Here is a 55,532-nt window from a genome sequence, read left to right as displayed (position 1 = left end):
CCTCCACTGGATCGACACCCTGCAGAGCTACTGGCTCGGGCGGCCCATGGACGACATCGTGCAGAAGTTGGTCGCCACCATGAACACGTCCGGGCGAGATGTGGCCACCCGTACTCCCCGGGACTTCCTGGATCTGATCGACTATCAGCCAGTGGCTCTCTTCCATCGCCTCGTCACGAAGGATCACGCGGCCTTCGCGGAGGCCCTCACCGAAGCGCTCGCCCACCACGACACCTACTGGAACGGCTCGCGCGCGCCGCGTGGTCGGGTGGCGCTGGGTCCGCTGGCGATGGCGTGCCTCGCGTACGAGATGGGCTTTCCCGTGGACGTCGACAAGACGTTGCCGTACCTGCCCAAGTACCTGCTGAACCGCGAGTGGCTCGGCGAGTTCACCACCTGAACCCGGCGTCGATCGACCGCCGGGTTGGGCGGGGGAGGGAAGCGGGAAGGCTCTCGACGATGGTCCGTCGCGTCGAGGGGGAATGTCCGTGGTGCGCAAGGGTGGTTCGGGTACGAGTGCCCAAAAGGGTCATCCGTTCGGTCGTCGGCCCTCCGGCGGGTGGGCCGATGTGGTGTGGGACTGGTCGAAGTCCGGTACCCGACACGCGGCCTTGAACCGGGTGTTACGCCGGCTTCCCGGTGTCGGGTCGGCGACCGCGTACCGGTTCGGCCTGGTGGAGCGGGCGCACTACGCGTACGGGGTGCGCCGGGCCACCGAGTCTGCCGCGCGTCTGGGGCATCGGGGCGTGACGGTCGTGGAGTTCGGGGTGGCCGGCGGCAACGGGCTGTTGGCGCTCGCCGAGCACGCCCGCTACTACGCCGCCGCCACGGGCGTCGCGGTGCGGGTGGTCGGCTTCGACGGCGGGGCGGGTATGCCGCCGGCCAAGGATCCCCGGGATCTGCCCTATCTGTTCGGCCCCGGCTTCTACCCGATGGACCACGAGCGCTTGCACCCCCGCCTGGGCGAGACCGAGTTGGTGATCGGCGACCTCGCGCGGACGCTGCCGGACTACCTGGACACCCACGAGCACGAACTCCGGGCCCACCCCGTCGGGTTCGTCTCCCTGGATCTGGACCACTACACCTCCACGGCGACCGCACTGGATCTCTTCCGCAGGCCCGGTCACGGCCACCTGTTGCCCCGGGTCACCTGTTACCTCGACGATCTCCCGGGCACCATCGACCGGATCGGCGAGGCCGCCGCGATCGCCGAGTTCAACGCCGATCACCCGGACCGGGTGATCGGCCGGGTCCTGGGCCTGCGCGCGTTCATGCCCCTCGACCCCCCGTGGGCCGACCAGATCTATGTCCACCACCGTTTGGACCACCCCGACTACGCGACCCTGGAAGTCGGCGCCACCGGCGACCGCCTGCCCCTCACCCGCTGACGGCCGGAAGTGCCCGTGTGGCTCAGCGGGTCGAGTCGCGCCACTCGCGCCAGGTGAGGCCGCGCGGGGCCAGTTCGCCGGCGTGGAACGCGGTCCAGGTGGTGGTGTTGGGGCCGGGGCCGGGGGTGTCGGGGGCACTGGTGTAGAGCGGATGCCGGGTGCGTACCAGGTCGGCCAGCCACGGCTCCAGCGCGTCGAAGCCGTCCAGCGTCCATGCGCGCGCGTGGTAGACGAGGTTGCCCGGTGTCTCGCTCTCCGCGATGCCCATCGCCGGCACGTACGGGCAGATCCGGCTCCAGCAGTTGGTGACCGGCATCGCTCCCGTCCGGGTGTCGGCGTCCGTACCGGAGTACTCGCGGGCGTCGTCCTCGTGCACCAGGAAGTCGAACAACTCCCATGACGTGTACGTCGAGTTCGCGAGGCCGAAGTCGTCGTCGATGCCGTACCGGTCGGCGAGGCGGTAGACCGGAGGCACGTCCAGGGTCCAGACCAGGTTGCGGTGCACTCGACGCGGGGCGACGGAGCCGGCCAGCGGAACCTCGGCGGGGCCGAACAGCGCGAACAGGGCGCCGGCACGAATGCGATACGACAACTGCACGCGGTCGTTGGCGATCGGTGGAAGCGGGCGGGTCCGTCCGTCCAGCGGGTTCTTCCACAGCGTCAGGACGCTGCCGTCCTTCGGATCGGTGTAGAAGACGATCTCGCGCGAGACCATGTGCAGGTCGTCGGTGCCCGGCGTGTGGACGAGCCGGCGAATGTTGTAGCCCTCGACGCCGAACAGCACCCGGCCGTGCGGGAATACCTTGCCGTGAACGTCACCGGGCACGTGGTTGTGCACGGTTCCGCTGATGCGATAGAGCATGTCGCGGCCATCGGGACGGCCGAGCAGTCGCACGAAGAGTCGGGCGTTCGCGTCGTCGAGCGACGCGATCAGGGCCTCGGGCGATGTCTTGCCGGGTTCCATACGCGGTGTCCGTCCGTCCACTCGTCTCGATCGGGTCCGACCCATCCTTTCGCGGAATCCGACCCCCGGTGCGCCGTCGGTCGGATCTCGCCGTCGAGGGTGTGGGCAGGAATCCGGATCTATTCCTTGACTCGAATATTCGTCATCGTGAATACTACGGGACATGGACGCACTCCTCACCGCACTGGCCGATCCGGCCCGTTGGCGGCTCGTGAGCCTGCTGGCCGAGCGACCCCGCTCGGTCGGCGTCCTCGCCCAGCTCGCCGACGCGCGCCAGCCGCAGACCACCAAGCACCTGCAGACCCTCGAGCGCGCCGGCGTCGTCACCTCACAACGCACCGGCCAGCGCCGCGTGTACGCCCTCCGTCCGGGTCCGCTGCGGGACCTGGCAGCCGCACTCGTGCGGCTCGCCGACACCGCGGACCGGGTCGCCGGTCCCGATTCGACCTACGAGCGCTATGGGCTCGGCCTCCACGCCGAGCGGCTCGCCGCGGACGGGACGGGGTGGGCCGACGGCCGCTCGTTCGGGTTCCGCCGATCGCTGCCCGCACGCCCGGAGTCGGTCTGGCGCCACCTGACCGAGACCGCCCCGCTCTCCCGCTGGTGGACGCCGGACGACCTGCGGGTCTCCGAACTCGTCTTCGAGGCGCGACCGGGTGGGCGGGTCGTCCTGGAGTACCGCGACGCCGAGGACGCCGACGGCACCGAACCGGTCGCAGGGCGGGCGGAGGGCGTCGTCGAGGAGGTACGCCCCGGTGAGCGCCTCGCCTATCGGCTCTCCCCACTGCTACCCGACGGCGGCCTCGCCTTCACCGCCCATGTCGAACTCGTCCTTCGGCCCACCGATACCGGCACGGAACTCGACACCCACTGGCGGATCACCGACAGCACGATCGACTCCGCGGACTTCGTCGCCGGCATCGAGATCGGCTTCGGCCAGAGTCTCGACACGTTGGCGGCGATCCTGGCCGCCGACGCACGGAACACCGCCGGCACCGACAGCGGGCCCGACGACACCGACAACACCGAGTACGACGCCCACACCAGGAGCACGAAGTGACCGAGCAGACCGCCAACCGTCGGGTCGTCACCAACATCGCCCTCTCCCTCGACGGCCACTACGCCGGGCCGGACAACCCGCTCGACATGAGCTGGGTGATGCCGTACGCGCACACCGACGTCGCCCGCGACCACCTGACCGCCCTCTGTGAGCCGGCGACGACGGCCCTGCTCGGGCGGGTCAACGCCGAGGGCTTCCTCGGCTTCTGGCCCACCGTCATCGACATGGAGGGCGCCGACCCGCGCGACGTGGGCTTCGCCGAGTGGCTCGTCGAGGCCGACAAGGTGGTCCTCTCCTCCACCCTCGACCAGGCGCCCTGGGAGCGGACGACGATCGTCGACAAGCCGACCGCCGAGGCGATCACCGATCTGCGGGCGACCGAGGGCGGCGACATCCTCGTACTCGCGAGCGCGAGCGTCATCAAGGCCCTGCTGGCCGCCGACGAGGTCGACCGCCTCGCGCTCACGATCTTCCCCCTGTTCCTCGGCGGCGGACCGCGCCTGTTCGACGACGGCCTGCCCGCGGGGAAGTGGGAACTCGTCAGCCAGACGGCGGGCGAACACGGCACGATGTCCGTCGTCTACGACCGCATCCGCTGACCCGGCCGCTCGAGAGCACCACCGCGACAGTGTCGGTGAGTCGAGCCCCCGCACGGCCGCAGGCCCCGGAACCCGTGTTCGGGTTCCGGGGCCTGTGTGTGTGCAGGTGCCGTCGGCATGGCCGCCGCTCGGCCGGTGGTTCAGGCCGTGGCGGGGCGTCGGCCGTCGCTTACAGGCCGCGGGCCAGGCGATCGGTCAGCAGGCGGGTGAAGCGGGCCGGGTCGGGCAGGTCGCCGCCCTCGGCGAGCAGCGCGCCGCCGTACACCAGCTCGACGACGTCCGCCAGCGCCGGGTCGTCGGCGTTCGCCTCGTGCGCCGAGCGCAGCGCGGTGATCAGCGGGTGCGTCGGGTTGAGCTCCAGAATGCGCTTGACCGGGGGCATCTGCTGACCCATCGCCCGGTACATCTTCTCCAGGGTCGGGGTCATGTCGTTGGCGTCGCCGACGATGCACGCCGCCGACGTGGTCAACCGCGACGACAGCCGGACCTGCTTGACCTGCTCGGACAGGGTGGTGGTCAGCCACGGCAGCAGGGCGGCGAAGTCCTGCTCGCGCTTGGCCTTCTCCGACCCCGCCTCCTCGTCGCCGTCGGCCGGTTCGTCGAGGTCCACCTGTCCCTTGGCGATGGACTGCAGGCTGTGCCCGTCGAAGGCCGGGACCTGGTCGACCCAGACCTCGTCGACCGGGTCGGTGAGGATCAGGACCTCGTACCCCTTGGCGGCGAACGCCTCCATGTGCGGCGAGTTCTCCACCATCGCGCGGGTCTCGCCGGTCAGGTAGTAGATCGCGTCCTGACCGTCCTTCATGCGCTCCACGTACTCGCGCAGCGTGGTGGTCTTCTCCGCGTCGTGCGTGGAGGCGGCGGACACCAGCTCCAACAGGGCCTCGGTGTTGTCGGGGTCCTCGAAGAGGCCCTCCTTCAACGCGCGGCCGAACTGGGCCCAGAACGTCGCGTAGCGCTCGGCGTCCTTGGCCTGCATGTCCTTGATCGCGCCGAGGACCTTCTTGACCAGGCGCCGGCGCACGCCGCGAATCTGTCGGTCCTGCTGCAGGATCTCGCGGGAGATGTTCAGCGACAGGTCGTGCGCGTCCACGACACCCTTGACGAAGCGCAGGTAGTTCGGCATCAGCGCTTCGCAGTCGTCCATGATGAACACGCGCTTGACGTACAGCTGCACGCCGCTCTTGGTCTCGCGGGAGAACAGGTCGAACGGGGCCTGCGACGGGATGAACAGCAGCGCCTCGTACTCGAAGTTGCCCTCGGCGCGCATGTGGATGGTCTCGGCCGGGTCGAGCCGGTCGTGGCTGATCTGGTGGTAGAACTCGCTGTACTCGGCCTCGGTCACCTCGCTGCGCGGCCGGGCCCACAGCGCCTTCATCGAGTTGAGCGTGTCGACCCCGTGCGTGGTGACGCCGTCGGCGTCGGTGCGCTCGGTGGCCATCCGGATCGGCCAGCGGATGAAGTCCGAGTACTGCTTGACGATCTGGCGGATCTTCCAATCGGCCAGGTAGTCGGCCAGCCCGTCCTCGCTGTCGGCGGTCTTGAGGTGGAGGGTGACCGAGGTACCCACGGGCAGGTCGTCGACGGCCGCGATGGTGTAGGTGCCCTCGCCGTCGGACTCCCACTCGGTGCCGGAGTCGGTGCCAGCCCGCCGGGTGCGCAGGGTGACCTTGTCGGCGACCATGAACGCCGAGTAGAAGCCGACGCCGAACTGCCCGATCAGGCTCTGCGCCGCGACGGTGTCCTTGGCTTCCTTGGCCTCCTTGATCTTCTCCAGCAGACCGGCGGTGCCTGACTTGGCGATCGTGCCGATCAGGTCCACGATGTCGTCCCGGCTCATGCCGATCCCGGTGTCGCGGACGGTCAGCGTGCGGGCGTCCTTGTCCACGACCAAGGCGATGTGCAGGTCGGACGTGTCGACCTCGAGGTCGGAGTCGATCAGGGACTCCAACCGCAGCTTGTCCAGTGCGTCGGAGGCGTTCGAGATCAGCTCGCGCAGGAAGATGTCCTTGTTCGAGTAGATCGAGTGGATCACCAACTGGAGCAACTGACGGGTCTCGGCCTGGAATTCCAGCGTTTCGACGCTGCTACCCACCCTGGGGTCTCCTTTCGGGATGAAACATGTCGGGGTGAAACCCGACCGGATGAAAACACGACGATGAACCGATATGGCGCGGACCGGGAACGCGCGGGGCGTTCACCGCTGCCGTGCCCGGCGGCGGTGATCACACGCCCGGCGCACCTCGGCGGTACTGCGAACCACGGCGCCGACCCGCTCGGCCAGCGCCGGATGGCCGGACTGTAGATGGCCGCGAGCCTCGGCCAACGGACCCAGGAGGTCCGCGGGATCGTCCCGGCCCAGCGCCCGCCGCAGCGCGGCCAGGTCGGGCTCGGCGCCGGCCGGCAGGTCGGTCAAGGCGCCGATCTGCCCGGCCAATTGCCGCAGGCCGGCGGCGTGGGTCCGGGCCCAGCCGGCCACCGCCCGGTCACCGGCCCGCCGGTCCCGCTCGGCGGCCACCCGCTGGTCGCCGGTGGTTGCCGAACCGTCGGGCGCGGGTCGAAGCCGTAGATAGCGCCGCTCGGCCGCCTGCCGGCCGGCCACGCCCAGGGCCGGTGCCAGATCCGCCCAGCTCGTGCCCAACCGCCGGGCGGCCTCGATCAGATCGGGCTCCCAGCCGGCGATCTCCAAGCGCAGTTCGCGCAGCAGGGTGAGCGCGACCAGCACCTGATTCGCGCTCAACGGCGGGTCGGACGTATCGGGTGAACGCATCGGCTCCCGGACCGCGCGCATCGCGTCCCGGATCCGCCCGAGGGCCACACCGGTGTCCAGGGCGGTCGGGGCGGCGGGGGCACGGCCGGATGCCGTGCCGAGCGTCGGCACCGAGTCGCGCTCGTCGTTTCCCATGTCCGTGTGCCCCGTCCCCTCGCGCCCCGTTCCCTGTGTGCCCCATGGGAGTCGTCTCCTCGGCCGCAGTCGTCTCCTCGGCGACGCCATATCGTGTCGTCGTAGCGACGACACGATATGGCGGAGTGTGCGAGCGCGTCCAGACGCTCACGGTTGGTGAGCACCTCGGCGTGCGCCTCGGGCGCGTGCGATCGCGGATGCAATGGGAACTCCGCGTGACGTCGGTGCCCTCGCCGTATGAGGATGTCCACATGTCAGACAACAGCCCCTCGTTGCCCCGTCAGGTCGCCGACGCGTACGTCGACGAACTCATCGCGCTCGACCCGGTCACCGGAACCTACCTCGGTGTCCCGGCCAGCTCCGCCAAGCTGCCCGATCTCTCTCCCGCCGGGCAGGAGGCGCGCGCCGATCTCGCGCGGGCCACCCTCGCCGGGCTCGCCGAAGCCGAGCAACTGCCCGGCGCGGACAGCGACATCGAGCGGCGCTGTGCGCGCTTGCTCCGCGAGCGGCTGACCGCGCAACTCGCGGTGCACGAGGCCGGCGAGGGCCTGCGCGCCGTCGGCAACCTCGGTACGCCGCTGCACGAGGTCCGCGAGGTGTTCCCCGTGACGCCCGCCGAGACCGAGCAGGACTGGGCCGCGATCGCCGAGCGACTGCGCGCGGTGCCGGGCGCGCTGGAGGGCTACCGCGCGTCGCTCGCCCTCGGCCTGGAGCGCAAGCTGTACGCGAGCCCTCGCCCGACTGCGACGTGCGTCGAGCAGCTCGGCGAGTGGGCCGACACCGACGGCAACGGACGCGGCTGGTTCGAGGACTTCGCCGCCGCCGGACCGGAGGCGCTGCGTACCGAACTCGACGAGTCCGCGCGCGCCGCCACCGCCGCCGTCACGGCACTGCGCGACTGGATGCGGGACGTGTACGCCCCCACCATCGCCGACGCGCCCGACATCGTCGGGCGCGAACGGTACGCCCTGTGGTCGCGCTTCTTCAACGGCACGGACCTCGACCTGGACGAGGCATACGCCTACGGCTGGTCGGAGTACCACCGTCTCCTGGGCGAGATGCGCGAGGAGGCCGAGAAGGTCCTCCCCGGCGCCGCGACGCCCTGGGTCGCGCTCGCCCACCTCGACGAGCACGGCACGCACATCGAAGGCGTCGACGAGGTCCAGGCATGGCTGCAGGGCCTGATGGACCAGGCGATCGACCGCCTCGACGGCACGCACTTCGAACTCGCCCCGCAGGTGCGCAGGGTCGAGTCGTGCATCGCCCCGCCCGGGAGCGCCGCCGCGCCGTACTACACGCCGCCGTCCGAGGACTTCACCCGTCCGGGCCGCACCTGGCTGCCGACCATGGGCCGGACCAGGTTCCCGGTCTACGACCTCGTGTCGACCTGGTACCACGAGGGCGTGCCCGGCCACCACCTCCAGCTCGCGCAGTGGACGCTCGTCGCGGGCGACCTGTCCCGCTACCAGGCCACCATCGGCGGGGTGAGTGCCAATGCCGAGGGCTGGGCACTGTACGCCGAGCGCCTGATGGACGAACTGGGCTTCCTCACCGACGCCGAGCAGCGCCTGGGCTACCTCGACGCCCAGATGATGCGCGCGACCCGGGTCATCGTCGACATCGGGATGCATTTGGAGCTGGAGATCCCCGCGGACTCCCCGTTCCACCCCGGCGAGCGTTGGACTCCGGAACTGGCGCAGGAGTTCTTCGGTATGCACAGCAGCCGGCCCGCCGACTTCGTGGAGAGCGAGCTCACTCGCTATCTGACCATTCCCGGGCAGGCCATCGGCTACAAGCTCGGCGAACGCGTCTGGCTCCTGGGTCGCGAGAACGCGCGCAAGGCCCAGGGCGCGGCCTTCGATCTGAAGGCCTGGCACATGGCGGCGTTGTCGCAGGGGTCGCTGGGGCTCGACGATCTGGCGGACGAGCTGTCCTCGGTGCCGGCTCCGTAGTCCCGCGGGTCGGGCCGGCGCGGGCCACGTTGTCGGCCCGCATCGGGGAAGGCGTGGTGGTGGGTCCCCAGCCGGACACGCAGGACCCGCCACCGGCCGTCGGCGGGCCGAGGTGGGCCACCGTGTCGGAGGCGACGGCGGATGCGGCGTCGGATGGTGTGTCCGGCGGCGCGTCCGCCCGTCGTGTTCGAGGACGTCACTCGGCATCGACCCGCGACGGCGGGTTCGGGGGTATTCGGGGCGCGTTGGTGAGGCGGAGTTCGCGGACGAGTGCGCGGACCGCGGCGGACGCGGCGAGTTCGGGCGTGGTGAGGTAACCCACCGAGCGGGTCGGGCGCTTCGGGCCGAGGTCGGCGATCTCCACGGAGGGCGGCGCGTCGGCGAGGGAGAGCGCGGGCATGATCGCCATGCCGAAACCGCTTCCCACCATGGCGAGGACGGCTCCGTCGTCTTCCGCCTCCACCGTGGCGCGGGGGATCCAATCCTGGATCGCCCACCACTCCCGCGTGTACGAGGAACAGTTCTCGGACCAGTCGACCAACGGCAGTGAGCGCGGATCGGGATGCCCGGCGGGATGCACCAACGCGTAGGGCTCCTCCAGCAGGACGCCGCCGACCAGGCCCGGCGGCGTCGGCGTCGCCGTCTCCAGGGTCGCGATGCCCACGTCCGCGCGCCCCTCGGCAACCTCCCCGGCGGTGCCGGGACCGATCTCGCGCACGATCCGCACCCGTGGTTCGATGCCCGGGTGGCGGGCGGTGAGCCGGGCCAGCACCGGCGGCAGCAGGTGCAGGGCGGCGCTGCGGAACGCGGCGATGTGCAGCGACCCGCGGACGTCCCCCTCGTCCATGCCGGTGCCCCGACCGGCGCCGCGTGCGTCGGCCACCAGCACGTCCAGCATCCGCAACACGCGCCGCGCGTGGGCCGCGGCCGTCGTACCCGCCGGCGTGGGTCGGGCCCCGGTCCGGCCGCGTTCGAACAGGACCGCACCGACCTTGCGTTCGATGCCGCGCACCGCGTGCGAGACACCCGATTGAGTGGTGCCCAGCGCCGCGGCCGCGGCCGAGAACCCTCCCTCGTCGGCCACGGCGACGAGGATCCGCAGCTCTTGCGGAGAAAGGTCGGCTCGGGCCGTCATCAGGGCTCCCACCTGCTGCCATGAGCGTGGCTCATGGAAACGAATCGGTCATGAGCGCAACCCTCTGCCCGGCCCGCCCATTCCCGCATACGGTCCGTGCCATGAACTCGCTCCCGCCGAACAGCACGGCGGTCACCGTCCAGCAGATCGCCCGTCCCAGCGGCTTCCCCACGCGCGACCGGTTCCGGTTCGTCGAGACGCCGGTGCCCGAGCCGGCTCGGGGCACGGCGCTGGTCGAGAACCTGTACTGGTCGGTCGACCCGTACCACCGCGAGATGATGGACGGCGAGTTCACTCTGAACGCCCCGCTGGAGGGGCGCACGGTCGGCCGGGTCGTCGCCTCCCGAGATCCCGGGCTGGTCGAGGGCGCGCTGGTCTTCCACCGCCGGGGCTGGCGCACGCACGCGGTGGTCGGTCCGGACGAGGTGCAACTTCTTCCCGAACTGCCGGGCATTCCGCCGTCCGCGCACCTGGGCCTGCTGGGCGGTACGGGACTGACCGCGTACGTCGCCCTCACCCGCATCGCTCGGCTCCGCGCGGGCGACGACCTGTTCGTCTCCGGCGCGGCGGGCGGGGTCGGCACCGCCGTCGGCCGTTTCGCGCGCCTGTTGGGCGTCGGGCGACTGGTCGGCAGTACGGGATCGGCGGCCAAGGCGGCATACCTGACCGAGCAGGTCGGTTACGACGAGGTCTTCGACTACCGGGAAGGCGCGGTCGCGGACCTGCTCGCGCGGGCCGCGCCGGACGGCGTCGACGTATTCGTCGACAACGTCGGCGGCGACCACCTCGCGGCCGCGGTGGGTGCCCTGCGCGAGCGCGGCCGCATCGTCCGGGTCGGCACGATCAGCCAGTACAACCGGCCGGACACCCCGCCCGTGTGCTTCGATCACGCGGACTTCGTGGAGAAGAGCCTGCGCATGGAGGGCTTCCTGGTCCGCGACCACGGCGACGTGCGCGACGAGTTGTACACGTTCGCGGTCCCCCACCTGCTCGATGGGCGGCTCGCGTCGGACGAAACGGTCGTCGTGGGATTCGAACGGATCGTGGAGGCGTTCCTGTCCATGCTGCGCGGCGGCAACACGGGGAAGATGATCGTCAAGGCGGCGGACGCATAGGGTAGTTCGGGCACCGGGTGACGGACACCAGGCGGTGCGGGCTGCGGCGGATCCTGGTCGGATGGTGTACTCGGCGAGGGGATGCCGAGGGGAGTGGGCGAATTCGGCGACGAGGCGATCACCCTCCCCGAGGGCCGAGTGGGCCATCATGCGCAGATGGACGAGGTGTTCGACAGGTTGTTTCGGGCCGGTCGGGAGGCCGTTCTCGACGGGGCGGTCCAGGCGCAGGAACCGCCGAGGGTGAACGGACCGCGATGGGGAACCTCGATCGTCCTGAGACCGGAGGCCGCCGGCACGGATCGGGTGCACGCCCTCGCGTTCGAGGCACTGGCCGCCACGGGAAGCGGGCACTGGCCGACCGGCGCCCGCGGCTCGGCCCACATCACCGTCCGCGCGGTGGAGCCGCACCGCACGCCGATCCCCGCGGACGATCCGGCGGCGGCACGTTACCTCTCTGCGCTGCGCCGAGCCGCGGCGCGGTGTCCGAGCATCCGCTTCCGGGTGCGGGGCCTGACCTTGACGGCGAACAGCGTGATGTTGTGTCTGGGGCCGGAGGACGGCTGCGCCGACGAGTTCGCCGGGGCTCTCGCGCGGACGTTGGGCGCGGACGGGTGGCTCGAGGCGGACCACCCGCGCGACGTCTGGTATCTGACGTTGGTGCACTTCGCCGGCCCGATCGACCGCCCCGAGGCTCTCGTGGACTGGGTTGCCGCTCGGCGGAGGTTGGACCTGGGCGGGCTCGACGTGGATCGGGCCGAGCTTGTCGCGTGGCGCTTCGACGGGGTTCGGGTTGTGCCGGACGTCCTCGGGGCCGTCGGCATGCGGACCCCGGGTGCGGGTGCGGCCCCGGCACCGGATGGCTCGGGGCGAGGGCCGCATCGGGATGGTCGGTGAGCTGGATTTCACCGTCGACGGCAGGGCCTTTTCCTGACCCGATCGTCGAACCATCCACCCCTGCTTGCTCGTTCGCAGATCCGCCACTCCGGCTACGTCGACCACCGCAGGCGTGCGACGAAGGTCGACGCCGTCTCCACGGGCCGCGCGTGCGGACTGTGTGCGTGCACTTCCGGGGTCAGCCGTCGGTCGCGGCCCCGGCGGCGGCGAGGTGGTGGGCAAGCAGGGCGGGGTGGGTCGTCGCCCGCGTCCCGAGCGTCGAGGCCGAAGGCGAAGCGAGCGGCCGCGTTGTGGACGTCGCGTGCCTGCGGCAGCCCCGAAAGCGGACGTGTGATGTCGGCGGTGACGACCTTCAGACCGTCGGTGCCGGCACCTCGGGAGGCCGGCCACGTGGTGAGGGCGTCGTTGCCGTCGCAACCGTCAGCACTCGTTTCCCGTCGTTGCGGCCGGAGCGAGGGCCGGAGCAGGGCTCACGGAGTCAACGGCTCACGGCGGTTTCCCGCTCGATCCGTATGCGTGACAACTTTTCGGGATTGCGGACGGCGTAGAGCGCGGTGATGAGGCCGTCGTCGACGCGTAGCGCGATGACGGTGTCGACGGCGCCGTCCAGGCGGAAGATCAGGGCCGGGTGGCCGTTGACCTGCGCCGGCTGGAGGAACGCCGCGGTGTCGATCCGGCCCAGGACCCGCGCCACCGCAGCGGCCCCCACGACGGGCGCCAGTGCGGCCTGGACGACTCCGCCGCCGTCGGTCAGCAGGACGACGTCCGGCGCGATCATGTCGAGCAGGCGCTGCAGATCTCCCGTTTCGATCGCGCGCCGGAACGCCGCCAGCGCGCCGCGGGATTCGGCCGGGGAGACGACTCCACGCGGGCGGCGCGCCGCGACGTGGGTGCGTGCCCGGTGCGCGATCTGGCGGACGGCGGCCGGGCTCTTGTCCACGGCTTCCGCGATCTCGTCGTACTCCAGGTCGAACACGTCGCGCAGGACGAACACCGCCCGCTCGGTCGGGGTGAGCGTCTCCATCACCAGCAGCATCGCCATCGAGACGCTGTCGGCCAGTTCGACGTCCTCGGCCACGTCCGGCGCGGTCAGCAGCGGTTCGGGCAGCCAGGGGCCGACGTAGGACTCCTTGCGCCGGCGAAGTGTGCGCAGCCGTCCCAGCGCCTGGCGGGTGGTCATCCGGACCAGGTAGGCGCGCGGATCCCGCACCGCGTCGAGGTCGACGCCCACCCAACGCAACCAGGTCTCCTGTAGCACGTCCTCGGCGTCGGCGGCCGAGCCGAGCAACTCGTAGGCGACGGTGAACAGCAGGTTGCGGTGGGCGACGAATGCCTCGGTGGCCGGGCCCATGCCGCCGTCGCCCACGGACGGTTCGACCATGTCCCCGGTTTGCTCGCCGCGCTTGCCCACAGCCCACTTCCGTCCGCTCGCCCTCGATCGTGTCACGCACAAGACACCGGCCCCGGTCGCCTTGTGACGTGGACGGGCGGTGGCCTTCGTCACAAGACCGCGTTGTCACAGGGGTCGGGCGGCCGGCATCTCGTGTTCGTCGGAACGCCGTGCGAACGATCCGCGCGGCACGAAGCCCCACAAGTGAGGACCCGTCATGGAAACCCGGATGAACCTGTTCGACAACGAGCTCGGCACCAGGATCGGCAAGCGGATCTACGCCGTCAGTCTGCTGATCCAGGAGTCGTCGCTGCCCAAGGCCACCCAGGAACTGGTGCAACTGCGGGCCAGTCAGATCAACGGCTGCGGATTCTGCGTCGACATCCACGGTAAGGACGCCGTGTCCGCCGGCGAAACCTTCGCCCGGCTCAACCTGGTCGCCGCATGGCGCCACTCGACCGCCTTCGACGAGGCCGAGCGGGCCGCGCTGGCGCTCGTCGAGGAGGGTACCCGGATCGCCGACGCCCATGAGGGTGTGTCCGACGAGACCTGGGCCCGAGTACGCGAGCACTACGACGACGACCAGACCATCGCGCTCGTCTCCCTGATCGCGATGATCAACGCGACCAACCGCCTCGGCGTGATCCTGAACAACCAGGGCGGTTCCTACGAACCCGGCAACCTCGCCGACATCGCGGGCTGACCACCGGACGAATCGCGCCCGGCGCGGGACCGGGTGATCCCGCGCCGGGCCGGGTTCGGTTCGTGGACACCCCGAAAGCGACGCCGAGTTCGGCGACGCGGACTTCATCCGCCTCGCCTCCCCAGCCTGATGGATGTCCCCGTCGTGGCCGCGCGTCGGGCCGGCCAGGATGGGATCGTGTACGGCGAAGACGACGACGGTGATGCGAGGAGGGGCGAGTCGATGACCGAGGAGTCGAATTCGGCCACGCCGATTTCCGTGGGGGCCACGACCGGTTCGCGCGAGTCCGAGAGTGCGGGCGTCGATGCGTTGGCGCGGGCGAACATGGCTGCGTTCGCGGCCGAGCTCGTCGAGCGTGGTTGCGCGGCCGAGGGGCTGGTCGACCTGGACGCGGCCGAGGAGGACGACGACGGGCGGGCCGAGTATCGGCTGTTCGTGGTTCGGCCGTACGAGGGATACGAGCAGTGGATCGCCATACCCGGTGTGGAACTCGCGGTGGTTCGCGGCGCCGAGCCGGACGGACCCTGGTCGATCGAGTGCGAGGGCGATTCCTACGTGTGGGCCGACCTGGTGCAGGAACTGGCCGATGGAGCCGAAGGGTTGCGCGCCTTCGGCCGGAACGTCGCACTGCTGCGCGCCGAACTCGCCCGGCGCGGCCTGGCGTTGCGGGACGAGGAGGTGAACGTCGACGTGGATGCCTGCGGTGAACGCTACGAGGCGTTCACGCTGCGTACGCCGGCCGGGGTGGTCCGGCTCGGCGTCCCGGACCGGGAGGTGGGTCCGGGATCGCGCATGGAGCTGATGGTGGACGGACACGGGTACCTCTACGAGCAGGCGATCGAGGCGATCCTCGCCGCGGCGACACCGGCACCGTCGGCGTAGCGCCGGCGGGACCGAGCCCTCGGGCGGCACGGGCGGGCATCCACCTCCGCGCCGTGCGGCCGATCGGCCGCCGACGTCGGTCGGCGGCGCGTCGTCAGTGGTCCGGTGGTCGACTGCGCATCCGGGTCGTCGGCGCGTCCTCGATCCCTGCCGCCTCCGCGGCGGCGGCAACGAAGGAGGCGACCAGGCTTCGACGGTCGTCTTGCGCCCAGGCGACGACATCGGCCCGGCCGTCGCGGATGTGGTCGGCCCGGTCGGTGGACCCGCCGAAGATGATGTCCACCCGAGGCGCGTCGGGCCCGCGGGCGTAGGCGGCCGGTGCCATCGTGCGGATGCGCCTGGCCGACCTCGACGCCCTGAACGCGCCCTTCTCCATGCCCGGGGCCCTCGACCTCATCGAACACTGGCAGGGCCGGTACCCGTACAAGGCGATCCGGGTCAACCACGAGCCGTTGGCACAAGCGGTCGCGCATTCGGTCGGTAGACGGCGCCGGGGGGCGGGTATGCGCGATCATCGCCGGATGGACGCTCGTTTCCTCGGCATCGCCGAGCTGGTCGAACCCCCGTCCGTGGCGGTCGTGGTCGACGTCATGCGCGCTTTCACGGTGGCTGCCTGGGCTTTTGCCCAGGGGGCGGAAAGGATCGTGCTCGCCGAGTCACCGGCCGAAGCCCTGGCGCTCAAGGGTCGCCACCCGGATTGGGTGGCGCTCAAGGACGGCCCGCCGGCGCCCGGGTTCGACACCGTCAACTCGCCGGGCCTGCTGCGGTCCATCGACCTCGGCGGACGGACCGTTGTGCAGAAGACCACGGCAGGGACGGTCGGTGCCCTTGCGGTCAAGGAGGCGTCGCTGGTGCTGTGCGCGAGCTTCGTGGTGGCGGAGGCAACGGCTCGACTCCTGCGGACACACGAGTGTGAGAGTGTCACGTTCGTGGTCACCGGCGACGACGGGCAGGCCGACGAAGATCTGGCCTGCGCTCAATACATCGCTCGCAGGGCCACCGGGGCCGGCACGGACGCAGCCGAGTTCCTCCGCCGCGCCGGCGAGTCGCGCGCCGCCGCCGAGTTGACGGAGGGGGTGCGTGCGGGAGCCCATCCCGACGACGTCGCACTCTGTCTCGAACTCGACCGGTTCCCCTTCGCGATGGTGGCGACCTTGGAGGACTCGCTCATGGTCCTCCGTCCCCGTGCCGCGCCTTCGCCGACCGACGGCGCTTCGATGCGATCGCCGGCGGTCCGACTCCCCCTGCGAGAGCCGTAACCCGGTCCCGTGCGCGGCGGCGGCAGCGGATGCGTGCGGGCCGGCCGTACGCGGATCGGGCTCGGTTGTCCCGCCGTGAGCAGGGCATCGAGCCTCGCCGCCCGTTCAGGCGGTTGGCTCCGGCGGCGCAACGCCCGCTTCGGCGGCAGGAATTCGGCGGTGCACGTCGTCGTACATGTCGAGCATCGCCATGCGGAAGATCTCGGCCTGGTGCGTGCCGATGAACGCGGTGTGCCCGAACACTTCCAAGGCGACGAGGCCGTGCATGTGCCCCCACGAGCTGAGGATGAGAGCGGCCGCGGCCGGCGGCAGATCTCCCAGACCGTCCGGTGGCAGGCCCTCCAGGTGTTTCCGGAGCGCGGGCGAGAGCGCGGGCGTGTCGGCGGCGCCCAGTTGTTCCGTGGTCAGCCCGGCGAACAGTTCCTGCTGGAAGATAGCGCTCATCCGGCGGACCGCCTGCGTGGTGGGGCCGTCGGCGGGCGCCCGGTAGTGCTGCAACGGGGCCCCGTAGATCAGTTGGAACCGTTCGGGATTGGCGATGGCCCATCGGCGGTAACCCTCGGCCGCCACCACCAGGCGCGGTACGGCCGTGTCGTGCGCGGCGTCGACCGTGGCTTGCACGGCGTCGGCCAGGTCGTCGTACGCCTTGGTGATCAGCGCGGTGACGAGGTCGTCCCGGCTCGGGAAGTAGTGGTAGAGCGCCTGCACGGTCATGCCGAGGCTCCGGGCGACCGCTCGTAGGGACAACGAGTGAGGTCCGTGTTCGGCGATGTGGCTCTCGGCGGCGCTCAGGATCTCCTGGACGGCGACGGCACGGCGCCGCTGGCGCAGGGTGGGCACGGCCGCTGGGGCTTCGGCTGGAGGCATGCGACGACCGTACGACGAACCTTCGCGCACCGCACCAAAAATCGCACTCCGTGAAGAAAATCTAACACTGCCAAAGATTCTTGTACCTCACTAATGTCGTCCATGGAGACAGGGAAGGCGACATCGCATCCCGTCCCGAGAACGCGGAACACGTGGACGCGGAGGAGCGGTTTCTTCCGCCTCGTCGGCGCCGGCCCGGACGCCCGCTTCCGCTGCTCGGAAGGACGCCCGGCCCCACCCCCATCAGGTCGTTCCGACCTTTGTCGTGTCGTTTTCGCAGTGAGAGTGCAGAGGAGAAGTGCGTGTTCGACCGCATAGCCGAGCTGGTGGTTCGCCGGCCCAAGGCGGTACTCGTGGTCGCGGCCCTGGCCGTGGTCCTCATGGGCGTCGTGGGCTTCGGCGCGTTCGGCAAGCTGCTGGGCGGGGGCGGCTTCGACGATCCGGCCTCCGAGTCCACCCGTGCCGGGCGGGTCATCGACGAGAAGTTCGGCGGGGAGCCGAACCTGGTCCTGCTGGTCCGCCCCGCCGACGGCGGCGTCGACGGTCCCGCCGCGAAACAGAGCGGTCGAGCCCTGGTGGCGGACCTCCAGAAGGAACAGAAGCTCGACAACGTGATCTCGTACTGGGACACGGACAACCCGAACCTGCGCTCCAAGGACGGCCGCGAGGCCATCGTGCTCGCCCACGTGAAGGGCGACGACACGGAGCAGGGAAAGAACGTCAAGAGCATCGTCGACACCTACACCGGTCGGTACGGGGACGGGCTCACCGTCCGGGCCGGAGGGGCCACCGCCGTAGCCGACGAACTGGCGACACAGAGCGGCGAGGACCTCGTCCTGGCCGAGGCGATCGCCGTGCCGCTGACGCTCGTGCTGCTCCTGGTCGTCTTCGGGAGCGTGGTCGCGGCGCTGTTGCCGCTGGTGATCGGTACCGTCGCGGTCCTGGGCACGTTCGCCGTCCTCGCCGTCCTCGGCAGCGTCACCGACGTGTCGATCTTCGCGATCAACCTGACCACGGCCCTGGGCCTCGGACTGGGCATCGACTACGCGCTGTTGATGATCAGCCGGTTCCGCGAGCAACTCGCGTCGGGGGCCGAGGTGGACGACGCGGTGCGGCACACCGTGCGCACCGCGGGTCGCACCGTCACGTTCTCCGCCGCCACGGTCGCCGCCGCGCTCGGATCGCTGCTGGTGTTCCCGCAGTTCTTCCTCCGCTCGTTCGCGTACGCCGGCGTCGGGGTCATCATCGTCGCCGCGGTCGCCACCTTGTTCGTGATGCCCGCCCTCCTCGCCCTCCTGGGGCACAAGGTCGACAGCGGACGGATGCCGTGGGCGAAACTCGGGCGCACCGACGCCCGGGTGCCGCTGTGGGGCCGGATCGCCGGCACCGTCATGCGACGTCCCGCGCTCACCGCGATTCCGGTGCTCGCGGTGCTGCTGCTGGCCGCGAGCCCGCTCCTGGGGATCAGCTTCGGTACGGCCGACGAACGGGTGTTGTCCGAGGACGCGAAGACTCGTCAGGTCTCGACCGCGCTGCGGGAGAACTACAACGGCAACGACGCCGCGGCCGTGCACATCGTCATCGACGGGCCGGTGGGCGAGGCCCCGTTGGCCGCGTACGCTGCCGAACTGTCCAAGCACAAGGACGTCGTCCGCGTCTCGGCCTCCACGGGAACCTACGTCGGCGGGCGCTCCACCGCGCCGGGGCCCGGCAATACTGCCCTGGGCCGCCCCGACGCCCAGCGCATCGACGTGGTGAGCGCACTGGCGCCGAAATCGGGCGCCGCCCAGGACCTGGTCGCCGAGGTGAGGTCGCTGCCGGCGCCGGCCGGGACACACCCCCTGGTCTCCGGATCCGACGCCGAACTGGTGGATTCCAAGGACTCCATCGCCGGCCGACTCCCGATCGCGGTGGCCCTGGTCGCCGTCACCACCTTCCTCCTCCTCTTCCTGTTCACCGGCAGTGTCGTGCAGCCGCTGCGGGCGCTGGTCCTGAACCTGATCAGCCTGGGAGCGGCCCTGGGCGCCATGACCTGGATCTTCCAGGACGGGCACATGGCCTCCCTGCTCGGCTTCACACCGCAGCCGATGGACACCTCGATGACCGTGCTGATGTTCTGCATCGCCTTCGGTCTCTCGATGGACTACGAGGTGTTCGTGCTCAGCCGGATCAAGGAACTCCACGATCTGGGCGAGGGGACCGAGTCCGCGGTGGTCAACGGCCTCGGGCGCACGGGACGTATCGTCAGCGCGGCGGCCGCCCTGTTGGCGGTGAGCTTCTTCGCTTTCGGTACGGCCGAGATCAGCTTCATGCAGATGTTCGGCCTGGGCACCGGGCTGGCCATCCTGATCGACGCCATCGCGGTACGCGGCGTACTCGTGCCCGTCGCGATGCGGCTGCTCGGCCGTTCGGCCTGGTACGCGCCGCGCCCGCTGCGGAAGTTCCACGACCGATTCGGGCTCGGCGAAGCCGGCCCGGCGCCGGTGGCCGCGACCTCGCCGGGGGCGGGGGCCGGCGCGCCCATGGAGAAGGACTCGGCGGCCGTCTGACCACGCGAGACCGCTGCCGTACCGTGCCCGCCTCCGCCGTCCTCGGAGGCGGGCACGCTCGTGCGGCTCGCGCTCGCCCGGCCGGCTCCGACGCCCGGGTGCTCACTCACCCGTGACGGGGAGGCACCGCACCAGGGTTCAGCAGGTCTTCCAGTTCGGCCGCGAAGAGCAGGGCGGGGTCGAACCGCATTCCGGTGAAGTGTCCGGCGAGTTCCAGGGACAGTACGCCGTGCAGCCGGGTCCAGAAGGCCAGGACCCGGCGGAGGACGGCGGATGACGCGGGATGGTCGCCCGCCCAGTGCCGATGATCGTCGAGGTGCGCGTCGAGCGGCGTCGCACGGGTGTCCGGGGGCAGCGCGGTGCAGGCGTCGAGCAGAGTCACCAGGATCTCGTCCGCGATGGCGGTGACGTCCTCGGGCGCGTGGTAGCCGGGGACGGGCGTGCCGTAGATGAGGAAGTACCGCTGAGGGTCGGCCAGAGCCCATCCGCGCAGGGCGTGGGCCGGCGCGGCCAGGTCACCACCGGAATGGGCGGCCGCGCGGAGGGTGTCGGCGAGGCTTCGGTACGCGTCCGTGATGAGTTCCGTGATCAGCTCGTCGCGGCCGGCGTAGTACCGGTAGAGCGCCGGTCCGCTCACGCCCATCTGCTTGGCGATCGCGTTGAGGGAGAGCGCGGATGCCCCCGCCGAGGCGATCTGCTCCCACGCGTGTTGCTTGATCTCCGCGCGCACCTGGGCGCGATAGCGCTCGCGCGGGGTCGCCGTGCCGCTGTCCGCCATGCCGCCGTACCTCTCCCTGAGCCAACCTGCTACATATTCAAGTTCTGGTTAGAAGATATCACCCAGGCGGTTGACGTCGATCGTGCACGAAAGTTATAACTCATAACGAACGGCAAATCATCTAAGCGAGCTTGGTGGTGCGGGTCCTTGGGATCCGTACGTCCGGCCACTCGCATCCGAGGAGAGCGTCATGTCGGCTCCATCGAACGTCGTGTCGGCCTCGCCGACGTCCCCCGAGAACGCGGCGCCGCGGAACGCGGCGGCCCGGCGCATTCCGCGGGCGGTGACCGTCTCCGCGTGGGCGATTCCGGTCATGGTCCTGGGTCAGTTCGCGCTGATCGCCGGCGTGCCGGTCATGGTGGCCCTGGTCGGCGCCCTGACTCGGGTTCGCGACCGGGCGGTGCGGGCGGGAGCCGTAATCGTGACCGTCGCGTTCGCGATCCCGCTCACCGTGTGGATGGTGCGGCCCGACGGCGCGCAGAGCCTGTCCAAGGACATCCATCCGGCGTTCGTCGGCCTGATCGTCGCCGCCTCCGCGGCACTGATCTTCACGCTCCACCGCGCCCGCCGACGTTGAGCGCTGCAACAGGCAGCGAAGCCCGTCCCGCCGGCGCACCGAACACGCGGGCCGAGGTACGGGAAGGCATCGGCCGGTGGATCGAGAACCCGGTCTGGTCGCCGGACGGGACCCGTCTGTTCGGAACCGACGCGATCTGCGTGGACGCCGGTACCCGTGAGGTGGGCTGGTACGTGCCCGCCTCGATGGCCGCGCTCCGTCCGGACGGGTCGCGCGTCGCCGCCGTGTCCAGGGACGGCTTGTCCTTCCTCGACGTGGCCGCCGGCCGGAGCGGAGCCGGCCCCTTTGCCGAGATCGAAGCCGGCCGCTTCGATCTCGGCACCGCCTGTTCTCTGCGCTGGGCAGCCGGGCGTTCGAACCGACTCGCGGTGCCGACGCGCGGCTCGGACACGGCCGCGCCCGCCGTGCACATCTTCGACACGGATGGGCACCGGCAACAACGGCGAGATCCGCACACGGGCCTGGCAGATGTCGGCGTGCCGATCAGCTGCCGGACAGGCGGAGGTCCCCCGACCAGGTCTCGCACCGGACACGACCGGAGCCGAAAGTGATCTCCAGTGCGAGCCGCCCGGTGTACGGGTCTCGCTGTTCGTCGATTGCCGATATGGTCTCGCCGAGGTGCTCCGCGAACGGGGTCTCGCCACCGATCGGTGCCACCTCGACGCGGCCGACCTCCCGCATGTCGTATGCCGCGAAGGGGGGCGACGTCTCCACGATCAGGCACCAGTCCGAGCCGGTCGTGATGTGGGTGGCGACGCCTTCGCTGTCGAGCAGCCACACGTCCAGCGGGCCGGACGGAGCCTCCGCGCCGTACAGGTGCCAGGAAGCGAGCACTTGCTCGAGACGCCGCCCCACCAGGTACTCGGGACGCACACCGACCCCGTGCAACGGACACTCGCTCGACCTCGTCGACTTCACCCGGCGACCGTACCGTCAGGAAAACCCGCCGTTGCCCTCATGCCCTCATGGGGGGACCGGCCTCAGCCGCGGAAGGACTCCTTGCGCTCCGGGTCGGCCTCGGCCAGGGCCTTGGTGACCGCTTCGATGCCGGCGCGCAGGCCGTAGACGGGGGTATCGGGCTGCTGGCGCCAGGAGTCGTCGAGGCCGCCCGCGTCCACGGAGTCGAAGCCGAGCTCGTCGATCAGGGCTCGGACGACGTTCTTGGCCGACTCGTCGTCGCCCGCTACCGGCAGGGCCATGCGGTCGGGCCGTCCGGCCGGGAGGGGCCTTTCCAGGAGGTCCTGGGCGTAGGTGCCGTTGAAGGCTTTGATCACCGGGTGTCCGAGCTGCTTCTCGACCCAGCGGCTCTCGGTCAGACCCTCGTCCTCGATGGCGGCGATCCGGCCGTCGCGCTGCCGCGGGTAGTAGTTGTTGGTGTCGATCACGGTGAAGCCCTCGGCGGCTTCGTCGAGGAGGCCGGCCGGTAGGTCGGGCACGTTCTTCAGCGGGACGGTGACCACGACGATTTCGGCGTCTCGGGCCGCCTCGGCCACGGTGACGGGGGTGGCGCCGGTCTCCTCGGCGAGGGCCGTCAGCGTCTCGGGGCCGCGGGAGTTGGCCACGGACACCTCGTGTCCGAGGGAGGCGAGCCGACGCGTCAGGTTGCCGCCGATGTTGCCGGCGCCGATGATGCCGATCTTCATGAACGCTCCAGTGCGTGCGGTATCGAGTGTCGCGCATGCCGGAACCCCGCGAGACGACATCGCATTCCCCGGCGGACCGGATGCGCGACACGAACGCGGCGCCGGGATCGTCGGCGTGGGCGCGCTGTTCACCGCGCCCGCAGGACACTGCGCAACGTCGCCGGACAGACCCGAATTCACCGAGTGCGCGATCGTGCGCCACTGTGGCCCGGCCAGGACGCCGATCCGTGTGATCAGCTCTTGGGCGGGCCGCGGTCGCGTCCGTCGGGCGGGCCTGGGCGGCCGGTGTCACGCTGCGCGCGATGTGTCGGCGGACGGCGTCGGCCCACCCCGATGCGCTCGCCGAATCCGCGCGGACTCGCGGTCGTGGCTGCGTCCGTCCACCCGGCGCTTGCGGACGCGCCAGGGCTCCGCCGATCCGTCAGGGCCGGCTCACTCGTCCCGGCCGGGCGCGACGACATCCCTGTCGGGCGCGATGACGTGGCCGCGTGGGAGACGGCCCGTCGGCGCGATCGGCCGCGTAGCCGAGGCGGGAGACCCGTGCCCGCCGCCCGGGGGACGGCAGCCCCGCGGCTCACGAGGCCCATGAATGCGTCGGCGACGGCCGTCCTCACCTTTGAGGAGGATCATGGTGGTGGGGGCCGAACCTACAGGAGGTAGGTCATGGGACAGGCACGTGAGGCCATGGACCGGCTCACCGAGGCGATGACGAAGTCCAAGGACGTCAAGTCCATCGCGGACTGTTTCGCGGAAGACGCCGTGGCCACGACGCCGGAAGGCAATTTCCGCGGCCGTGACGCGATCGCGGAGTACATGGTCGAGTTCGCCGTCGCCGTACCGGATGGTGAGTTCGAATATGAACACGAGTACGAAGTAGGTGATACCGCAATCGACGAAGGGTGGTTCCACGGGACCAACACCGGCCCGCTGAAGCTCCCCGACGGCGAGATGCTTCCGGCGACCGGCAAACCGGTCCGCATCCACGGCTGCGACGCCGGGACGGTCGAGGACGGACGGATCGTCGACTATCGGCTGTACTTCGACCAGTTGGCGTTCCTCGATCAACTGGGGTTGGCGCCCGCGACCGCGGGTTGATCCGGCAGCGCGCGCCGGCGGCCCGGGCCCGCGCTCGGGCGTTCGACGCGCGAGGGGGCGGCACGGGCGCAGGGCACGCCCGGTCGCGGTTGGGGCGCGCCGGAGGCACGGCTGCTTGCGCCCACGCACCGCTGTGCCTCGACCATCCGCGGCTACGTGCGGACACTCGGTGTGACCGCGTGCTCGGTACCGTGCCCGTGCCCGTGCCCGTGCCCGTGTCCTGCCCGTGCCCGCGCACATCCGCGTCCGCGTGCGCGCCCGTAGCTCCGACGGGTCCGCCCGGCTTACTCGACGGATCCCGCAGCCCCGGTCCTCATGCCTCGCCCTCCTCCACGGCCCCCGGGTCGCCGTCACCCGGACCGGGTGGACGTACAGCGGTGCCGAGGATGTGAGTGGCGGCGGGCGTCGGGATCCGGGTGTTCGGGAACGCGAAGCGGTCCATTTCGGTGACGGTGAAGCCGGCCCGGCGAATCGCGGCCTCGGTGTCGCGTCCGGTATGACAGCCACCGCACAGCAGCGGCCACACGGTCGCGTCCACAACGCGTTGCACCCGCCGCATCCGCGCACCGCCCGCTTGGACGTGTTCGAAGAACCGCAGTTGCCCGCCCGGCCGCAGCACCCGGTACCCCTCCCGAAGCGCCGCATGCGGGTCCGGCACCGAACACAGCGTCAGACAGAACACGACCGCGTCGAACGACTCGTCCTGGAACGGCAATTCGTCGGCCAAGCCGCCCCCGACGTCGACCGGGACCGCGCCGGCTCGGGCGGCCTCGACCGCAAGCGCCCGCAGCCGCGGCTCCGGCTCGACCGCCGCGACCCGTGCCACCGACGGCGGGTAGTGCTCGAAGTTCGCACCATGCCCCGCGCCGATCTCCAGCACCTCACCGGTCAGGCCGGCCAACAACCGCCTGCGGTGCTCACCGACCCCCGCCTTCTCCAGACCCGGACCGGCCACCTTCGCGTAGAACCGCGCGAACACCGGTCTGCGCACCGACCTCGCCGACGCCTTGGTCTCGTACACGATCGACCACCACCTTCCCGGCCGCCGCCATCCGGCCGCTATCCTTGATGTGGGAGGGAGTACATAGTGAACTCTATTCACGATAACGCCGGAAAGGCCACGGCGGATGTGTCCCTGGACCGGCTGTTCGAACTCGCCGAAGTCCTGGGCAGTTTGATGACCCACGGCATCGACGCCCACGGCCTCACCGCCGCCCGAGCGCGCCTCCTGTGGGTCCTGCTCCACCACGGCCCGATGACCCAACGCGCCCTCGCCGACGCCCTCGGCGTGACTCCGCGCAACGTCACCGGCCTCCTCGACGCCCTCGAAACCGACGGCCACGTCGAACGCGTGCCCCACCCCACCGACCGCCGCGCCACGATGGTCCGGCTCACCGACCACGGCACCGCCGTCGTCACCCACCTGCGCGAAGGCCGCGACGTCATGGCCGCCGCCCTGTTCGCGGACATCCCCGAGGCTCACCTGGCAGGGTTCACGGCGACCATCGCCACGGTCACCGCCCGCCTACGCGGCACCACACCCGCGCCGGGATGCGACGGCGTGCCCGCCCCTCAACCTCCGCAGTGAACAGCGGATTCACCGCACATGACACGGTCGGTGTCCCGCGCAACCTGCTGCGCCGCGGCGGGTCAGGCGTAGGCATTCGCGGCGGTGTGGTCGGGCAACGCGAAGCGTCTCCCACCGGGATTACCCGGCGCTCCCGGCCCTCGAGTCGACGAAGTACAACAAGGCATTGCAAACCCTGTGCGCAGGCCGCATAGGCTCCCCGGATGGCAAAAAACACCGGCTACCTCTCGCAAGGGCAGCGCGTGGCCATCCGCCACGTCTGCCGTCAGGACTACGACGAGCACACGGCGCTGACCCAGGACAGCGCGGACATGCTTCGCCGTTGGCTGGGAGCCCGCGACACCACGGTGGACGCGTTCGAGAGCTACCTCGCGCGGTTCGAGCAGCCCACTCATGAGGGCTTCGTGATCTGCCTCCGTGACACCGGCGCGATCGTGGGCGGCGTCAACATCAACAACGTCGTCAGGGGAGCCCTCCAGAGCGGAACTCTCGGCTATACCGCCTACGCCTCGACAACCGGCCGTGGCTATATGACCGAAGGGCTGAGGCTCGTCATCCAGTTGGCCTTCGGGGCGCTGGAACTGCACCGGTTGGAGGCGAACATCCAGCCGGACAACACCTCTTCGCTCAATCTCGTCGAACGCCTGGGCTTCCGGCGCGAGGGCTACTCGATCGCTTTCCAATACATCAACGGCGAGTGGAGGGACCACGAGCGCTGGGCCATCACCGCCGAGACGGCACGAACAACATCGGGATCCGCGTGACGGCGATCGAGCCCGGCTCCTTCCGCACGGACTGGGCCGGACGGTCCATGACACGCGCCGCACCGCCCATCACGCTCGACCGGCAAGTCGGGTCGGTAGCCCGGCGCCCACCGGGGAGAAGCCGCCCGAGCCCGACGACCGCAACGCTCCGGACAAGGTGAGCGTACGACCTGAACGCGCGTTGCCACGAAGGCCCTTCCGGGCGCGCCGGTGGCGGGCCGGTGCGACGGCGAAGCGGTGCGTCCTCGGCGAAACGTGCGGTTTCGCGCGCGGCGAACCGCGGTTCCGGGACCTGGTATTCCCCGCCGTTGAGAACTCGGCGGCGGTCCGGATCAGGCGTCGGCGCGAGGTGTCACGGAGAGGGCGACTCGTTCGCCGGCAAGGCTGACCTCACGGGCTTGAGTGGCCGGCGATTGGGCCGTCACGACGAGGCTCATGGTGGGGGAGAGGGCGACGAGACGGTGGGTCTGTCGCCAGTCGACGCCTTCGTGGTGGTAGGCGACTTCGACGACCTCGCACCCGCGTGCCCTGCGGTGGTCGACGATCGTCTGGCCGGGGCCGACGAACTCCGTGAGCGGCGGCATGTGTTCGTGCGAGCTGGGGCCCTGGATGTAGATCGCGGCATCGTGCGGACCAAGCAGAAAGAAGGGCATCGCGCCCTGATCCGAGGGCTCGATCGTGAACCCTTCGGGCCACGCCACCGAGTAGGGGGACGTCTCGATGCGCCAGTTACGGTGCGCGGGCCCGGGCAGGACGTCCACGACTTCGTCCGTGCTCCGCGCATTGTTCAGCGCGATGTCCGGCGTACCGGCGGAGGGGGTGACGAGCGCGGAGAGCGGGACGCTCCCCTCCCACTTCGTCACACGCACCGCCCCCTCACCGGCGGCGGAGGCGCGCTCGAAGGTATAGGGCCAGTACGGAACCAAGGTCACGTCGAACCCGGTCAACCTGACGAGGACATGCCCCATGGTTTCCCCTCCCGAAGCCAGTGGCCCAAAGGATCGCACAGGCCGGGGGTGGCCCTGGTGCCGGATGCTCGGCGCGCGAGGTGAAGGTGACCGCCCTGGTGGGTCCGGGCCGGTGGCAGCGATCGCCGGGCCTGGAACCCACCGACCCAACTCGTCTGCGGGAACAGCCGCATGGACGAAGCGATCGAGGCGCTGCCGACTCGACCCGACCCCTGAGGTATCGGGCTCCGGCCGCCTCGATACGGTACGGGTGCCCCTCGCGCATGGTCGCGTCGATCGTGTTGCCGCCGATCAGCGTCGGGTCGAGCGGGCTGTTGTCGAGCCGGGGTTCGCCTGTGACGCGGCGATGCCCCTCCGTGCACACTTCCCGCCGGCGCAAACGACACCGACCGGGCATCCGCTCGGCTTCCGGCGCCCGATCGGCCGTCGGTCGGTTCGAGGCGGTGCCGCGTGTGAGGAGTCCCGCCGAATGCACCACGGCGTTACCGGTGTTCGGGAAGACCGTGTAGTAGTCGTACTTGAGTTTGCCGCCGGGCGCCTTGCTGAGCACGATCCAACCCCGCCGGGTGCAGCCCTGTTTCGGGTCTCGGACGATGTTCTCGCGCAGGACGATCCGGTCGGTGCGGACGACGACCGCTCGGTCCTCGGTCTCCAGAGTGAGCGTGCCGGAACAGCGGGGCCGATCACCCATCACACGGCGCTGAACCCGTGGCGGCGCATGCGGCGTATGCGGCGTTCTACGTGGTACGCGGGGCCGACGTAGGCCGAGGCGCACGGGGAATTCGGCCGCTTTCAGTTCTCCGCAGCGACGTTCCGCCGGATGCCTCCCGAGGCGGCGGCGGGTTGTTCGCGCACCCACGCGACGAACTCCTCGGTCGCGTCGACGACCGCTTCGAAGCGGACCGAGCGGAACAGGTCGAAGGCGTGCTGTGCGCCCGGGAGTTCGGCGTAGACCACCGGGTTGCACGACACGGAGCGCAGCGCATTGGTGAAGGCGCGGGCGTTCTCGACCGGGACCATGGTGTCGGCGTCGCCATGCACGATCAGGAACGGCGGTGCGTCGGGGCGGACATGGAACACCGGCGACGACTCGTCGTCCCGGTCGAAGTAGCCGCCGTGGTAGCCGTTGAGGCTGATCGCCGCGGTGACGGAGGTGTCGGCGTCCGCGAAGCCGGGCTGGTACGCCGGGTCGCCCGGTGTGAGCGCGGCCGGCGCCGCCATGTGGCCGCCCGCCGAACTCCCGGAGACGACAAGCGTGTCCGGGTCGGCTCCGTACTCGTGGGCGTGGGCACGTACCCACGCGATGACCTTCTTCAGGTCGATCAGGTGGTCGGGGTGTTGCGCTGCGGGGCGCAGACGGTAGTTCGCGCTCACGCACACCCAACCCCGGTTCGCGAAGCGGTGGATGCCCTGCTGGCGAACGTGGCTGGCCCGGGCAGGTCACGGATGCTCGCGTACGTCGAACTCCGCTCCGAGGCGGCCCGCAAGCCGTGGCCGGCCGTACTCCTGGACGAGATCGCCGCCGCCGACTTCGAGTCCTTCGCGCAAGCCTCGCGATCGACCGGGCTGCCGGTGATGCGGGAGCGCGACCGTGCTCACCCTGGCCCTGCACGGCGCCATCCCGCACCTGCCGGCCGGTGGGCGGGAGATCCTGGCCGCAGCCGGGCTGGACGACCCGGACCGATTCGTCGCAGACCTGGTGGTCGCGGTCTTCGGGACGAGGACGGCCGTCACGCGCACACGATGACCGCCTTTGTACGCCCCGGCATCCCCGAAACGCAGAGATGCGGTGACCGGCAGGTCGTCGAGCGCCGGGCCCCGGCCGGTCCTGTCGCCCATGGCGGACTGCTCGTCGAACCGGCCGCGCCGCGCGCGGTATCGGAGCCAGGTGCTTGACCCTCACGTGGCGTCATGCCGCATTGTCGGTGGCGTGGAAGAGCACCTGACCGTGGGACGTGTGGCCGAGCTGGCCGGCGTGAGCGTCCGCACGCTGCATCACTATGACGAGATCGACCTCGTGCGGCCGTCCGCGCGTACCGCGGCCGGGTACCGGGCCTACTCGGCGGGCGACGTGGAGCGGTTGCGGGAGGTGCTCGCCTATCGGCGGCTGGGGTTCGGACTGCGCGAGATCGCGGATCTGGTCGACGACCCGACCACCGACGCGGTTGCCCATCTGCACCGGCTGCGCGGCCTGTTGTCGGAGCAGCGCGACCGCGCCGCCGCCATGGTGACGGCCATAGACAGGGAACTGGAGGCACGGGCAATGGGGATCAGGACGACGCCCGAGGAACAACTGAAAGTGTTCGGCGTGCAGTTGTACGAAGCCATCGGGTCCGCCTACCCGGCGACGCGGCGCACCGAGCCGCGAATCGCCGAGAGGGTGTGGGATGCGCTCGGGGACGCACGGACGGTGCTGAACGTCGGTGCCGGCACCGGCTCCTACGAACCTCCCGACCGCGACGTCACGGCGGTGGAACCGTCGGCGGTCATGCGGGCCCAGCGTCCCGCGGGCGCGGCGCCGTGCGTGACCGCCAGTGCAGAGAACCTCCCGTTCGAGGACCAGTCCTTCGACGCCGCGATGGCGTTCAGCACCGTTCATCACTGGCACGACCCGATCGCCGGGCTGCGCGAGATGCGCCGCGTGGCCCGCCGCGTGGTGGTGTTCACGCACGACGCCAGTGACACCGGCTGGCTGCACCGGTTCTGGCTCACCCGCGACTACCTGCCCGAGGTCGCCGGCCTGGTCGCCGACCGGCCATCGGTGGTCGAGTTGGCCAAAGTGATCGGGGCCCGCCTGGAGCCGGTGCTCATCCCGTGGGACTGTGCCGACGGCTTCTTCGAGGCGTACTGGCGCCGCCCCGAGGCGTACCTGGAGGAACACGTGCGCCGCGCGATATCGGTATGGACCAGAGTCGGGCCGGAGGCCGAGCAGCGGGCGGTGGACAGACTCCGCGACGACCTTTCCTCGGGCCGGTGGGTCGAACGCAACGGCGAACTCGTCGCCCTCGACGCGGCGGAGCTCGGCCTGCGCCTCCTCGTAGCCTGAACCATCCTGCGTGAGAACGCCCATCGTGCGAGAGAACGCCGCAGGGAGCCGGCCCGCCGGAAACGGTGGACGTTGTCGCGGCGTCAAGGCAAACCCGACCCGTGCTCGGGACCTGCCCTGATGAGGCGCACCCGTGCGTGCCCTGATGCCGCCGGCGGGTCGAACCGACCGGTCCGTGCTCGACCTGTACGGCGCGGCCTCCGGCGTCGCGTGCATCTCGGCACAAGGCGTAGCGGGCCGCACACGATCGAGGGCAGGTCCGTATGGGACCGCCCTCGATCGGGTATCAGCGGCGGGTTTCCACCTTCAGGTCGCCGCGGATCAGCGTGCGTGCCACGTCACCGGCGAACATCTCGTGCGGGAAGCCGAGTTCGATCGCGCCGGCCTCGTCGAGGCGGGCCGGTTGGGCCGTGGTGAAGTCGACCTCCAAGGCGCCCGGATTGCCCTCCAGTTGCGCGGGCGTTCGGGCGCCGATGGTTGGTGGCGTCACGCCCGGGTTCCGCAGGGTCCAGGCCAGTCCGACCTGGGCGGGTGTGCGGCCCAGTTCCGTGGCGACCTCCTTCACGACGTCCACGATGGCGAGATTGCGTTCGGTGAGCGCCCCGTTGGCGATGGTGAGGCTCTTGCGGGTGCCGTCGCCGGATGCGGTGTTCGCCCCGGTCAGGTCGTCGCGGCTGTACTTGCCGGTGAGTCGTTCCCGGTGGTTGCGAGCCGGTGGAGGGAGTGCGCCTGCGAGGCTTCGGGCTCCTGGGTGGCGCGAACTCGCCCATGGGTACGGTGCCGCGCGGTGCAGGGCCGGAGTGGATCGGGGGTGGTGGTTCAGCCGCCCAGTGTGATCGCGGCTGCGATCGCCGGGCCGAAGGCGCCGCCGAGCTGGTAGCAGAGGTTGAACAGGCCTATCGCGGTGGGGCGTTGGGTGGCCGGCGCGGCTGCGGTCGCGTACACCGCGAGCGTGGCCTGGCCCGCGCCCGCGGTGAAGACGGCCAGCGTCGCGACCAACAGGAGCAGCGGCGCCCACGGGGTCAGAGCGGCGGTGAGCGGAGCGAGCGCGCCGACGGTGAGCAGGATGGTCAGGACCCGGGGGCGACTCATCCGAGCCGACACCGCAGCCAGCAGCATGGCGAGTGCCGAACCGGTGAGGAGAGCGGCCAACTGGCTCGTGCCGATGGTGGAGGCCGACCAGTCGGTGCGGTCGCGCAGCAACTGCGGGACGGTGAAGAGCAGCGTGAAGTACGAGGTCGCGAAGGCGCAGGCGAGCGCGGCGGAGAGGACGAAGGCGCGGGTGCGCAGCAGTGCCGCCGGTACGAAGCCCGTGGGGTTGGACCTGGTGTGCAGGGCCAGCAGCGCGCCCGTTGCCAGTGAGGCGGCGACCGCGGGGATCGGGTAGCGCGGAATGAGTACCAGGGCCGTCGCGGTCAGGACCAGCAGGGCGGCGCCCCGACCGTCGAACGGGGTGCTGCGCCGCGGTGTGGACAGGTCGGCGCGGCGCATGACCGCCGGCAGGGCGAGGAGGGCGAGCGTGCCGACGGCCATGGACAGTCGCCACGAGGCGATGTCCGCGATGGTCGAGCCGAGCAGCGGGCCGACCGCCCCCAGCGTTCCGAAGCCTGCCGTGATCACGCCCATTCGGCGGACCGAGCCCGCCAGGCTCATCGCCGCGGTGACCAGGCCCGCGCCGCCTGCGGCCTGGGCCGCCCGGCCCGCCATGGCCACCGGCAGCCAGGGTGCCGCGGCGAGGACCGCGGTGCCGGTCACGATCAGGGCGGCGCTCAGCTTGAGCGTGGTGCCCAGGCCGCGGCGGCGCAGCAGGTTGGCCATCAGCGGGGTGCCGACCGCCATGGCCCAGGCGAAGACGGTGACGAGCCAGGTCGCGGTGGCCGTACGGACGCCGAGCGAGTCGGCCGTGTCGGGAAGGATCAGGACCGGGCTGTTGGCGCTTGCGGCGATCGGGGTGGCCAGCAACGCAAGCCACATGACCGGTACTCGACGCGAAGCGGGCGCGGCGGCCGACGACGTGACGGACGGCCGGATCGGGGTGGAGGCGAGGGGCTTCGTCGGTGCGGTGTGGCGGGGGCCGGGACGGGTTTGGGCGTGCGGGGACACGGCAGCCTCCGGAAGGCGGAGTGGTCGGCGGGGGTGGTCGGCGGTTGTCGGCGGGGGAGCGGCGGTGAAGTCGGGAGAGCGATTCGGGCGGCGCACCGCTCGGATCCGACAATCTCAATAGCTACATACAAGCATTCGACTCTCCCAAGGTCAAGTATCTCGAATCTAAGAGAGTTATTACTGGTAGAGTTCCTACCGAGAGAGTCCGTACCGAGAGAGTCCGTACCGAGAGAGTCTGTGTCGAGAGGCGTGACGACGATGAGCGATGCCGTGGACGCGATCATCGGTCAGTGGGCCGAGGAGCGCCCCGACGTGGTGGATGAGCTCTGGACGGTGCAGCTCTTCGGGCGCATCCAGCGGCTGGCCCTGGTGGTCGAGAAGTCGGTCAAGGCAAGCGCCGTCAAACACGGCTTGGATGTCGGCGAGTTCGACGTCCTCACCACGCTGCAGCGCTCCGGACCGCCGTACGCCCTCACTGCCGGGACCTTCCTCAAGGCGTCCATGGTGTCCTCCGGCACGATCACCAACCGCATCGACAAGATGGAGGCCAAGGGCCTGGTGGAACGCGTGCGCGACGGGGAGGACCGGCGCACCGTCAAGATCCACCTCACCGAGCGCGGGCACGAGGTCACCCGGGCTCTGTTCGCCGACCATCTGGCGAGCTACGCGCGGCTGCTCGCGGACGTGGACCGTGACGTGGTCGAGAACTCCGCCGACAGCCTCCGTCGGGTGCTCGAAGCTCTCGGCGACACCAGCATCAAGTGACGGCCGCCCGGGCGGTCGCTCCCGGCGCCCCCGGACGGCCCACGGCCACCTAATCGACCGTCCCGCGTGCGCCTTTCCGTGCCGCGCCCCGCATGTCCTTCGAGCGCCGACCCATCCGGTGTCCCCGCCCCCGCCCCTGTCCCCGGCGACAACGGGCCGGACGCGCGGCAGCGCCGCACGATCCTGATCGCCGTGTGCGTCGCGCTGATGGCGGTGATCGCCTCGGTCTCCGGGCTCAACGTGGCCCAGCCCGACTTGGCCGTCGAGTTCGACGCGTCCCAGGGCACCATCCTGTGGATCATCGACATCTACACCCTGAGCCTGGCCGCGCTCCTGCAGCCGCTCGGTGCCGTCGGCGACCGCCTGGGCCGCAAACCCACGCTGGTGGCCGGCCTGATCCTCTTCGGCCTCGCCGGCGCCGCGGCCGGGCGGGGGTCGCCGTCGGTCTCGCCGGGCGCCGCCGTGCGCGGTATCGCACCGGCCGGCGGCACGTCGAGTCGCAGATCGCGGCCGATCATCCGCACGATGCGCCGAGCCCCTCGGCGGCGACCCGACCACGGTGAACGCGCTTGCCGGTCAGACCTGTTCCGCCTCGCCCCGGGCACGAAGCGTCCGCGCGTCGAACACTCTTCGCGCTGTCGTCCCCCGGGGTGCGAAGGAGTCTCGTCTTGTGCGTGATACTAATACCGGTATAAGAATTGGATTCCGCACGTGAGACATGGAGACGCAGGACATGGTGGAGATCAAGACCGATACGGACCTGGACGCGATGCGGGAAGCCGGGCGGGTGGTGGCCCACGCCCTCGCCGCCGCCCGGGAAGCCGCCGGCGTCGGGGTGTCCCTGCGGGAACTGGACGAAGCGGCCCGCGCCGTCCTGAGTGAAGCCGGGGCACGCTCACCCTTCCTCGGCTACCTGCCCTCCTTCGCCCCCACCCCATTCCCCGCGGTGATCTGCACGTCGGTCAACGACGCCATCGTGCACGGCATCCCCACCGACTACCGCCTGCGGGACGGTGACCTGGTCGGCGTCGACTGCGGAGCGGAACTCGACGGCTGGACCGGCGACGCCGCCATCAGCTTCACCGTCGGCACCCCACGACCCGCCGACGTGGACCTGATCAACGCCACCCAGCGCGCTCTCGACGCCGGCATCGCCGCGGCCAAAGCCGGCAACCGCATCGGCGACATCTCCCACGCCATCGGCAACGTCGCCCGATCGGCACGCTGCGGCATGCCCACCGACTTCGGCGGTCACGGCATCGGCCGCCGCATGCACGAAGACCCCGACGTCCCCAATCGAGGACGCGCCCGCCGCGGCTTCCCCCTCCGCCACGGCCTGACCCTCGCCATCGAACCCATGCTCATGGCCGGCGGACACAACGACTATCGCGTCGGCCCCGACGGCTGGACCCTGTACACCGTTGACGGCAGCCGTGCGGCCCACATCGAGCACACGGTCGCCATCACGGAAGAGGGCCCCCGCATTCTGACCCTGCCCTGATCATCCGGAGGGCGCGCCGTCCCGCCAGCAGACCCGCGTGTTCGATACGAATCGGTGGTGGGCGTACAGGCCCTGCCGGCCGCCGACGCGTCCGCCGCCCGTCGGGTCCCGAGCGCGGTCCCGCGCGGCTGGAGGTCAGGCGAGTACCGCCGCCGGCAGCGCGGCGGTATCGGCGATCAGTGGTTCGTCCGCGGGTGCGGCGGAATCGTGCTTGGTGGACAGGACCGCCATGACGATGGGTCCCCGGCCGGGCGGCCAGGTGACGGCCACGTCATTGGTGGTGCCGTACCCGCCGGTGCCGGTCTTGTCCCCGACGATCCAGTCCTTGGGCAGCCCTGCCCGCAGGCGGTTGCCGCCGGTGGTGTTGGCGAGCAGCCAGCCGGTCAGCCGTTCGCGGTCCCGCGCGTCGAGGGCGTTTCCCAGGGCGAGCCGGGCGTACGTCCGGCCGATCGCGCGGGGGCTCGACGTATCGGTTGCCCGGCCCGGCTCCGCCGAGTTCAGGGCGGGCTCCCATCGGTCGAGCCGGGTCACCTCGTCCCCGATCGAACGGCAGAAGCGGGTGACCGCGCTCGGTCCGCCGAGTTCGCGCAACAGGAGATTCGCCGCGGTGTTGTCGCTGTGGTCGATGGCGGCCGCGCACAGGTTCGCGACGGTCATGCCGTCGGCGAGGTTCTCGGGCAAACCCGTGATCGGCGCGTAGCCCGACTCCGTGACGTCCTTCCGTGTGTACCGGATGCGCCGGGCGAGGTACTCGCCGTCCCGGTCGAGGTCCCTCAGGACCGCGGCCACGGCGATCGTCTTGAACGTCGAACACATCGGGAACAACTCGCGCGCGCGGTGGTGCACGGTCCTGCCCGTGACCGTGTCCCACGCGAAGACCCCCAGCCGTGCGGAATGCGCCTCCTCGAGAGCACGCAACCGCCCGACGATCCGCTCGTTGTCGTCCGTGCCCTGTGCGAAGGCCCTTCCGCCGACGGGGAGAACGAGGCCGAGAGTTGCTGCGGCGACCCCGCCGAGTACCCCACGCCGACTCGGACGCAGTTCCATGGCCACTTCTTCCCTCGGTTCGTGCGGCGCCGTCGGGCATGCGGACGCTCCCGTGCGGGCCGTCCAAACCCATTCGTGCCTATTGCGGATGCGAGTTCACCCGAGACGGTTCCCACCCGCCGACCTGCCACCCGCGCCATGCGTCGACCCATGTGTCGGGGACCACGGTGTGCAACGCGGTGTGCAACGCCGTGCGGATCCTCGGGACGAGCGCCAAGCCGCGTGCTTTCGCACCCCCGACACCAAGGACGGTTCCCAGGGCCGGAACCGCCGTGCGAGCGGCACGACACGAGCGACGGCCGACCGCCCGGCGTGGCCAGGACCGCTCGTCCGCGTCCGAATCCGCGCCGTCGTGAAGCCCTCCGGCGCAGGCGGACGCCGGGATTCGGAGCAGCCCGCGGAGCATCGCCGCGGTGCGTTCCGAGTTCCGGCCCCTGAGGCCCACCTCCACCGCCCCACGTGGACCGCGCCGCTCAGGCCCGCGCCACCGACTGGGGGAAGGTGAACACCTGGTCCGGGTCGTAGTGTCGGGACACCGCCTTCAGCCGCGACAGGTTTTCGCCGTAGTAGGCCGTACCCCAGTCGGGCAGGTTCGCGTCGATGTAGTTGACGTACGCGCCCGACGCGCCCAGCGCTTCGAGGCCGTCCCGGACGGCGTCCACCGCGGCTGTCGCCTCCTCCTTGCCGGCCGGTGTGGTGCTCGCGTAGATCTGTGCGGTGGCGAGGGCCGAGCGGTGTGGAAAGGCCGTTGCGTCGGGGGCGATCCGCGAGACGGCGCCGCCCATCGCGTCCAGCAGCAGGTCCATCCCGGTACGCCCGGCCATCAACCGCACCACCCCCTGCGCGTCCAGCGGAGCGGTCAGCACCCGGGAGACGGCGACGAAGGCCGCTCGCGGCAGCCGCCCGCCCTCGAAGGTCGGATGGCACTGCGCGATGGTGTCGTTCGCGCAGCCGGCCATGTACTTCATCGTGTCCAGATAGCTCTTGCCCTGCACGGTGCGCGAGCTCGGTTGGGTCGACGCGGCGGCGATCAGCCGGTCCAGGAGCGGATTCAGCCCGCCCTCCGCTCCGACGTAGCACCCGCCCACCCGACAGGTCGGTGGTGTACCGCCGGACACCACACAGTTCGACCACAGCTCCGGCGGCGCGTGCGAGACCCACTCCTGCCAGGCCCCGATCACCGACGCGGCCGAACCGGCCGGGAAGCGCAGCGAGAAGACGGTGAGCTCGGGCGCCGGCTCGGTGCTGAAGGTGAACCGGGTGACCACGCCGAAGTTGCCGCCGCCTCCGCCGCGCAGCGCCCAGTACAGGTCCGGCTCGGAGCACTCGGAGACGGTGAGCACCCGCGAGTCGGCGGTGACCACCTCCGCCGAGACCAGCCGATCGCAGGTGAGTCCGTACTTGCGGGTCAACACCCCGATCCCGCCGCCCAGGGCCAGTCCGCTGACCCCCACCGTCGGACACGAGCCGGCCGGCATCAGCCGCCCGGCCTCCGCCAGCGCCGCGTACACCTCGATCAGCCGGGCTCCCGACCCGACTCGCACGGTGCCGTCCGCCTGCACCTGGACCTGCGCCATCGGCCGCAGGTCCATCACCAGCCCGCCGTCGGGCACGCTGTACCCGAGGTAACTGTGCCCTCCGCTGCGCGCGGCGATCGGCACCCCGTGCCCACGGGCCGCATCCAGGCAACTCTGAACATCCGCCGCAGAGGTGCACTGGGCCACCGCCGCCGGAAGTTGATCGTCGTACAGTTCGTTGTATCCGAGGCGGGCCACGCCGTACGCCTGGTCCTCCGGCAACAGCAGCCGCCCATCGAGCCGCGCCTTCAACGCGGCCCAGTCCGGGGGTTCGGCCACGGACCCGGGCACCCGCTGCCCTGCGATGCCCCGCAACGGCCGGGCGTCGTACGCCGGCAACACCGGCATCCCGCTCCGCGCCTTCGCTGCGGCCGCAGGCCCCGTCACCGCCAGCGCACCCCCGACACCCAGAGCGGTCAGAAACCCCCGTCGATCGATCGTCATACGCTCACATCTCCCGGCGACCCGTGCGCACCGCGCGTCGGCTACGCGGCGCTGCATCGCTGCCATCCTGACCCGGGGACCGGTCGACGGCGGGTCGGACTACGCTCCGGCGCGCCGGATTACACCCATCGGTGGATGCGAGTCGGGCCTCGGCGACTGCGGCCGGCCACCCTGGGAGGGGTGCGGGTGGGCGCCGGGTATCGCACTCAGTCCCCGGACCAACCCCAGAACGCGATCCAGGCGGGCTCCCCGTCGTGGTGGAGGACCACACAGCTACCGCTCCACCGCTCGAGTTCGTTGTCCGGCATGCCGACCCGCTCGTAGTCCACGCGCGTCGGCCGCTCCGTCCCGAACACGGCCAGTGTTTCGGCGGGTGTCAACGGGCGGAAGGCACAGGACCGGTTGGCTGCTGCGGCGTCGACGATCACGGCGTCGACGTCGAGGATCGAATGCGTGCCACAGGTACCCAGGAATTCGCCGTACGTCTCGTCGCCGCCCAAAGCGTCGAACTCCGCGAGCGTTTCGGGTACCGGCAACCCCCACTCGGCCGGGCTGTGGAACTCACCGGCTTCGAAGACCTGTTCCCGAAGTTCTCGAAGGGCCGCCGACAAGTCGGTCCGATACGGCACGACGTGACTCCAACCCGAAGCTCCCACGAATCCCCCTCGATACCGGCGGCACGGTCACACGCGCCGACGGAACCGTACGGATGGGGTCCGACACTTGCGGGGGCCGCACCCCGGGGACGGGGACGGGGACGGGCACGGGCGCGTTCGGGCACGGCGGGACGCCGGTCACGGGTCCGCGGCGGAGAGGACACCCGTGCCCGAACCCACGCGCCTACGCCATCCGGGCCAGGAGACCACCGTCAGGGATCGTCGGAGCGTCGCGGGAAGAACTACGACTCGCCGCGGATCCTGGTCGAGGCGATCGAGGCCGCGGCGATGGTCCTGGCGGCGGTCTGGGTGGACGAGCCGGAGTTCAGGCTGGGAAGGGACGGCTGGTTGAGCGCGTGAACGACGAACTCGTAGGTGTTCACCGTCGAGGGTGAACAGGGTCCCTGGTAGCCGTAGAGGCTCGCGCTTCCCCGGTAGTAGATCTGCCTGGCTCCCGCGGGGACCGAGGGGCGGTAGGCGTGGTCGACGTTCTGGGGGAGGGAGGTCGTGTTCGCCGGGATGTCGTAGATGACCCAGTGGATGAGGTTGGCGTTGTCGAGATCGCGCATGACGATCGCGTAGCTCTTGGCGGCGGCCGGGGCACCGGACCAGGTCAGGGGCGGGGACTCGTTCTTCTTGGCGGGGTCGTTGCCGCCCCCGCTGGTGCACTCGTGGATCTTGGGGATGAAGCCGCCGTCGACGAAGGCGGCGCTGGACAGGGCGAACGCGCTCCGATCCGCCGACGACGCCGGTGCGGTCGACGAAGCGGTGGCGGGTGAAACGCTGACGACCCAGGTGATGAGCAGTGCGCACAGCACAATTCGTGTGCTTCTCACTGGAGGCTCCCGAGGATGTTTGTGGTCCCTGTGGTCCGTCCATGGGGTAGGCGGGGATACGGGGCGAGTCGCAGTGGCGAGGTCGCAGTGGCGAGGTCGGAGTGACACCAGCGGGAGTGGGGCCACGCGTCGCACGCGTGCGGTCGAATCAGCGTATGCACGCCGGATTCCGGCGGCCAATGCCACTTTCTCTGCGAACGATGCACTTTTCTCTCACGAACGACGGGTGTGCTGACCGGTGTGCGGTGACGGCGGCATCGAACGCGGTCGACCCGACGACGGGCAGGGCCGGATGGCCGACACGCCCCCGATGTGTCGGCGGGCCGCCGGTCAGCGGCTCCGGGGCTGTTCGGGCGCGGTGGACGTGCGGGTTTCGGCGCTGGCGTTGCTCCCGAGGGATGCGACACGGGTCTTCAGGGCTGCCACGGCCGGCTCGGGGTGTTCGGCGTAGAAGCGGAAGGCGCGGGCCTGGGCGGGTTTGCCGAGAGGGCGTCGGTACGGGACGGGCGCGGTGAGTTCGACGGTGATCGTGGTCTGGCTCGCCACCGCCAGGTCCGCGAGACCGTTGTCGTCGACGGTGGCCAACCTGCCTTCGGGGAACCTCCGTTCGAGGCGGACGGAGGCGATGTGGTCGGCGGGGATGTGGATGTCGAGGAGGGCTCCGTAGCGCAGACGCAGGGAACCGTCCGGGCCGATCACGTGAGGGCGGACCACGCACGAGGCGTGCAGGGCGACGATGAAGTAGCAGCCCCAGATATCCACGACCAGGGTGACGGCGTGCACGACCGGCCACGGGATCAGGAACGCGAGGGCCAGGGTCTCGACGACGGAGACGAAGAAGAAGCAGTACACGAAAGCCGTTTGACCGGGGGCGTACGCGACGGGCAGGTCGCCGTCGCGGACCCCGTGCGGGCCGCGACGGGTTGCCCAGCGCAGGAAGCTGGTGGAGAGGAACAACTCGTGGGCGGTGAGCCTGCGTACGGGCGCCGGAACGGTGTCGGCGATCGCGGCGAGGAAGGCGGGGCGGCGTGCGAGCCCGGCACGCCGGTGGCGGCGGTGGTCGAGGGCGAGCAGGACGGATGCCGCCACGACGATGGTGAGCGTCGCCGCCGCCGTGGCGGCCCGGGCGGTCGAAGGGACCCGTACGCCGCCGACCAGACACAGGATCACCGTGAACTCCCCGGGGAGGAGCGCGACGAAGGGCCAACGCACGATCTTCCTCAACCCCTTCATCCGGCACGCTCCCGGAGCAGCACGATGGCGCGGCGAATGGCCGCCGCCTGGGCGGGGGAGTGATCCTCGAAGAAAGCGTCCAGGAAACCGTTTTCGTCTTTCGCCACGCCCCGGTCCGGGATGCCCATCGCACGCAGCGCCGCGTCCGGGATGCTCTCGGCGACGGCCCGGGCGGTCTGCTCCACCCGCGGGTCGTCCTCGGCGGCGTCGGCCAGTTCGTCCAGTCGGGCGTAGACGTCGTACGCGCGCCGCATCGCCTCCGGGCCGGCGCCGAGGGTGTGTACGAGGACCTTGAGCCAGCCTCGGTCGCCGTCCGGTGATCCGGTCTCCAAGAGGGCGAGTAGTTGCCGCTCCTTGGCGGCCATCGCCGGCTCCGGACCGGGGAGCAGCGCGGAGGTGCGGGCCATGTCCTCGAAGACGGCGGCGAGTTCGGGGGATACGGGGGCCTCGGCGGGCAACCGTCCGGTGCGCTCGGCCTGTTCGAGCAGTTGGCGCAGGCGGGCGCGGCGCTGCCGGATGGCGTCCTCCTGGCGGGCCAGGTCGGCGTCCAGCTCGGTGAGGATTTCCACGAGATCCCGGCCCGCGTCGTTCGCCAACACGTCCTTGACCTCGTCCAGGCTCAGGCCGAGCTCGGTCAGTCGGCGCAGCCGGGCCAGTTCGGCGGCATCGCGCAGGGAGTACTCGCGATACCCGTTGGGCTGCCGGGGTGGCTCGGGCAGCAGGCCGATGCGGTGGTAGTGGCGCACGGCGCGCGTGGTGACGCCGGCGATAGCGGCCAGTTCTCCGATTCGCATGCCACCAGTAGAAACGTTGACGCTACGACAAGGTCAAGTTGTCGGCCCGCGAGTCGGTCGTGCCTGGCATCGCACCTAGCGCGCGGTGTGTGGACACCCCGCCATGTTCGCCATCGGCCCGGCGACCTCACGTCCGCACCGCCCGCCGCCGCCGTGTACGCGGACGCGACGGCGTCACCCCCGGTGTCGGGCCGGCAGCGGACCGATACCGCAGGCGAACGCGCGAAGTACGGCCTGTTGCACTGCCCGCGGGCCGCCCTTGCCGGGGCGAGCCGGCCCCGCCCGCCCCGCTCGGCGGGACCGGCCGGCGCGTCCGAGGGCCCGCCCGCCCCGGCGATTTCCGGCCCGCCGCCCAGGACGCGGCGGGCCCTCGACCGACGGCGCGCCGTCCGTTCGACCGTCTGCGGCTCGATACAGGCGGCACGCGAAACTCGTCGGCGTCCCCGGCGCCGCGAACGGGTCGTGGCCGTCGACCAGCGGGGTGGGAGAGCCGTGCATGCTCAGGCGCGCGGCCTGCTCCGCGTCGACCACCTCGCGGCGCACGACGTCGACGTCGTCCCGTCCGGTCAGAGCCTCGACCACCCTCGCCTCGATGACCGGAGCGTTCGGGCAACTCTGCACCGTCAGCACGTCGACCCGCATCGGGGGACCTCCACGTTGTTTGCTCTGTCATCGAGGCTGGTGCCGCGCCCGGCAACGTTTGCCGTTGTCCGGGCGCGGCACCGGGGGTTCCGGGGCGTCGGAAGGCCGGGGCGCAGCATGGAGACCTGCGCATCGGCGCTGCCGGCGCCACCGAGACCGGCACGAACGGGGCCGCTGCCCGCCAGTTCGACGACGAGTGCTTACCAGTCGGTTGCGGTGTCCATCGACTGCTGCCAGTACGTGACCTTGAGCGAGTCGTCGACATAGGTGCCTTTGGCGGGCAGCGACGGGTGGGCGCCCGTGCCGACGTTCTCGTTCCCGGAGGGGCCGTGGAAGTAGACGGTGAGGGACTTCTCGGTGTGGCCGGTGCCACCGCTGCCGTCGGCGGCGGACAGGTTGACGGAGGCGTAACCGGACTCGCCCGGCTCGAGCGTGACGACCGCCTGCGGCTTCGATGCCTCGATGACGGGAGGTACGGACTGGGCCTCGCCGAAGCGCACCGCCGGGTAGCCGTAGAGGAAGCAGCGCTTGCCACCCGTGTTGGTGACGGTGAGCAGCATGTGGTTCACGGGGCGGTTCAGTGGGGCCGCGACGGTCCTGGTGTTGGAGCCTTCGCAGGTGACCGGGTCGCCGGAGTCCGTGCGGCCGGCCGGGCCCTGGGTGTTGGCCGGGCCGGGTTTGCCGGTTGCGGAAGAGGGCCGGGAGGAGGGGGTACCGGCGGGGGCGGACGCGGACGGTGCCGCGGCCGGCGGCGCGGTGGAGGGGGCGCCGGGCGCCGGGGTCGAGGCCGATGCCTTCGCGTCGGCGTCCTTGTCGTCGTTGCACGCGGTCAGCAGGAGCGCGGCGAGCGCGAGCGTGGCGGCGCCGACGAGACGAGAGCGGGAAGTGCGGTTGCCGGACATGAGGTTGAGCCCCTTCGATGTTCGGGTGGGGGGTGCTGCTTGAATGAGCACGAGCTTGTGGGGCGAGCCGTCCCAACCGCCAGGCACGGCGGGCAGTTGGGGACGCCGGAACGGCAAATCCCGCTCTGAGCAGGGGAAACGCAGTGCCCCTGGAACGCGGGAATGGGACACGAGGCATGGAGGAACGGGTGCCGGGGGCAACGGGGGCCGAGGAAACGGAGGCGTTCGCGCGACTGCTGCGCGAGCTCAAGGACCGCTCGGGACTGAGTTACGGCGCGCTGGCCAAGCGGCTGCACACGGGCACGTCGACCCTGCACCGCTACTGCAACGGCACCGCCGTGCCGAGCGATTACGCACCGGTGGAACGCCTCGCCCGGGTGTGCCGGGCAACGCCGCAGGAACTGGTGGAGCTGCACCGGCACTGGATCCTGGCGGACGCGGCGCGGGGGCGCCGGGCGGATCCGGCGGTGGTTCCGAACCCGGCCGCGGATTCGGCTCAGGCCCCGGCGTCGGGTTCGGTGCCGGCTCCTGCCCCACTCCCGGCGTCGGGTTCGGCTCGGGGCGCCCGTCCGGATGGAGAGGCTCAGGCGGTCGGCTCGTCGGAGACGGTGGATGCGGGTGCGGCGGAGGATTCGGCCGAGCGAGCCGACACGACGTCTAACGAGCCGGATTCGGGCTTGGACTCGGACTCGGCGACGCTGCCGGGCTCCGCGGCGGCCCTCGCGGCGGCCTCCGGAACGGACCCGACGCGCGCGGCGACGTCGCGCGGACAGGGACCGGGCCAGGGCGAGGAGGGCGGTGAGTCGGCGGACGTCGACGCGCCTCGCGAGCCCGCGCCGTCACGGCGTCGCCGTACCGTGGCGACCTCCTTCGTCGCGGTCGCTGCCCTGCTGGGAGTCGTGATGGCCGTCGTACATCCGTTCTCCGACGACGAAGGCAACGATGCGGGCGACCGCCGGGCAGCCGGTCCCGCCGCCGCGATCACCGGCGCGGCGGATGCCACGGAGCGACCCACCGGGCGGGCCTCCTCCTCCCCGTCTCCCCACGGGACCGCGCCGGCCTCGGCCGTCACGACCGACTTCGGCAACGTCGGGCCCGGCGCCTCGAAGAGTGGTGGTACGCCGGGCGCGCGGGAGCCCTCCGGCGACAGCGGTGCCGGCGCCGTCCCGCTCCATGTGGGCATCCGCCCCTACGTCTACAACAATCCGTGCAGCCAGCACTTTCTCGTCGACAGTGCCCCCGAACAGGTCGGCCCGCCCGCGAACGAGCGGGACGCTCCGCGCTGGGCCTCCGCGTACGGCGCGGTCTCCTCGAACGAGCAGAAGATCGCCCTCACCATCCAGGGCCGCGGCCAGGACACCGTGGTCCTGGAGGCGCTGCACCTACGTGTCGTCGGCAAGAGCGCGCCGCTCGCCTGGAACGACTACTCGATGGGGGTCGGCTGCGGCGGCGGCGTCGAGACCAAGTCGTTCGACATCGACCTCGACAAGGGCAGCCCCGTCATCACCGCGAAGAACGGCCAGGGCGACTTCCCGTACAAGGTCAGCGCGTCCGACCCGGAGGTCTTCTACGTCACCGTGCACACCAAGGCGCACGACGTCCGCTGGGATCTCACCCTGGACTGGTCCAGCGGCGACCGCCGCGGCACGGAGCACATCGACAACAAGGGCACGCCGTTCCGCACCAGCGCCGACGCCGGCCGCCCCGGTTACGACTACCCGCTGGGCGGCGGGGAGTGGGTCGAACGGCAGGAATGACGGCGGATGGCAGCACCGCCCGCATCGACACGATCGAAGGCCGGGCGGCCGGTGGGCGACGACGGGCGGGCGGCCTGGGGGAAGGCTGCGGCGTTCGGGGAAGGCTGCGGCGTTCGGGGAAGGAACCCGCGAGCCGGGACGGCCGGCCGGCGCGCTCCCTGTCCCTGCGTTCCGCGCGGCAACACCAAGCGCGCCCGGGTCACGACTGGTCCGTGAGGAACGCGTGCAGTGCGGTGGTCAGCGCCGCCGGGTTGTCCTCCTGGACGATGTGCCCCGCGTTCGGTACGACCACGAGTCTCCCGTCCGGGATGCGCTCGACCAGGCGTTCGGCGGTGGCCTGCGGGAGGACCTTGCTGCGTGCGCCGCGTACCACCAGGACCGGTACCGCGGTCAGCCGAGCGTCCAGCCGATCGATGGCCGCGAGGATGGCGGGGAAATCGGGGGGACGCGGATCGCCCTTCGGTATCCAGACGCCGTCGGGCGCACGACGAAACAGTGTGTTCATGCGGTAGGCGACGCCGGCGCGGTCGGCGCGCGGATTGACACACATCGCGGCCTGGACCACCGTCTCGAGTTCTCGCACGGGACCGAGCCCGGCCATGAACGCCCGTACCCGCCGGGTGCTTTCGAAGTCCACGCCGGGTGCGACGTCGACAAGAGCCAACCGCTCCACCAGGCCGGGCCGCGAGTCGACGACGTGGGCGGCGACCACACCGCCGAGCGACATGCCGACCAGCCGGACCCGATCGAAGCCGAGATGATCGGCCGCAGCGACGACATCGGCCGCCATGGTGTCGACGCGGTAGTCCTCGGACCAGTCGCTGTCGCCGTGTCCACGCAGATCCAGCGCGACCAGTCGGGCGGCGCCACGCAAGCCGAGGCAGACGAAGTCCCAGGTACGCGCGGTCAATCCGCCACCGTGCAACAGGAATACCGGAGGTCCCGTTCCGCCCCAGTCGAGTCCGTGCAGCCGGCAGCCCGCGCGGGAGAAGCGGATCTCGCGGGGCGGCACCGCAGCGTGGACCCTGACGCCCAGGGCCGCCGCCACCTCGACCATCGCCGCGGTCGTGGCTCGTCCGTGCACGACGCCTCCCCTCATACCTTGGCCACTCAAGGTAAATCCACTTACCTTGACCAGTCAAGGTAAGTGGAGCGGCCGGCCACCCGAGTACGACGCAACCCCGACGGCCCCGAGCGCATGTCCCCGAAGGCCGCGAACAACCTGCGCGCCGCCGCAGGCGATCCAGCCACCGCGCAGTTCCGCGTCGCAGCCGCACGGATCGGGGTCCCGTCTTCCACCGGGACAAATCATGTACTGCTCCATCGAGGGCCGAGCGGGAGCGGGGGTTTCCGGAAATCGGCGCGCCGCACGCATGATCTCCACGCGCGCGAAATCGATCGGAATGGAATCCGATCGGCTCTCGCATCGCGAGTACCGTCCGAAAAGCGATCCGCCGACCGAAATCCGATCGTTTCGCGCCGATCGGTAATACGACACGGCGGGCAGCATGGTGGAAGGCGGTCATGGCCCGCTCGAGTATCGGATGTACACGGTTCCGGGCGACGACGGAGGACGGGACGGGGTATACGGAGATACGTGCGACGAGTAGTGCGATCGTGGGGAACCCCTCTCGCCATCCGCTCGCACGCCGTCACCGTCCGGTTTCCGGGTGGGTTCGCTCCGCCGAGGATTGACTCGGTGGAGCGAACCCGCCCGCCCGCCTGTCGTCGTTGTTCGGCTGCGTCCCGTGTCCGCGATATCGGTTATGCCGCGGGGCCGGGTGCGTGTGGCCGGTTCGAGGGTTGTCGCGTCAGCCGCGGACGGCGGCGAGCGTCACCTTGACGTCATGGCCGCTGTGCCAGCCGGTGTCGATCAGGGGGCTGTGCCGGCTTTCGTCGCCCCAGCCGTAGTACTTGCTCCAGGTGGTGTACCAGATGCCGCCCTTGCCCCATCCGGTGACCACGTGGGCTTGGGCGATCTTGCCGTCGTGCTTGTTGTCCCACAGGTATATCTGCGCCTTGGTCTGCTTCTGGGAGCCGCTGCCCCGGTCGCACTCCCGGTACCTGAGGCCGGTGGAGTTGCCCGACGTCCGAATGTCTCGCCAGTCCGTGCAGCTTTCCGCCGCCACTTCGGCCGACGGCGGTGCGACAGGTGCGGCCCCGGCCGGTGTCGCCACTGCCGCGGATGCCGCGAATGCCGCGAGCATGCCGGCCACGAGTGCGAAGCGCTTGCCCATGTCCATGGTTCGAACTCCCTTCGACGGTTGTGCTCTTGGCGACGCGGAGTCGACCGCGCCGTGTGGTACCAGGGAAACCGACCGCGGATTTCACGGCTTCCCACCGCGGGTTGGTCTTGGTCGTCAACCTGCGCGGCAGTCGGCTCACCGCTTGCACCCTGCGCATCAGGCAACGGGGCAACCACCGAGGCAGGGGCGGCGCGAGGTCACACCGCCGCCATGGCCTGCGGCTGTACCCGATTCGCCGACACGGACTCCGATACGGACGTGCCGGATGCGGAGATCCCGCGTGTTCGTATGGGTTTATCAATCGGCCGGTTGTGGGATCGAGGGTGAATCCGAAAGGAGCGAATCCCGCATTTCGACGGCTCCCATTCGACGGCTTTCTTTTGCCGGGTCGACCACCGGCCGAGGTCGCGTCACACGGCCGGTCGGTGGACCACGGCGAGGTCATTCCGTCCCCATATGGACGCTCGCGCCTCCGAAATGTGCGTCGATCCACCCTCGGACAACCCTGCACCGGATGCGGCATTCGGGTGTCGTCGTCGAATTTCCCGCGAGACGCATCGGACAAAGCACTCATTTATGATCTTCTCGACTGCTCAAGGAACCGCCGCGATGAATTCGAAGGCGAAGCATGTACGATAAAGATTCGGTAACGTGAAGGCCGGGGTCATGGTCGTCGGATGGCTGGGGTGGGCCTTCTTCGACGGACGATCGCCTCGGGTCGGCCATCCGGGCCGCCCGGGCCGCCCGGTCGTCCCCGCCGAATCGAGTGTCCGCATTCGGCCCGGTAGGCGGCCGAGGAAGGAGAACCGCCCCAGTGGCGTCCAGACATCGGTGCGGACAGCACCGTAAGCCCAAGCCGCGCACCTCGGCCCGCGCGGTGGCGACCGTGGTCACCGTCGCCGCGACCATGACCGGCACGATCGCCTTGGCCGGTACCGCCCAGGCCGACCCCCAGCCTTCGCTGCAGCAGATCCAGGAGCAGGTCAACAAGCTGCACAGCGACGCGATCAAGGCCACCGACGTCTTCAACGGTGTCCAGGAGCAGGCCGACAAGCTGCGCGAAACGGCCAATCGAACGCAGGCCCGGGTCACCGACGAGCAGAATCAGCTCAACATCCTGCGTGACCAGATCGGGGTCGTCGCGGCCGATCGGTACCGGGGCGGCACCCTCCCGGCGACGCTCTCGCTGGCGCTGAGCGGAGACCCCGAGAACTACCTGCAGAAGGCGCAGATGATCGCGCAGCTCGACAGCCAACAGGCCGCCAAGCTGCGCCAGATCGCCGCCCAGGCACGTGCTTTGAGTCAGGACCGCACCGAGGCTTCTTCGCAACTGGCGGAGTTGGAGAAGTTGCGAACCGAACTCAACCGGAACAAAACCGAGATCCAGGGGAAACTCGCCGAGGCCGAGCGCCTGCTCAACACCGTCACCAGGGAGCAGCGAGCCAAGATCCTCGCCTCCTCGGAGCATGAAGCCGACCCGGGAAGCCGTACACCCGAGCGCAGTTCGCGCGACAAGCCGAAGGACACACCCACGGCGGATGTGCCGGCTTCCGGACGGGCCGCCGTCGCGATCCAGTTCGCGCGTGCCCAGATCGGCAAGTGGTACGGCTGGGGCAAGACAGGCCCCACCAACTACGACTGTTCGGGCCTGACCCAAGCCTCCTGGGGTGCGGCGAACGTCAAGTTGTCACGCGTCACGACCACACAGATCAATGACGGCAAGAGGGTGACCAAGGCGGAACTGCAGCCCGGGGACCTGATCTTCTTCAACAGGGACAACTCGCATGTCGGCCTGTACATCGGTGGCGGTCGCATGATTCACGCACCGCGTCCCGGTACGCAGATCACCGAGGCCTCGATCGACACCATGTTCTTCTACGGGGCTGTTCGTCCCGGCTAGAGACGATCGTCAGCTCGCCGGCGAACGTACCGCCCGCGCATCGGCACGGAGACGAGAATCCGCCCGTTCGCCGATCCGCGCGTCCGGTCCCGGCCGCGCCGCCCACACCTCCCGGTGTCGGCGGCGCGACCCGGGAGGCGGAGCCGGTTGCTCAGAATGTCCACCGTGTGTGGGTGTAGACCCCCTCGTCCCGGCCGAAGCCGTACGCGGTCGCCGGGGCTACCGCGAACACCAGCACGCTCCCCTTGCGGATCCCATCCCCCATCCCGTGGAACGTGCCCTCGGGCGACGTGATGTGCGCACCGTACTTGGCCTCGTAGGCCCCGATCACCTGCTCCAAAAGCGCCGGATCGTCGATGCGTTTCGCCGTGCCCTCGACCACGACGTCGAGTCCCTCGGTGAGCGAGTTCCCCCCGGTCAGCAGTGCGCAGTGCTCGTCGTGGGCCAGGTTCCTGGCCTTCTGCTCTCCCGGACCGGTGGAGAAGTACAGCGCGCCGTCGTGCCAGGCGGCGATCAACGGGGTGATGTGCACCCGTCCGTCGGGTCGCACGGTGGTCACCCAGAAGATCTCGGCCGCGTGCATTCGGCGTTGAGCCTCGGCCCATTCGGTGGCCGTGACATCCGCGGCGCCGGGGCGGGGGTTGAGTGCGGAGCTGTAGCGGGCGTCGAGTTCGGTGGTGGGTTGTTCTGCGGGTCCGTTCCGAGACATGGCGGACTCCTTCCTGTCCTTGCTCATGTAGACCGAAAGTCCGCGCCGAAATCATCGCGGAACGCGTGCCGTCTTTCCGTACGTCCGATCAGGTGCCACTCACGACACCGGGGAGGTTGCGCGTCCGCGCCGACCTTCGGCTGTCGGGCCCGGCGGTGACGGGATCTTGGACGCGCATGCGGGTGACAACCGGGCGACACCGCGAGCGCGGCCCTCGTTCGGCTCGGGGCACGCCCTTCAATGATCCGAGGGCCCGCCGCCCCCCCCATCGGCGGCGGAGCCTGGCGGCAGCCTTCCAGCAGAGCCGTCCGGTGGGCCCTTCCGGCAGGCAGGGCCGTCCGGCAGGCCCTGCCAACAGACAAGGACGTTTCCATGCGTGGTGTCGTGATGCATGCCCCCGGCGATGTGCGGGTCGAGGAGCGCGCGGACCCGGCGATCCTCGCCCCGACCGATGCGGTGATCCGGCTGGCGGCGACGTGTGTGTGCGGGTCGGACCTGTGGCCTTACCGGGGGATCGAGTCGTTCGACGCGCCCGCGCCGATGGGCCACGAGTACGCCGGCGTCGTCGAGCAGGTCGGCAGCGCGGTCACCACCATCGAACCCGGGCAGTTCGTGGTCGGGTCGTTCTTCGCCTCGGACAACACCTGCGAGATCTGCCTCGCGGGCTACCAGTCCTCCTGCGTTCACCGCGAACCGGTCGGCGCCCTCGGCTCGCAGGCGGAGCGGCTGCGCGTCCCCTTGGCCGACGGCACCCTGGTCGCCACGCCCGGCATTCCGGAGCGTGACCTGGTTCCGAGTCTGCTCGCCGCGTCGGACGTGCTGGGCACCGGGTGGTTCGGCGCGGTCGCCGCGCAGGCCGGGCCGGGCAAGACCGTCGCGGTGGTCGGCGACGGCGCGGTCGGGCTACTCGCGGTACTGGCCGCGAAGCAGCTCGGCGCGGAGCGGGTCATCGCGATGAGCCGACACGAGCCGCGACAGAAGCTCGCGCTCGAGTACGGGGCGACCGACATCGTCACCGAGCGCGGCGACGACGGTGTGGCGCGGATCAAGGAGATGACCGACGGCCTGGGCGCGCACTCGGTGATCGAGGCGGTCGGCTCCCAGGAGTCGATGATGCAGGCCATCCGCTCCACGCGCCCCGGCGGCCATGTCGGCTACGTCGGCGTCTCCCACGACGTGCGACTGGACGGACAGGAGCTGTTCTTCTCCCATGTGCATCTGCACGGCGGCCCCGCCCCGGTCCGCCGGTACCTCCCGGAGCTGATCGACCTGATCTGGCACCGACGGATCGACCCCGGCAAGGTCTTCGACCTCGAACTCCCTCTCGACCGAGCCGCCGAGGCGTACCGGGCCATGGACGAGCGCCGCGCCATCAAGGCCCTTCTCACCGTCTGATCACCCGGCGGTTCCGAACGCGGCCCTCGGCGCGGCCTGCGCCTGGGCAGAGGTTATCGGCCCCGGCCCCACGCACGCCGGAGGTCGAGGTCGACCCGACGGGCACCGAGTCCGCGGTCAGTGCCGCCCGCGCGTCGACTCGGACGCGCCGCCGAACAACCGGGCCACTGCCCGGAACGGCAGCGTGACGACGGTCGCGATCGCATGCCCGATCTTGGCGAAGACGTCACCGATGGCTCTCAACATTTCCGACCTCCCATCGCCTTGAACAACGCCGCACGCCTCTCGCGATGCGGTGCTCCATGGCTGCCCCCGGAGATCAACGGAAAACATTGCGGACGGGATGTGGCAGCGGGATATATCGGACGGCAAAGGTATAGACCTATTGTCCCGCGGTATGGCGGACGGCTAGCTTGGGTTCGCCGCGCGGCACGAACCGTCAGTCCTTGCACGTCGTTTCCCCGGGCCGGACCGCCCGGGAGAATGGGGTTGGGCTCATGCGCAAGCTTTTGATCGGTTCCGCGTTCGTCCTCGCTCTCGTGGCCGGCTCCGTCGCACCCGCGGCCGCCCGGGGCGGGCCTCCGGACTTCACCTACATCGTCGGCTACTACACGTCCTCCGAGGACTGCCGCGCCGGAGCCGTCGCGCAATACCCCAACCACGGGGCGTACTTCTACTGCCAGCAGGTCAACGACCACCTCTGGGCGCTGTGGATGCACTAGCCCACGCTCACCCGCTCCCGGAAGCCCCGTCCCTCGACGAGGGCTTCCGGGTAGACGACAAAGCCGCGACCCGGCAACGACGTCAACGCTGCCACCGGGAGTCGGCCCTCGCGGTCGACGAAGTCGAGGCGTCCGCCGCGGATCCGGTGGCGCGGCTGCGTGCGGCCATCCTGGTGCCGAGCGCGTGGGCCTGCGCGTCTCGGGTTCGGGCGGTGCGGGCTCAGGTCAAAAGCTTTTGCTTGGCCCTTTGGAACTCGTCGTCGGAGATGGTGCCGTTGTTCTTGAGGTCGGCGAGCTTCGAGAGTTGGTCGATGGGGCTCGCCGTCGTACTCGCCCCGCTCGTGGGGCCGGCGGCGTCACGGACGTATGCCTTGAAGGCGGCCTCGTTCTCCTTGGCCTCCTCGACGTCGCGGCGGTTCATCGAGTGGCCGCGGACGACGAGGTAGATCAGGACTCCGACGTAGGGCAGCACGATCGTGAAGATGAGCCAGCCGGCCTTGCCCCACCCGCCCAGGTCGTGGCTGCGGAAGATGTCGCCGATCACCTTGAACAGGAGGAAGAACCACAGGACCCACAGGAAGAGCCACATCATGGTCCAGAACAGGTTCAACAGCGGATAATCGTCCATCGAAAACTCCCAGTTCAGGGCCGCGGTCGGCGCCGTTGGGGCGCGGGCTCGCCGGCTTGCCGGACTGCCGCCGGACATCGCCGTGACGGGCACGTCGGACATCGGGCACGGCAATCATTCAAGGCATACCACTGGTTTCGGGCGGGAGCATTTCGGGAGCCGTGTGGCGCCTCGCCTCGGTCGCCGCGTCCGCGCAGCGCCGCGCATCGCGACCGAGCCGAGCGACACGTCCGCTTCGACGGACCGTAGGCCGGGTTGCCGTTCCCCGGAAACAGCGGAACCGTTGTGCTCACGATGTGGCTGCGTCGACCCGCCGCGTGAGGCGGTGATACCGGCTGCGCCGAGGAATACCCTCGACTTCGCCCCGCGGTTACCGTCATGGGGGCAACCAATGGTCCTTGACCTCGTCATCATCGGTACAGCCATCAGCTTGGGGCCGTTGCACAACTGCGCGTTCATTCTGCTGCTGTCCACGGACAGAGGGTTGTTGAAGGGGCTCGTCTTCATCCTCACCTGGCTCGCCGAACTCGTCCTCGTGGTCGCCGGTGTGGTGTGGCTGACCGGTGGCAACCCGCCCTCGCGCCACAGCGCGTCCTCGACGGCGGCCCTGGCGACGAAGTTGGCCGTGGGCGTCGTACTCGTCGCCTATGGCGAGCGCAAGCGGCGTCGGGGGCCCACCCGACCTCGAAAGACACCCAAGTGGCTGGCACGGCTGGATCACGTCTCCGCGTGGACGGCCGCAGGACTCGCCGTCCTGCTGCAGCCCTGGGCAATGGTCGCCGCCGGTGGTGCCACCGTGGTGCAGGCGGACATGTCCTCCGCCCTCACGTTCGTGGCCTTGATGAGCTACTTCCTGCTTGCCACGGGCAGTGTGCTGGCAATGGAGCTGTATGCGGCGTTCGCGCCGACCGAGGCGCGGGCCGAACTCGCGCGGCTGCGCACTTCGATCGAATCACACCAGGACCAGGCGATCGTCGTCCTGTCGTTGCTGACCGGCCTGTGGCTCGTCGCACAGAGCACCTACGAACTCGTCACGTAGAGGCCGAAGCCACGCAGGGGCGCGACGACGTCTCCAGGCGCCGGGTTGGGCCGGGACGGGTGGCCGGTGAGGGATGGGTGACGTCGCCCAGAGCGTCGTCTCGTCGCGGCGTCGCGGCCTGTCGGCATCGGCGCCGCGGTTCACCTGCCGCGCGATCCCGGCCCGTCGGGTAGTCCCACCGGGACCGGGGCCGGTGGTTCGCCGGGAATCACCCCTGGCAGGTGATCCCAGGGGCACCCGAGTGGGCTAACTTCGCACTATCCCGGTCGGCGCACTCATTCCCGATCGGCGGTAGGGCGCCGCCCGGGGCCGGGTGAGGAGACACGGCATGCGTGCACCGGGGCCACGGCATGCGTACACCGGGCCGCCGGCCCGTTCGTCGGGGAGATCGGTCGGTCCGGCGAGCGACCCGGCAACTTCCTCAGACTTTACGCACCGCGCGCCGGCCGCAGCGGCCGTCGCGCTCGACGAGCGACTCGACCGTGTCGAGGCGAAGCCCGTCGTTCCCGACGCACCCACCTGGAACCGCCGTGAGCAATGAAGCCAACGACATGGGCCCGATCGACTACCTGATCATCGAGTTCCCGGGCAGCCACATGACCGGAGAGGGCCTACCCCTCCTCGTCGACCTGGTCGACCGCGGCATCATCCGGATCCTCGACCTGGCCTTCGTGCGGAAGCAGCAGGACGGCACGGTCTCGGGCCTGGCGTTGGCCGATGTGACCGGCGACGGGCTGCTCGACCTCGCGGTCTTCGACGGCGCGTCCTCCGGCCTGTTGGGCGAGGACGACACCGCGGAGGCCGCCTCCTCGCTGAGCCCCGGGGACTCCGCCGCCCTGCTTCTCTACGAGAACCTGTGGGCCGCGCCCCTCGCCGCCGCACTGCGCCGCGGCGGTGCCCGCATGGTGGCCGGCGGTCGGATCCCGTTCGAGAACGTCGTCGACGCGCTGGACGCGCTGGAAGCCGCCACCTGACCCGCGGGCCCGTCCCGCCTTCCCGAGGAGGAAATCATGCCCGGACTCCTGCGCGGCGTCGCCCGTACGGCCGTCGTCGCCGGAACCGCCACCGCCGTGTCCAATCGCGTCTCGCGCCGCCAGGCCGGCCGTTGGGCGCAGCAGGGCGAGGAACAGGCCGCCCCGCCGCCCGCCGCCCCGCCGCCCGCCGCCGCTCCACCCGCCGCGGCGCCGGCCGACCCCATCGCCCAACTCAAAGACCTCGCCGCGCTCAAGGAGCAGGGCGTCCTCACCGACGACGAGTTCGCAGCCCAGAAGGCCCGCATCCTCGGCACGTGAAGTCGGGGAGCACACCGCCCCCGCGCACGCGACCGGGCGCGCGTCCCGCAGCTGCCTCGACACCGGAGCCCACTGCCGCCCGCGCGCGCGACCGGGCGGTTACCCGTGCGCCCGGGAGTCCTCGTGGGAGCGTGTCACACGGCCCGATGCCGCCAACAGCGCGACCACGGCAAGCAGCACCAGCAGGATGACCAGCAGCAGCACGATCGTCAGCGCGGTGGGGTGGTTCCACAGTGCGAAGCAGAGGGCGACGAGCAGCACCAGGGCGAGGACGAGCCATCGGCGGTAGGCGTCGACCCAGGTGCCGACCGGTCCCGCCGTGAGTCCGTGCGTGTTCCCCCACCGTGCGACGGAGTCGGCCGTGCGGTCGGCACCCCCGCGCAGCGCGCGCGGCAGGCCGCCGGTGCCGGACAGGTACGCGCCGATCGCCACCACCAGGCCCAGGACCAACCCGGTGACGGTGCTGACCTTCAGGAAGTGCAGGAGCGTGTCGAAGACCGCTCCCGCCGCCGCCGGGGACAGCACCTCCGGCGGCAGGTGGTCCATGTAGTAGCGGCGCACGATCGCCAGCGCGACGAGCATGACCACACACGCGGCCGCGACCCCGAAGGCGGTCGCCACCAGGGCACGACGGCGCCTGCGGGCCAGCGCGATCCCGATGGCGCCGATCACGACGGTGATCACCGGCAGCCAGTTGCCGACGACATCGAGCGCGTGCGCCGCGTCCCTGACCTTGTTCATCTGGTCCGACCGGAAGAGCACCATCTGCTTGTCGACGTCGGGAATCTGTGACGCGGGCTTGACTCCCGCGTCGACGAGTTCCCGCCGGACGTTCTCCACCGCGTCGCCGACATCGAGCGTGACCGTGCCCCCGTTGACACCGACCGCGCCGCGTCCCTCGCCGGTCAGCACGTCCACGACCGCCGTGTGCGCCTTCCGGTTGGCCTGGGTCCAGAACGTTTCGAACCTGTCGCTCGTCACGAAGCGGTCCGCCGCCTTCCGGGCGACCTGGGTGACGGCATCGTCCAACTGCGGGGCGAGTGAGCGTACGGCGTCACCCACCCGCGGCGGCAGCCCTTGGGATTCGAGCCAGCCGGCCACATCGGAGGTGACCGCCTTGCCGTCCGCACGCACGTCGACCGCGCGGGTGATCCGGTTCGCGGCGGCGTCCTCGATCGCGGAGTCGGTCGCGAGCGGCTTGACCGTCTCGACGTAGCGGTCGG

56 protein-coding genes (2 of these 56 running past the window's edge) are annotated in these 55,532 nt (G+C 70.6%); 27 read left to right on the top strand and 29 right to left on the bottom strand.

Annotated features, from left to right (window positions below):
* Both ACIBSV_RS08045 and ACIBSV_RS08040 read left to right on the top strand, forming a co-directional pair.
* A protein-coding gene (locus ACIBSV_RS08045) for an immunity 49 family protein (protein ID WP_395860424.1) crosses the window boundary here: on the top strand, positions 1-400 show its 3' end. Its footprint begins 1,382 nt before the window's first position; 400 of the gene's 1,782 nt are visible here — the last part of the coding sequence; its start codon lies off the left edge, out of view; the stop codon is at positions 398-400.
* Positions 401-488: 88 nt separating this feature from the next.
* Entirely contained in the window at positions 489-1,388 is a 900-nt protein-coding gene (locus ACIBSV_RS08040; RefSeq protein WP_395860422.1) for a hypothetical protein, read from the top strand.
* Between the two features lie 22 nt (positions 1,389-1,410).
* Here the strand turns inward: ACIBSV_RS08040 and ACIBSV_RS08035 are convergent, their stop codons facing one another.
* Positions 1,411-2,352: a DUF1838 family protein gene (locus tag ACIBSV_RS08035; RefSeq protein WP_395860420.1), complete on the bottom strand. Its 942-nt coding sequence runs from the start codon at positions 2,350-2,352 to the stop codon at positions 1,411-1,413.
* A gap of 163 nt (positions 2,353-2,515) precedes the next feature.
* Between ACIBSV_RS08035 and ACIBSV_RS08030 the strand changes: the two genes are divergently transcribed.
* Together ACIBSV_RS08030 and ACIBSV_RS08025 are read left to right on the top strand one after the other, a co-directional pair.
* The gene (locus tag ACIBSV_RS08030; protein ID WP_395860418.1) at positions 2,516-3,412 is read left to right on the top strand and encodes a metalloregulator ArsR/SmtB family transcription factor; all 897 of its coding nucleotides are present in this window, start codon (positions 2,516-2,518) and stop codon (positions 3,410-3,412) included.
* Positions 3,409-4,011, top strand: a complete 603-nt coding sequence (locus tag ACIBSV_RS08025) for a dihydrofolate reductase family protein (protein ID WP_395860416.1) — start codon at positions 3,409-3,411, stop codon at positions 4,009-4,011. The genes ACIBSV_RS08030 and ACIBSV_RS08025 overlap by 4 nt, the downstream gene beginning before the upstream one ends.
* A gap of 169 nt (positions 4,012-4,180) precedes the next feature.
* Here ACIBSV_RS08025 and htpG read toward each other — a convergent pair whose 3' ends face one another.
* Positions 4,181-6,106: a molecular chaperone HtpG gene (gene htpG, locus ACIBSV_RS08020; protein WP_395860415.1), complete on the bottom strand. Its 1,926-nt coding sequence runs from the start codon at positions 6,104-6,106 to the stop codon at positions 4,181-4,183.
* A gap of 102 nt (positions 6,107-6,208) precedes the next feature.
* Entirely contained in the window at positions 6,209-6,916 is a 708-nt protein-coding gene (locus tag ACIBSV_RS08015) for a type III effector protein (protein WP_395860413.1), read from the bottom strand.
* Positions 6,917-7,167: 251 nt separating this feature from the next.
* Between ACIBSV_RS08015 and ACIBSV_RS08010 the strand changes: the two genes are divergently transcribed.
* Positions 7,168-8,868, top strand: coding sequence for a DUF885 domain-containing protein (locus tag ACIBSV_RS08010; RefSeq protein ID WP_395860411.1), 1,701 nt, complete (start codon positions 7,168-7,170; stop codon positions 8,866-8,868).
* A 196-nt stretch (positions 8,869-9,064) separates the two neighbouring features.
* Here ACIBSV_RS08010 and ACIBSV_RS08005 read toward each other — a convergent pair whose 3' ends face one another.
* Positions 9,065-10,003 carry a LysR family transcriptional regulator gene (locus ACIBSV_RS08005; RefSeq protein ID WP_395860409.1) on the bottom strand — a complete coding sequence of 313 codons (939 nt, stop codon included), beginning with the start codon at positions 10,001-10,003 and terminating at the stop codon, positions 9,065-9,067.
* A gap of 101 nt (positions 10,004-10,104) precedes the next feature.
* Here ACIBSV_RS08005 and ACIBSV_RS08000 point away from each other — a divergent pair, with 101 nt between their 5' ends.
* Both ACIBSV_RS08000 and ACIBSV_RS07995 read left to right on the top strand, forming a co-directional pair.
* A complete protein-coding gene (locus ACIBSV_RS08000; RefSeq protein WP_395860407.1) occupies positions 10,105-11,118 on the top strand; it encodes a zinc-binding dehydrogenase in 1,014 nt (337 codons plus the stop codon).
* 93 nt (positions 11,119-11,211) lie between these two features.
* Positions 11,212-12,012: a hypothetical protein gene (locus ACIBSV_RS07995; RefSeq protein ID WP_395860406.1), complete on the top strand. Its 801-nt coding sequence runs from the start codon at positions 11,212-11,214 to the stop codon at positions 12,010-12,012.
* Between the two features lie 478 nt (positions 12,013-12,490).
* On the opposite strand, the gene ACIBSV_RS07990 is transcribed toward ACIBSV_RS07995, so the two are convergent.
* Entirely contained in the window at positions 12,491-13,393 is a 903-nt protein-coding gene (locus tag ACIBSV_RS07990) for an RNA polymerase sigma-70 factor (RefSeq protein ID WP_395860404.1), read from the bottom strand.
* A 226-nt stretch (positions 13,394-13,619) separates the two neighbouring features.
* Between ACIBSV_RS07990 and ACIBSV_RS07985 the strand changes: the two genes are divergently transcribed.
* Both ACIBSV_RS07985 and ACIBSV_RS07980 read left to right on the top strand, forming a co-directional pair.
* Positions 13,620-14,105: a carboxymuconolactone decarboxylase family protein gene (locus tag ACIBSV_RS07985; protein WP_395860402.1), complete on the top strand. Its 486-nt coding sequence runs from the start codon at positions 13,620-13,622 to the stop codon at positions 14,103-14,105.
* A 222-nt stretch (positions 14,106-14,327) separates the two neighbouring features.
* Positions 14,328-14,987: a hypothetical protein gene (locus ACIBSV_RS07980; RefSeq protein WP_395860400.1), complete on the top strand. Its 660-nt coding sequence runs from the start codon at positions 14,328-14,330 to the stop codon at positions 14,985-14,987.
* Positions 14,988-15,081: 94 nt separating this feature from the next.
* Here the strand turns inward: ACIBSV_RS07980 and ACIBSV_RS07975 are convergent, their stop codons facing one another.
* The gene (locus ACIBSV_RS07975; RefSeq protein ID WP_395860398.1) at positions 15,082-15,312 is read right to left on the bottom strand and encodes a hypothetical protein; all 231 of its coding nucleotides are present in this window, start codon (positions 15,310-15,312) and stop codon (positions 15,082-15,084) included.
* Between the two features lie 196 nt (positions 15,313-15,508).
* On the opposite strand from ACIBSV_RS07975, the gene ACIBSV_RS07970 reads away from it, so the two are divergent.
* Positions 15,509-16,246, top strand: a complete 738-nt coding sequence (locus ACIBSV_RS07970) for a 2-phosphosulfolactate phosphatase (RefSeq protein ID WP_395860971.1) — start codon at positions 15,509-15,511, stop codon at positions 16,244-16,246.
* Between the two features lie 105 nt (positions 16,247-16,351).
* Here ACIBSV_RS07970 and ACIBSV_RS07965 read toward each other — a convergent pair whose 3' ends face one another.
* Complete coding sequence (locus ACIBSV_RS07965; protein ID WP_395860397.1) at positions 16,352-17,113, bottom strand: TetR/AcrR family transcriptional regulator; 762 nt, start codon at positions 17,111-17,113, stop codon at positions 16,352-16,354.
* A gap of 302 nt (positions 17,114-17,415) precedes the next feature.
* On the opposite strand from ACIBSV_RS07965, the gene ACIBSV_RS07960 reads away from it, so the two are divergent.
* Positions 17,416-19,662, top strand: a complete 2,247-nt coding sequence (locus tag ACIBSV_RS07960) for an MMPL family transporter (RefSeq protein ID WP_395860395.1) — start codon at positions 17,416-17,418, stop codon at positions 19,660-19,662.
* Positions 19,663-19,768: 106 nt separating this feature from the next.
* On the opposite strand, the gene ACIBSV_RS07955 is transcribed toward ACIBSV_RS07960, so the two are convergent.
* Positions 19,769-20,440 (bottom strand): TetR/AcrR family transcriptional regulator, encoded by a 672-nt coding sequence (locus ACIBSV_RS07955; protein WP_395860393.1) that lies wholly within the window; start codon positions 20,438-20,440, stop codon positions 19,769-19,771.
* A 190-nt stretch (positions 20,441-20,630) separates the two neighbouring features.
* On the opposite strand from ACIBSV_RS07955, the gene ACIBSV_RS07950 reads away from it, so the two are divergent.
* The gene (locus ACIBSV_RS07950) at positions 20,631-21,017 is read left to right on the top strand and encodes a hypothetical protein (RefSeq protein ID WP_395860391.1); all 387 of its coding nucleotides are present in this window, start codon (positions 20,631-20,633) and stop codon (positions 21,015-21,017) included.
* A 483-nt stretch (positions 21,018-21,500) separates the two neighbouring features.
* Here ACIBSV_RS07950 and ACIBSV_RS07945 read toward each other — a convergent pair whose 3' ends face one another.
* Both ACIBSV_RS07945 and ACIBSV_RS07940 read right to left on the bottom strand, forming a co-directional pair.
* Entirely contained in the window at positions 21,501-21,935 is a 435-nt protein-coding gene (locus ACIBSV_RS07945; protein ID WP_395860390.1) for a hypothetical protein, read from the bottom strand.
* Between the two features lie 62 nt (positions 21,936-21,997).
* Positions 21,998-22,660 (bottom strand): NADPH-dependent F420 reductase, encoded by a 663-nt coding sequence (locus tag ACIBSV_RS07940; protein WP_395860388.1) that lies wholly within the window; start codon positions 22,658-22,660, stop codon positions 21,998-22,000.
* A 663-nt stretch (positions 22,661-23,323) separates the two neighbouring features.
* Between ACIBSV_RS07940 and ACIBSV_RS07935 the strand changes: the two genes are divergently transcribed.
* A complete protein-coding gene (locus tag ACIBSV_RS07935) occupies positions 23,324-23,755 on the top strand; it encodes an ester cyclase (protein WP_395860387.1) in 432 nt (143 codons plus the stop codon).
* Between the two features lie 313 nt (positions 23,756-24,068).
* Here ACIBSV_RS07935 and ACIBSV_RS07930 read toward each other — a convergent pair whose 3' ends face one another.
* Positions 24,069-24,779, bottom strand: coding sequence for a class I SAM-dependent methyltransferase (locus ACIBSV_RS07930; protein WP_395860969.1), 711 nt, complete (start codon positions 24,777-24,779; stop codon positions 24,069-24,071).
* Between the two features lie 63 nt (positions 24,780-24,842).
* Between ACIBSV_RS07930 and ACIBSV_RS07925 the strand changes: the two genes are divergently transcribed.
* On the top strand, positions 24,843-25,343 hold the full coding sequence (locus ACIBSV_RS07925; RefSeq protein ID WP_395860385.1) for a MarR family winged helix-turn-helix transcriptional regulator: 501 nt from the start codon (positions 24,843-24,845) through the stop codon (positions 25,341-25,343).
* Positions 25,344-25,546: 203 nt separating this feature from the next.
* A complete protein-coding gene (locus tag ACIBSV_RS07920) occupies positions 25,547-26,107 on the top strand; it encodes a GNAT family N-acetyltransferase (protein WP_395860383.1) in 561 nt (186 codons plus the stop codon).
* A 332-nt stretch (positions 26,108-26,439) separates the two neighbouring features.
* On the opposite strand, the gene ACIBSV_RS07915 is transcribed toward ACIBSV_RS07920, so the two are convergent.
* Together ACIBSV_RS07915 and ACIBSV_RS07910 are read right to left on the bottom strand one after the other, a co-directional pair.
* Positions 26,440-27,075 carry a hypothetical protein gene (locus tag ACIBSV_RS07915; protein WP_395860381.1) on the bottom strand — a complete coding sequence of 212 codons (636 nt, stop codon included), beginning with the start codon at positions 27,073-27,075 and terminating at the stop codon, positions 26,440-26,442.
* Positions 27,076-27,867: 792 nt separating this feature from the next.
* Positions 27,868-28,449, bottom strand: coding sequence for an alpha/beta hydrolase (locus ACIBSV_RS07910; RefSeq protein ID WP_395860380.1), 582 nt, complete (start codon positions 28,447-28,449; stop codon positions 27,868-27,870).
* Between the two features lie 217 nt (positions 28,450-28,666).
* On the opposite strand from ACIBSV_RS07910, the gene ACIBSV_RS07905 reads away from it, so the two are divergent.
* Complete coding sequence (locus ACIBSV_RS07905) at positions 28,667-28,822, top strand: hypothetical protein (protein ID WP_395860378.1); 156 nt, start codon at positions 28,667-28,669, stop codon at positions 28,820-28,822.
* 210 nt (positions 28,823-29,032) lie between these two features.
* Entirely contained in the window at positions 29,033-30,121 is a 1,089-nt protein-coding gene (locus ACIBSV_RS07900) for a methyltransferase domain-containing protein (protein WP_395860967.1), read from the top strand.
* A 286-nt stretch (positions 30,122-30,407) separates the two neighbouring features.
* Here the strand turns inward: ACIBSV_RS07900 and ACIBSV_RS07895 are convergent, their stop codons facing one another.
* The gene (locus tag ACIBSV_RS07895) at positions 30,408-30,785 is read right to left on the bottom strand and encodes an aldo/keto reductase (RefSeq protein ID WP_395860965.1); all 378 of its coding nucleotides are present in this window, start codon (positions 30,783-30,785) and stop codon (positions 30,408-30,410) included.
* A gap of 155 nt (positions 30,786-30,940) precedes the next feature.
* Positions 30,941-32,095 carry an MFS transporter gene (locus tag ACIBSV_RS07890; protein WP_395860377.1) on the bottom strand — a complete coding sequence of 385 codons (1,155 nt, stop codon included), beginning with the start codon at positions 32,093-32,095 and terminating at the stop codon, positions 30,941-30,943.
* Between the two features lie 387 nt (positions 32,096-32,482).
* Here ACIBSV_RS07890 and ACIBSV_RS07885 point away from each other — a divergent pair, with 387 nt between their 5' ends.
* The 3 genes from ACIBSV_RS07885 (at position 32,483) to map (ending at position 34,490) form a co-directional block, all read left to right on the top strand.
* Positions 32,483-32,989 carry a MarR family winged helix-turn-helix transcriptional regulator gene (locus tag ACIBSV_RS07885; RefSeq protein ID WP_395860375.1) on the top strand — a complete coding sequence of 169 codons (507 nt, stop codon included), beginning with the start codon at positions 32,483-32,485 and terminating at the stop codon, positions 32,987-32,989.
* Between the two features lie 192 nt (positions 32,990-33,181).
* Positions 33,182-33,667: an MFS transporter gene (locus tag ACIBSV_RS07880; RefSeq protein ID WP_395860373.1), complete on the top strand. Its 486-nt coding sequence runs from the start codon at positions 33,182-33,184 to the stop codon at positions 33,665-33,667.
* Between the two features lie 55 nt (positions 33,668-33,722).
* Entirely contained in the window at positions 33,723-34,490 is a 768-nt protein-coding gene (gene map / locus ACIBSV_RS07875; protein ID WP_395860371.1) for a type I methionyl aminopeptidase, read from the top strand.
* 135 nt (positions 34,491-34,625) lie between these two features.
* On the opposite strand, the gene bla is transcribed toward map, so the two are convergent.
* The 8 genes from bla to ACIBSV_RS07835 form a co-directional block, all read right to left on the bottom strand.
* Positions 34,626-35,537 carry a class A beta-lactamase gene (bla, locus tag ACIBSV_RS07870; protein ID WP_395860369.1) on the bottom strand — a complete coding sequence of 304 codons (912 nt, stop codon included), beginning with the start codon at positions 35,535-35,537 and terminating at the stop codon, positions 34,626-34,628.
* Between the two features lie 473 nt (positions 35,538-36,010).
* Entirely contained in the window at positions 36,011-37,558 is a 1,548-nt protein-coding gene (locus ACIBSV_RS07865; RefSeq protein ID WP_395860367.1) for an FAD-binding oxidoreductase, read from the bottom strand.
* Between the two features lie 206 nt (positions 37,559-37,764).
* Positions 37,765-38,187: a hypothetical protein gene (locus tag ACIBSV_RS07860; protein ID WP_395860365.1), complete on the bottom strand. Its 423-nt coding sequence runs from the start codon at positions 38,185-38,187 to the stop codon at positions 37,765-37,767.
* Between the two features lie 269 nt (positions 38,188-38,456).
* Complete coding sequence (locus tag ACIBSV_RS07855; RefSeq protein ID WP_395860363.1) at positions 38,457-39,050, bottom strand: YbhB/YbcL family Raf kinase inhibitor-like protein; 594 nt, start codon at positions 39,048-39,050, stop codon at positions 38,457-38,459.
* 330 nt (positions 39,051-39,380) lie between these two features.
* Positions 39,381-40,283, bottom strand: coding sequence for a hypothetical protein (locus ACIBSV_RS07850; protein WP_395860361.1), 903 nt, complete (start codon positions 40,281-40,283; stop codon positions 39,381-39,383).
* Positions 40,280-41,077, bottom strand: a complete 798-nt coding sequence (locus tag ACIBSV_RS07845; protein ID WP_395860359.1) for a MerR family transcriptional regulator — start codon at positions 41,075-41,077, stop codon at positions 40,280-40,282. The genes ACIBSV_RS07850 and ACIBSV_RS07845 overlap by 4 nt, the downstream gene beginning before the upstream one ends.
* A 174-nt stretch (positions 41,078-41,251) precedes the next feature.
* Positions 41,252-41,719: a hypothetical protein gene (locus ACIBSV_RS07840; protein ID WP_395860357.1), complete on the bottom strand. Its 468-nt coding sequence runs from the start codon at positions 41,717-41,719 to the stop codon at positions 41,252-41,254.
* A 200-nt stretch (positions 41,720-41,919) separates the two neighbouring features.
* Positions 41,920-42,621, bottom strand: a complete 702-nt coding sequence (locus tag ACIBSV_RS07835; protein WP_395860355.1) for a DUF4232 domain-containing protein — start codon at positions 42,619-42,621, stop codon at positions 41,920-41,922.
* Positions 42,622-42,797: 176 nt separating this feature from the next.
* Here ACIBSV_RS07835 and ACIBSV_RS07830 point away from each other — a divergent pair, with 176 nt between their 5' ends.
* Positions 42,798-44,378, top strand: a complete 1,581-nt coding sequence (locus ACIBSV_RS07830; RefSeq protein WP_395860353.1) for a helix-turn-helix domain-containing protein — start codon at positions 42,798-42,800, stop codon at positions 44,376-44,378.
* 199 nt (positions 44,379-44,577) lie between these two features.
* On the opposite strand, the gene ACIBSV_RS07825 is transcribed toward ACIBSV_RS07830, so the two are convergent.
* Together ACIBSV_RS07825 and ACIBSV_RS07820 are read right to left on the bottom strand one after the other, a co-directional pair.
* Positions 44,578-45,462, bottom strand: coding sequence for an alpha/beta fold hydrolase (locus tag ACIBSV_RS07825; protein ID WP_395860351.1), 885 nt, complete (start codon positions 45,460-45,462; stop codon positions 44,578-44,580).
* 727 nt (positions 45,463-46,189) lie between these two features.
* Positions 46,190-46,621 (bottom strand): hypothetical protein, encoded by a 432-nt coding sequence (locus ACIBSV_RS07820; RefSeq protein WP_395860349.1) that lies wholly within the window; start codon positions 46,619-46,621, stop codon positions 46,190-46,192.
* 889 nt (positions 46,622-47,510) lie between these two features.
* On the opposite strand from ACIBSV_RS07820, the gene ACIBSV_RS07815 reads away from it, so the two are divergent.
* Positions 47,511-48,524 carry an NlpC/P60 family protein gene (locus tag ACIBSV_RS07815; RefSeq protein WP_395860347.1) on the top strand — a complete coding sequence of 338 codons (1,014 nt, stop codon included), beginning with the start codon at positions 47,511-47,513 and terminating at the stop codon, positions 48,522-48,524.
* A gap of 151 nt (positions 48,525-48,675) precedes the next feature.
* Here ACIBSV_RS07815 and ACIBSV_RS07810 read toward each other — a convergent pair whose 3' ends face one another.
* On the bottom strand, positions 48,676-49,233 hold the full coding sequence (locus ACIBSV_RS07810; protein WP_395860345.1) for a pyridoxamine 5'-phosphate oxidase family protein: 558 nt from the start codon (positions 49,231-49,233) through the stop codon (positions 48,676-48,678).
* Positions 49,234-49,605: 372 nt separating this feature from the next.
* Here ACIBSV_RS07810 and ACIBSV_RS07805 point away from each other — a divergent pair, with 372 nt between their 5' ends.
* Positions 49,606-50,628 carry a zinc-dependent alcohol dehydrogenase family protein gene (locus ACIBSV_RS07805; protein WP_395860343.1) on the top strand — a complete coding sequence of 341 codons (1,023 nt, stop codon included), beginning with the start codon at positions 49,606-49,608 and terminating at the stop codon, positions 50,626-50,628.
* A 117-nt stretch (positions 50,629-50,745) separates the two neighbouring features.
* Here ACIBSV_RS07805 and ACIBSV_RS07800 read toward each other — a convergent pair whose 3' ends face one another.
* Positions 50,746-50,874, bottom strand: coding sequence for an LPFR motif small protein (locus tag ACIBSV_RS07800; protein WP_395860341.1), 129 nt, complete (start codon positions 50,872-50,874; stop codon positions 50,746-50,748).
* A gap of 251 nt (positions 50,875-51,125) precedes the next feature.
* On the opposite strand from ACIBSV_RS07800, the gene ACIBSV_RS07795 reads away from it, so the two are divergent.
* The gene (locus ACIBSV_RS07795; protein WP_395860339.1) at positions 51,126-51,350 is read left to right on the top strand and encodes a hypothetical protein; all 225 of its coding nucleotides are present in this window, start codon (positions 51,126-51,128) and stop codon (positions 51,348-51,350) included.
* A 220-nt stretch (positions 51,351-51,570) separates the two neighbouring features.
* Here the strand turns inward: ACIBSV_RS07795 and ACIBSV_RS07790 are convergent, their stop codons facing one another.
* A complete protein-coding gene (locus ACIBSV_RS07790) occupies positions 51,571-51,978 on the bottom strand; it encodes an SHOCT domain-containing protein (RefSeq protein WP_395860337.1) in 408 nt (135 codons plus the stop codon).
* A gap of 391 nt (positions 51,979-52,369) precedes the next feature.
* Here ACIBSV_RS07790 and ACIBSV_RS07785 point away from each other — a divergent pair, with 391 nt between their 5' ends.
* The 3 genes from ACIBSV_RS07785 (at position 52,370) to ACIBSV_RS07775 (ending at position 54,309) form a co-directional block, all read left to right on the top strand.
* Positions 52,370-53,017, top strand: coding sequence for a GAP family protein (locus ACIBSV_RS07785; RefSeq protein ID WP_395860335.1), 648 nt, complete (start codon positions 52,370-52,372; stop codon positions 53,015-53,017).
* 551 nt (positions 53,018-53,568) lie between these two features.
* Positions 53,569-53,991: a DUF6325 family protein gene (locus ACIBSV_RS07780; protein WP_395860963.1), complete on the top strand. Its 423-nt coding sequence runs from the start codon at positions 53,569-53,571 to the stop codon at positions 53,989-53,991.
* A 36-nt stretch (positions 53,992-54,027) separates the two neighbouring features.
* A complete protein-coding gene (locus tag ACIBSV_RS07775; protein ID WP_395860333.1) occupies positions 54,028-54,309 on the top strand; it encodes an SHOCT domain-containing protein in 282 nt (93 codons plus the stop codon).
* Between the two features lie 99 nt (positions 54,310-54,408).
* Here the strand turns inward: ACIBSV_RS07775 and ACIBSV_RS07770 are convergent, their stop codons facing one another.
* On the bottom strand, positions 54,409-55,532 hold the 3' portion of the coding sequence (locus ACIBSV_RS07770) for a hypothetical protein (protein ID WP_395860332.1). 151 nt of this gene lie beyond the right edge of the window; only the last 1,124 of its 1,275 coding nucleotides appear in the window; its start codon lies beyond the right edge, outside the window; its stop codon occupies positions 54,409-54,411.

It is taken from the genome of Embleya sp. NPDC050154 (genome assembly GCF_044460165.1).
Classification (GTDB): domain Bacteria; phylum Actinomycetota; class Actinomycetes; order Streptomycetales; family Streptomycetaceae; genus Embleya.
This window is presented reverse-complemented; position numbering and strand designations above follow the sequence as displayed.

Coding starts and splice junctions, on each gene's coding strand:
- ACIBSV_RS08035 (WP_395860420.1), bottom strand. CDS start 2,352: ATGGAACCCGGCAAGACATCGCCCGAGGCCCTGATCGCGTCGCTCGAC.
- ACIBSV_RS08030 (WP_395860418.1), top strand. CDS start 2,516: ATGGACGCACTCCTCACCGCACTGGCCGATCCGGCCCGTTGGCGGCTC.
- ACIBSV_RS08015 (WP_395860413.1), bottom strand. CDS start 6,916: ATGGGAAACGACGAGCGCGACTCGGTGCCGACGCTCGGCACGGCATCC.
- ACIBSV_RS08010 (WP_395860411.1), top strand. CDS start 7,168: ATGTCAGACAACAGCCCCTCGTTGCCCCGTCAGGTCGCCGACGCGTAC.
- ACIBSV_RS08005 (WP_395860409.1), bottom strand. CDS start 10,003: ATGACGGCCCGAGCCGACCTTTCTCCGCAAGAGCTGCGGATCCTCGTC.
- ACIBSV_RS08000 (WP_395860407.1), top strand. CDS start 10,105: ATGAACTCGCTCCCGCCGAACAGCACGGCGGTCACCGTCCAGCAGATC.
- ACIBSV_RS07990 (WP_395860404.1), bottom strand. CDS start 13,393: ATGGTCGAACCGTCCGTGGGCGACGGCGGCATGGGCCCGGCCACCGAG.
- ACIBSV_RS07985 (WP_395860402.1), top strand. CDS start 13,620: ATGGAAACCCGGATGAACCTGTTCGACAACGAGCTCGGCACCAGGATC.
- ACIBSV_RS07980 (WP_395860400.1), top strand. CDS start 14,328: ATGACCGAGGAGTCGAATTCGGCCACGCCGATTTCCGTGGGGGCCACG.
- ACIBSV_RS07975 (WP_395860398.1), bottom strand. CDS start 15,312: ATGGCACCGGCCGCCTACGCCCGCGGGCCCGACGCGCCTCGGGTGGAC.
- ACIBSV_RS07970 (WP_395860971.1), top strand. CDS start 15,509: ATGGACGCTCGTTTCCTCGGCATCGCCGAGCTGGTCGAACCCCCGTCC.
- ACIBSV_RS07965 (WP_395860397.1), bottom strand. CDS start 17,113: ATGCCTCCAGCCGAAGCCCCAGCGGCCGTGCCCACCCTGCGCCAGCGG.
- ACIBSV_RS07955 (WP_395860393.1), bottom strand. CDS start 20,440: ATGGCGGACAGCGGCACGGCGACCCCGCGCGAGCGCTATCGCGCCCAG.
- ACIBSV_RS07950 (WP_395860391.1), top strand. CDS start 20,631: ATGTCGGCTCCATCGAACGTCGTGTCGGCCTCGCCGACGTCCCCCGAG.
- ACIBSV_RS07940 (WP_395860388.1), bottom strand. CDS start 22,660: ATGAAGATCGGCATCATCGGCGCCGGCAACATCGGCGGCAACCTGACG.
- ACIBSV_RS07935 (WP_395860387.1), top strand. CDS start 23,324: ATGGGACAGGCACGTGAGGCCATGGACCGGCTCACCGAGGCGATGACG.
- ACIBSV_RS07920 (WP_395860383.1), top strand. CDS start 25,547: ATGGCAAAAAACACCGGCTACCTCTCGCAAGGGCAGCGCGTGGCCATC.
- ACIBSV_RS07915 (WP_395860381.1), bottom strand. CDS start 27,075: ATGGGGCATGTCCTCGTCAGGTTGACCGGGTTCGACGTGACCTTGGTT.
- ACIBSV_RS07890 (WP_395860377.1), bottom strand. CDS start 32,095: ATGTGGCTTGCGTTGCTGGCCACCCCGATCGCCGCAAGCGCCAACAGC.
- ACIBSV_RS07885 (WP_395860375.1), top strand. CDS start 32,483: ATGAGCGATGCCGTGGACGCGATCATCGGTCAGTGGGCCGAGGAGCGC.
- map (WP_395860371.1), top strand. CDS start 33,723: ATGGTGGAGATCAAGACCGATACGGACCTGGACGCGATGCGGGAAGCC.
- bla (WP_395860369.1), bottom strand. CDS start 35,537: ATGGAACTGCGTCCGAGTCGGCGTGGGGTACTCGGCGGGGTCGCCGCA.
- ACIBSV_RS07865 (WP_395860367.1), bottom strand. CDS start 37,558: ATGACGATCGATCGACGGGGGTTTCTGACCGCTCTGGGTGTCGGGGGT.
- ACIBSV_RS07850 (WP_395860361.1), bottom strand. CDS start 40,283: ATGAAGGGGTTGAGGAAGATCGTGCGTTGGCCCTTCGTCGCGCTCCTC.
- ACIBSV_RS07845 (WP_395860359.1), bottom strand. CDS start 41,077: ATGCGAATCGGAGAACTGGCCGCTATCGCCGGCGTCACCACGCGCGCC.
- ACIBSV_RS07840 (WP_395860357.1), bottom strand. CDS start 41,719: ATGCGGGTCGACGTGCTGACGGTGCAGAGTTGCCCGAACGCTCCGGTC.
- ACIBSV_RS07835 (WP_395860355.1), bottom strand. CDS start 42,621: ATGTCCGGCAACCGCACTTCCCGCTCTCGTCTCGTCGGCGCCGCCACG.
- ACIBSV_RS07830 (WP_395860353.1), top strand. CDS start 42,798: ATGGAGGAACGGGTGCCGGGGGCAACGGGGGCCGAGGAAACGGAGGCG.
- ACIBSV_RS07820 (WP_395860349.1), bottom strand. CDS start 46,621: ATGGACATGGGCAAGCGCTTCGCACTCGTGGCCGGCATGCTCGCGGCA.
- ACIBSV_RS07810 (WP_395860345.1), bottom strand. CDS start 49,233: ATGTCTCGGAACGGACCCGCAGAACAACCCACCACCGAACTCGACGCC.
- ACIBSV_RS07805 (WP_395860343.1), top strand. CDS start 49,606: ATGCGTGGTGTCGTGATGCATGCCCCCGGCGATGTGCGGGTCGAGGAG.
- ACIBSV_RS07800 (WP_395860341.1), bottom strand. CDS start 50,874: ATGTTGAGAGCCATCGGTGACGTCTTCGCCAAGATCGGGCATGCGATC.
- ACIBSV_RS07795 (WP_395860339.1), top strand. CDS start 51,126: ATGCGCAAGCTTTTGATCGGTTCCGCGTTCGTCCTCGCTCTCGTGGCC.
- ACIBSV_RS07790 (WP_395860337.1), bottom strand. CDS start 51,978: ATGGACGATTATCCGCTGTTGAACCTGTTCTGGACCATGATGTGGCTC.
- ACIBSV_RS07785 (WP_395860335.1), top strand. CDS start 52,370: ATGGTCCTTGACCTCGTCATCATCGGTACAGCCATCAGCTTGGGGCCG.
- ACIBSV_RS07780 (WP_395860963.1), top strand. CDS start 53,569: ATGGGCCCGATCGACTACCTGATCATCGAGTTCCCGGGCAGCCACATG.
- ACIBSV_RS07775 (WP_395860333.1), top strand. CDS start 54,028: ATGCCCGGACTCCTGCGCGGCGTCGCCCGTACGGCCGTCGTCGCCGGA.